The organism is Bifidobacterium sp. UTCIF-39 (assembly GCF_006408715.1).
In the GTDB taxonomy this organism is placed as follows: Bacteria; Actinomycetota; Actinomycetes; order Actinomycetales; family Bifidobacteriaceae; genus Galliscardovia; species Galliscardovia tissieri.
In genome coordinates this window covers 1-57,671 of sequence record NZ_JEOG01000003.1, presented here as the reverse complement: position 1 = coordinate 57,671, position 57,671 = coordinate 1, and the positions used below count along the sequence as shown (strand labels likewise).

Sequence of the window (57,671 nt, the reverse complement as noted above, 5' to 3'; positions counted from 1 at the left end):
CTCCGAAGGACAGATGGCCAAGATGAGGGCCAAGGCCGTGTCCGAGGAATCGCTCTCCGCCATCGCGCGCACCAAGCTCAACCTGGGCCAGTACATTCTGCTCGGCCGCGGTGAAGCCGATTCCGGCGGTGCCGACAAGGATTCCATCCTGTGCGACACCGTCGAATCGCTGATCGGCGCCGTGTTCGTGGAACACGGTATCGAAGGCGCGCGGCCGGTGGTGCACGGTCTGATCGATGAGACGCTGACCGAAGTGACGCAGGAGGGCCCCGCCCTCGATTGGAAGACGTCCCTCACCGTAAAGGCGCACAAGAAAGGGCTGGGCGAACCGCAATACCGTATGGAGGTGGGCGGCCCCGAATACCGTCCTGAATTCACCGCCCATGTGATCCTGCCCGATGGCAGCGAAATCGCCACCGCCACCGGATCGTCCAAGCGCAAGGCCCAGCTCGCCGCCGCGGAGATCGCCTGGCACGAGCTCGATCATCGTCGCTGAGGATTCGCCGACGATACGGCGATACTGACGATTGAGAATCGGGCGGCGAGTGCCGCAATCGTCGCCCGTCATCTCACGGCTCTCGCAGCTCTCACGACGTCGCGGTTTTCAGCCGTGTTGTGACGATAACGCAATGGCAGTTTTGGCGATGGCACGGGACCGCACTAGACTGGCTTCAAACGCCATCCCGCGTCACAAACGCATATTGGCGATCCCCACCCGTCCGCACTTCGGGCACCCTACCATACGGACCGGTACGGGACGTTTACTCTGTTTCAGTTACATGATCGAAGCATGCCGGTTGCGGGCATGCAAGGATTGAGAGGAAGACATGGCATTGCCCACACCTCTGCAGGCATTCAGCGCAGTACCCAAAGGCCCTGTCGAAAAGCTGACGGCGGATAAGCACATCGTCAACGGGGAGAAAATGACCGGCGCACAGGCCGTGATCCGCGCACTGGAGGATCTGGGCGTCGAGGATGTCTTCGGCCTGCCCGGCGGTGCCATCCTGCCCGTGTACGACGCGATCAACGACGACACGAAGTTCCGCTTCGTGCTCATGCGTCACGAGCAGGCCGTGGGCCACGCCGCGGAAGGGTACGCGGTCGCCACCGGCAAGGTGGGCGTGTGCATCGTCACGTCCGGACCAGGGGCCACCAACACCGTCACCGCCATCGCGGACGCGAACATGGATTCCGTGCCGCTGGTAGTCATCACCGGTCAGGTGGGCGTGGGCGCGATCGGCACCGACGCGTTCCAGGAGGCCGACATGGTCGGCATCACCTACCCGGTGGTCAAGCATTCATATCTGGTCACCAACGCGGCCGACATTCCGCGCGTGCTGGCCGAGGCCTACTACGTGGCCAACTCCGGCCGTCCCGGTCCCGTGGTCGTGGACCTCACCAAGACCGCGCAGACCGAAACCCTGTACTACACGTGGCCGCAGCGCATGATCCTGCCCGGCTACAACCCCACCACCAAGGCGCACGGCCGCGTGCTGGCCAACGCCGCCAAGCTGTTCGGACAGTCCTACCGTCCGGTGCTGTACGTGGGCGGCGGCGCGGTGCGATCCAAGGCCACCGAGCAGGTGCGCAAGCTGGCCGAAATCACCGGCGCTCCGATCGTCACCACGCTTCCGGCGCGTGGCATCGTGCCCGAGTCCGATGACAATGTGCTCGGCATGCTTGGCATGCACGGTACCGTGGCCGCCACCGGCGCGGTGCAGCAGTGCGATCTGCTCGTCGCGATCGGTGCCCGATTCGATGACCGTGTCACCGGCTCGCTGCCCGACTTCGCGCCGGCCGCCCGCGTGATCCACATCGACATCGATCCCGCGGAGATCGGCAAGAACCGCGCCGTCGACGTGCCGATCGTGGGCGACGTGGCCACCGTGATCACCGACCTCATTCCCGAGATCGTGCGCGATCAGGCCATCAACGGCAAGCCCGATCTGGAACCGTGGTGGTCCACCATCAACGAGCTGCGCGACAAGTACCCGATGTTCTACGACGAGCCGACCGACGGCACGCTCGCCCCGCAGTGGGTGATCCAGCAGCTGAGCGACCAGGCCGATCCCGACACCATCTGGGTGTCCGACGTCGGCCAGCACCAGATGTGGTCCAGCCAGTTCATCGACTTCAAGAACCCGAACTCCTGGATCTCGTCCGGCGGCCTCGGCACCATGGGCTTCGGTCTGCCCGCAGCCATGGGCGCGCGCGTGGCCTTTGAAAAGCCCGTCTGGCTCATCGCCGGCGACGGCAGCTTCCAGATGACCAGCGAGGAACTGGCCGCGGCGTTCCTCGACCACCTGCCGGTGAAGATCGCCATCCTCAACAATTCGGTGTACGGCATGGTCCGTCAATGGCAGACGCTGTTCTACAAGCAGCATTATTCGGCCACGAATCTGCTCGACGGCGAGGCTCGTGAAGAGCAGATCACCGAAGCCGACTTCGTCGATGTGCCCGATTTCGTCAGGCTCGCCGAGGCGTACGGCTGCGTGGGCATGCGCGCGTTCACCAAGGAGCAGGCGGTCGATGCGATCACCAAGGCGAACGAGATCAACGATCGTCCGGTGCTCATCGACTTCCGCGTGTGGAAGGACGCCATGGTGTGGCCGATGGTCTCCGCCGGCGACTCCAACTCCAACGTGACGTACAAGCCCGGCATCCAGCCGCTCAAGGGCTCGCAGAACTAAGCAGGGAAAGGCAAGTAATCATCATGGCAAACTATCCCGCTTCGCAGTCCACGTCGCAGCGGCACACGCTGTCGGTGCTGGTGGAGAACCGTCCCGGCGTGCTCGCCCGCATCTCCGGCCTGTTCGCCCGTCGTGCGTTCAACATCAACTCGCTGTCCGTGTCCCCCACCGAGCGTCCGGACATCTCCCGCGTCACCGTGACGGCCGACGTGGAGGAGCTGCCGCTCGAGCAGATCATCAAGCAGCTCAACAAGCTGCTTCACGTGCTCAAGATCGTGGAATTGGATTCGGCGAACACGGTGAATCGTGAGATCGTGCTCGTCAAGGTGGCGGCCGATTCCAAGACGCGTTCCGACATTCTGGAGATCGTGCAGACGTTCCGCGTGCGTGTGGTCGATATGCACCCCGAGTCTCTGGTCATCGAGGCGACCGGTTCGAGCGAGAAGCTTGATTCGCTGCTCGCGTTGCTTGACGACTACGGCATCATCGAGCTCGTGCGTTCCGGTGCCGTGGCACTGACCCGTGGCCCCAAGGCCCTGAGCGAGAAGGTGGTCGGCTCCGAGATCAAGGGCCGCTGATCCTTGTGTGTGTTCGGTTCGACGGAATGCGGGCCGAACACACAATAGAAAACGAAAGGCCTCGGCTCCCAGTTCGGGAGTCGAGGCCTTTCTGCATTCAGATGCCAGCGGTTATGCGGTTATGCCGTTCCCTTATTCCCTGTTCCGCTTGCGCATCATCGAGAACACCGTGCCCGCAATCAGCAGCACGGCCGACAGACCGGCCAGACCGGCCACTGCAGTGCCCGTGGTCGCCAGCGCCGAGTTCTGCTCCTTCACCGGGGTCTTGCCCTGCGAGGATGCCAGCCACTGCTGGGCGGTGTTGCGGGTAGCGGAGCCGTTGCCCGCGTTGGAGGTGCCAGGCTGCACAGTTGCGGTACCGTTGTCGGAGCCGGTGCCGCCATTGTTACCGGTCCCGCCGGTCGTGGTGTCGATCTTCTCCCATCGTGCCGTGTAGGTGGCGTCCTCATGCACGGGCAGGAACCGGTTGAACCGCACACCGGCATCGGTGTACCAACCGTCAAGTCGGTAGCCGCTCGGAGCCTTTGGCGACGGGATGTCGCTGCTGAGCAGCCACAGGCCCTTGATCACCCGGCTGCTGCGCTGCTGATCGGCACCATTCGCATCCGTCCACTTGAACGTCACCGTGGCGAAGAGACCGGTGCTCGGGGTGTCGTTGGTCTGCTCAAGCGTGGCGGTCAGATGCATGCCGAGTCCGGTGGCGGTGCCCTGCGAGAACGTGGCGTCGTAGGCGTTGCCGTTCTCGTCGGTCCAACCGGTGATCTTGTAGCCGTACGGCACGATCGCCTCGATCGCCCCCTGCTTGGCGGCGTAGGCGTCCGCGAGCGCCGAACCCGTGTCCACACGCTCGAACACCGACAGCTTGCCGACCGTGAATACGAGCTGCGTGCGCGTGGCGTGCAGGTCGGAGACGGCGAACAGCGTGGTGTCGTGGCTGACGGTGCCGGCGTCGGACAGGTCGGCCTTATAGGTGTGCAGCAGCGCGTACCAGCCGGTGATGGTGAGGTTCTTGGGCATGCGCGACTGGATCTCATCCTTCTTGGCTGCGTAGGCGTCCTCGAAGCTTGAGCCGCGGTCCACCGTGGCGGTAACCACGGTGCCGAGGTCGCCGGGCAGCACGAATCGCACCTGCACCTGCTTGGCGGAGGTGTTGGGCTGGTTGGGCAGTTGCAACGCCAGAATGGCGGTGAACGTGACCGTCTTCTGGCCGGTGATCTGGGCGCCGGCCAGATCGGCCGAGTATGACACGCCGAGCGAGGATGTCCAGCCGACGATCACCTGTCCCGCGGGTACGCCAAGCTGGGAGTCGTCGGGCACGGTCACGTCGAGCGAGTTCGTGTATTTCTTGGTCACGGTGGTGGTGTGGTCGCCCACCTTGAACGTCACCGTGGTCTGGTATTCGTGGCCTACTCCGGCGGAGTCGGGGCCTGAGCCATTGGAAGTGCCGGCACCGTTGGCGGCGTTATCCGAATCGCCGTTGGAGTCGGTGACGCCGTTCTGATTCTGGTCGGGCGTGGTCTGGCTGTTGGAGCCGTTGCCGTTGGCCGTGGTGCCGGTCGTTGTGCCGGGATTAGTGTTGTCCGTGCCGTTTCCGGTTGCGTTGTTCGCATTGGTGGACGACGCGGAATCGACCCCCTGCGCCCTGTTCACGCTCTGGCTGGCCCCTGTCGTATTGCCATTGGCACTGTCATTCGCCGCGAATGCCGCGCCTGGTGCCATCATTGTCAGCCCCAGCGCAACGGCGACAGCCATGCCGGCCAGTCGTCCGCCCCAGTTTCTCCTCATATCCCATCGCCTCAATCAGGTCGTTCTTCTTCCTACTGTTCATCATTATTACTCGCATATCGGTACGCCTATGGGCCCGTTTACCATAGGATGACGAAGTTTCAACACATTGCGAGGAAGTGACGATTCGCGGAACCATCGGCCGCGAATCACGGGGAACAGGATAGGGGGACGGGATGAGGATCACAGCCGACTCCGTGGATGACGGCGACAACGCCACTGACGAGACGAATACCGAGCATGATGCGCCGGAGGATGATGCTGAGGCCACCAGTTCCAAGGCGGTGTATCAGCTCAGCGTAGTGTCGATGCTACTGGGTATTGGAGCCGTGGTCATGTGCTTCATTCCCAGGGTGCCGTTGACCTACGCCCTGGTCGCCGCGATCGGAGGTGCCGCGCTGGGACTGATCGACTGTCTTTCGGCCACGGTGCTTCGCGAACCGAAGGTCCGTCTCATCGCCGCCGGCAGCACCCTGATCTGCGCGCTTGCCATCATTGTCGTTCTGGTGCTCTGACCGGCTCCGGGCCAAGGCTCTGCGTCACACTCCGGTATTGCGGATCGGCGGCCTATCCCCGTCTCGCTAGGCAGATTCACCCGATTGCCGAAATCTAACCATGCACAAGGCCAAATCCGCCTAGCGAAGGGGAGATAGCACCGACGTTTGAGACCCAAGAGGTGTCACACCGTGCCCGTGCCGGCATTGATGCCGAATGTGGGGGCCGCCACCGGGGCGAGCAGCACGCGGCCGGAGCCTCGATATACGTTCACCAATCCCTCGCCGTTGACCGCGGAGCCGATCAGGGACTTGCCGCTGCGCTCCACAGTGAACTGCAGGCTGCTGGTCCAGGCGATGGCGAAGTTGCCATCCACCTTCAGTTCATCGTTCTCCAGATCGATGGTCACCAATTCGCTGGCAGGCACCGGCGATTCCAGAGCCACGGCCCCCTGCCCGCTCAAGGCGAGGTTGAACAGTCCCTCTCCTCCGGCCACCATGGCGCTCGGACGTGACACCATCACGGCCTTCTGTTGGACCGTTGACTCGCACGCGTAGAACAGGCCATCGTTCACGGTCATGGAACCGCCCAAGTGCACGGGGTTGATCAGCAGAATGTGACGATAGGTGGGCTCAAGCACCACCAGACCGGCTCCCACATATTCAGGCTTGATCGCCGATTCCTTGGTCACCGCGCCGCGCGCCATCTTGCCGATGAGATCACCCACGCCCTTCACACCCGTGGTGGATTCGATATGCCCTGCGGTCCACTGCATGGCCCCGGCCTGCAGGATCACGCCCATACGACCATCCAATGTGCAGACCAGCTGGCGTCGGCGCACATTCATTTCAGAGGCGAAATACGCGGCGGTCGCACCGCCGTAGCTCACCGAGAGATCACGCTTCCATTCGATCACCTGGAATGAGCCCTGCTGGGCCACAACCTGAACATCGTCGTTATCCAGGAAGTTATAGATTTTCATGTCGGTCCTCCTTCTCGACACCGCAATCCCGCCCCTTTGGGATTTCTTGGAACGCCTTAGCGATGGACGTCGATAGCGGCATAACACACTGCAGTGTAATTTGCCGGCCTGAGATCTTGATACCTGAAATCCTCGATTTTGGGGATCTTCTCTGGTGAATACATGCATAAACCGTCTTCGCTAGGCGGATTTGGCCTTGTGCATTGGTCTAACCGCGCTTCGCTGGGTTGTTCACGCGCACGATACGCCCAAAACACTGGTGGCGTCCCCGGTGTTTTGGGCGTATCACTCGGGCTGACAACCCAGCGAAGCGTGGTTAGACCTCGGCAATCGGGCGAATCTGCCCAGCGAAGCGAAAATAGATCGCCCATCATCCAGAAAGCGGTCCAGCCGCATTCCCACCCTCCGGTTGGGGAAGTGGCAACATGTTCTCCAGATCTACCAGCCCGCCAACCTGCACATACAGCAATGTCCTGTAGATTCGGCACGGACCCACAGGACATTGGAATGACAGGTGAGGGCTCCCCTACTTCAGGGACCAGGTGGAGCCGGCAGGGGAATCCTCGATCACCACGCCGGCCGCGGCGAGCGCGTCGCGGATGGCGTCGGCGCGGGCGTAGTCCTTGGCCTTGCGAGCCTCGGCGCGAGCCTGCAGCTGCTCGGAGATGAGGGTGTCGAGCACCTCATGCTCCTTGCCGTCACCGCCATCACCACCGGAGGCCCATTCCGAGGCCAGCGGATCAAGTCCCAACGTATCGAGCATGGCGCGCACGGACACCAGCACGCCGCGCACCTCGGCGCGGGCGGCCTTGCTGTCGGCGGCATCCTCCAGCTTGGACAGCAACGTGTTGCCGGCACGTACCGCGCTGAAGATGGCACCAACGCCACCGGCGACGTTGATGTCGTCGTTCATGGCGGTCACGAAATCCTCGGGAAGGTCGCCCGCACCCACGGATTGGATCTCATCGCGGGAGGGCTGAGCCCCGATCGCCGCACCCGCACGCTCAATGAAGTTGGAGACGCGGTCGTAGGCCGCCTGCGCCTCGTTCAGCGTCTGGTCTCCCCATTCAAGCATGGAACGGTACTGCACGGAGGCAAGCGCGTATCGCACCACCCAGGCGCTATGCTCGGCGAGCACGCTGGGCACGGAAAGCCCGTTGCCAAGCGACTTGCTCATCTTCTCGCCCTTCTGGGTCACCCACGCGGAGTGCATCCAGTGGTGGGCGAATCCCCAGCCGGCGGCGCGGGACTGCGCGGTCTCGTTCTCATGGTGTGGGAAGCGCAGATCAAGACCGCCGCCGTGGATGTCGAAGTCGTCGCCGAGGTAACGGTGGCTCATGGCGGAGCATTCGATGTGCCACCCCGGACGTCCCACTCCGAAGGGGGTCTTCCAGCGTGCGTCCTCGGGATCGGTGTCCTTGGGTGCCTTCCATAGTGCGAAATCGCGCGGATCGTGCTTGTCGGGAGAGGCGTCAGCTGCGTCGACGGGGTTGTACTTGTCCGGGCCGGTCTCGTCCACGCTGGGGCCCATACGGTCGGCCACGGCCGCGGCTTCGTCGGCGGCGGGCTTGGTGCCGGACTCCTGATGGGTGAGCTCGCCGTAGCGCGGCCAGCTCGCCACGTCGAAGTACACGTTGCCGGTGGGCTTGCCGTCGGCGTCGAGCACCACGTAGCCGTGTCCGTTGTCGATGATGCGCTGGATCAGGTCGACCATGTCCTGGATGTGTCCTGTGGCGCGCGGCTCGTAGGTGGGCGGCAGCACGCCGAGCGTCTCATACGCCTCGGTGAATTCGCGCTCGTAGATGTAGGCGCGCTCCCACCAGCGCTGGCCGGCGGCACGCGCCTTGTCGAGGATCTTGTCGTCGATGTCGGTCACGTTGCGCACGAAGGTGACCTTGTATCCGAGGCGCAGCAGCCAGCGGCGGACCACGTCGAACGCCACGGCGGCACGGATGTGGCCCACGTGCGGCGAGCTCTGCACGGTGGCACCGCACACGTAGATGCCGACTTCCCCGGGTCGGATGGATTCGAACGGTGCGATGTCGTGCGTGGCGGTGTCGTACAGGCGTAGGCCTTTTGCCACGGAATCGTTGAAATCAAGCGGTTTTGGAGTACTTGTCATATTCCCGAGGGTATTCGTTCTCACCGACATGCACAAGACGATTCCGTAAGTTACATGCGAAGTGTAAAAATAGTGAATATGTCGAAGCCGCAGGTATTGATTTTTCAGCACGTCGACTGGGAAAAGCCCGGTCGGATTCTTGACAATCTCGATGAACTGGAAGTTCCATCCCAGATATTGAACATTTCAAAAAAGAAAAAGCCCGATCTGCCCGATTTCAGCGAGGTGGCCGGCGTGGTGATCATGGGCGGCCCGATGGGCGCCATGGATTACGACAAGTATCCGGGATTGAAGACCGAGGGCAAGATCGCCAAGGCCGCGATCGCCGTGGGCAAACCGGTGCTGGGCGTGTGCCTGGGACATCAGATCATCGCTACCGCGCTGGGCGCCAAGCTCAAGCCCGGCAAGGAGCCGGAGATCGGGTTCGCGCCGATCACGCGCGTCGACCGTCACGACTACTTCTCGATGTGGTCGAAGGAACTTACCGTGCTGCATTGGCATAACGATGTGGTGTCGCTGCCGGAGGGCGCACAGTTGCTGGCCCGCTCGCCGCTGACCAAGAACCAGGCCTACCGCGTGGGCAGCGCGCTGGGCATGCAGTTCCATCTGGAGGTCGGTTCCGCACTGTTCGAGGAGTGGCTGAATACGCCGGAGATGACGAAGGACCTGAAGAAGTCCGACATCTCGAAGATGCGCGACGACTTCGCCGAATACAATCCCCGTCTGCATCCGATGGCCGAGTCGGTGTTCTCCGGGTTCGCCGCCCGTTGCGCCACCTACGCCAAAACGTTGGAACAATCGTTGGAACAGTAGGGTTCCGAGAACAGGCGACACCCCCCACCACAGTCCCTATCACGGCAAGCCAATGCCCCTCTCCTTTAGGGGTGTCCATTGTTTGCACACATGGAATCACAGTTGCAATCGCCGTATTCGCAACGATTCACACCCTCATATCAGTCCTGCATATACCCACCTCTATTGTGGTGGTCACAACGGGGGTATATACTCACGTTCTGTACACAGATATTGACTTGCCGTCTTGGAACATGCGCTTGCGCATCACATCCAGCAAGGAAAGAAGTAGGGGTTTATCATGACTTCCATTAAGAATCGTGTGATGACCGCGCTCGCCGCCGTCGTGGCAATGTTTGCCGCGTTCGCTCTGGCACCGGCCGCATCCGCCGCGGATTACGGTACGGTCGCACCGTCCGTCTCCGGCAACACCGCAACCGTCACCGTCACCGTTACCGACGATCTGTACAACCAGGGCTACACCCAGGTGTACGTCACCGCCGACGACACGCTCGTCGAGAACATCGTTCAGGCCGCCAACAAGACCTGGGGTCCGTTCGCCCTGAGCACCACCTCCCCGCACACCGCCACGCTGAAGTACATCTTCAAGTCCGGCGTGTCCTCCGCAACGTTCAGCGCCTACGCTGAGAACCCCTCCACCGGCGCCACCCAGTCCATCGGCTCCGCCACGGTGAAGGCCCCCGCCACGGGCGAGGGTGCCTCCTCCACGGATTCCTCCGCCACCACCAGCTCCAGCTCCAACAAGCTGGCCAAGACCGGTGCCGTGATGCTGCCGTACATGGTCGCCGTGGCCGCGCTCGCCGTCGCCGGTGGTGCCGTGTTCGCCGTGCGTCGCTCCATGAACCGCTGATTCTTCAACGACCGCTTCTCTGAAAGGGGCGTGGGCTTTGCCCCGTCCCTTTTTGCATTTCACAATTGCATCGCCCGGCACATCACCCCACACTCGGCGAACAGCCCACACCTCGCGAGACACCCTTCCATAACCCCCACTCGCCTACCCCCGAAGTAGAATCCCCCTGATGACAGTGCGCTAGAAAAACCCAAGGGCATTCATGTTCATCGTCACGTTCTGCACCGGAAACGCCCCATTCCTTATCCCTCGCCGCACATCGCCGACCGGCTGGCATGCACGGCCGCCTCGCTGATATCGCAGTCCAGCAGATACACCGGAACGTTCCGGATCAACCGATCCATGAGGTCCAGAGTATGTATCGCCGCCGCTGAATCATTCGGCATATAGATCTGCGGCATGAGCCACGGCAGCGCCGTCTGCGGATCGATGCGCCGACAGATGTTGCGCGTTCCACGCGTCACGATGCATATGCCGCCCAACGGCGCATGCGCTTGCGCGGTCTGCCAGCCTTCCTTGCCCGCCCACGGCGTGGCATGAGCGATCACCGCAGCGTCCGCATCAGCATCCGCGCCGGAATCCACGAATTCCAGAATCGGCTTGTCCCCGTTGATCACCTGCACCTTCGACCCCAGATATCGCCGCCATAGCCGGATGTGCGTGGATTTGCCCGTGCCGCTGGGCGCGGTGAATACATACGCCCGACCTTTGTACGCGATCGTGGCGCCGTGGAATACCGTCCGGTTCAGCGCCGGCAATCGTTCCGCGATCGCACGCAGTACGGCCAGCGTCTCCAGATAGTCGTCCGGCCATGATCCGGAGTCGGCGTCGGCGCGCTCGCGTTCGATCATCTGCCGAGTGACTGAAATCGTGCAGTCCGGCATCGTTTGCGATGTCACCGCGCCATCTGCATACGCGCCATCTGCAGAGCCCGCAGAGTCGATTGCATAATCACGACACAATTCGCGTATGGAGTCATGGATGTGATTGATGCGGATCACGAGTCCCGTGATCCGCATCGTGAATGAGTTCACCATGACTGACCTGCCCTGCCGCAGTACCCCGGTAGCATCTCAGCAGTGCCTCAGTAGTAGCCGGTCCAACGGCTGCCATCCGGGTCCACGACGAGCCCGCCCTCGGTCGGTGTGCCGCCGGTATGGTCGCCGCCGGACTCGCCGTCGCCGGACGATTCATCGCGCCCGCTTTCCGTTTCGTCTTCAACGCCGCCGGAGCCAACGACGTCTCCGGAACCGCTGTCCCCGTCGGTATCCGTATCGATGACACCATCCGACGTTCCGGTTCCGGGGAATCGTCCACTGCTGGTCACGCTGCCGTCGGCCAGCCGCTTACTCGCAGACTCGCCGGCGGCATCGGCAGCCGACGACGGGCCTTTCACATCCGCCGTATCCGCTGCACCCGCTGCTCCTGCCGCAGTCGTGTCCGTCGTCGTCTGATCGCCGCCGAACACCGATTCCTCGATCACGTCATTGTCGGCGCTGCCGTTCTTGTGCTCCGGGATGATCGTCCGTGACGCCGCGGACGAATCCCTTCCCGATGCGCCGACGGCACCACTCATCGCATGCCATGCCACGTATCCCAAAGCCGAAGCCGTAATCACCGCGGCGATTACGGCGACAATGCGCAGCAGCAGACTGCGATGTTCCAGAGCCATGGCTTTCAGCTGTTCCATATCATGCATAATCGCGTCTCACCTCATTTCCCACCGTCGTCGGACTTCCCAACGCCACCGGCACCGGCCGATTCACCGTCCGTCGTCACGCCGATCTGTCCCAGAATGCCCTGCGCGTACTCGCGTTCCTCGTCGCCGGCACCCGAGCCGTCAGCCAGAATCGCCTGTGCGATGCCTTGGATCGAACGGGAGCGGACACCGTCGGTCACGGTGACCGGAGTGCCGTCAACCGTGGTGTAGTCGACCCACAGTCGTGAATACACCGTCCGTGCATAGTTTCTGCTGGCGAAGCCCCTGACCACAAGGTTGGAGATGAACGAGCCGTCGTTGTCGGCACCGTCGATCTTGTTCACGCCGATCGCCGATCCGGTGAGATTGGTTGCGGATGCACCGTATTTCCATCCCCATGCGGTCACCATGGCACCACTGGTCGGGGTGATGGCGTAGCCGAGTCGCATGCTGGTGCTCGCATAATCGACCTTGCCGGACGTGTCGGAGAAGTCGGCGCGCATGGACCCGCCCTTGAATCCGATCACATCGCTCACGGGCACGAACTTCGCGTAGGCACTGCCGCTGGTCACGTGGTCCGGCAACGGAATCGTGTGCTCTGCGTCGACATACCAGCCGGCGAACGTCATGCCATCGCCCGTCGAACCGGAACCGTCACCGTCACCATTGGCAGGAGCGGCGGGAGCCGTCCAGGTCGACGAATCCTTACCGGACCGGTACGCGTCCACGGCACACTGGCCGCCATCGGAGCACCCATCGGCACGCCACTGGGCGGTGAGCGTCACGCTCTTGCCCGCCGCGGCGAGATCCACCACGTTCTGACCGTCCTGATAGATGTTGCCGGCGCTGTCCTTCCAGCCGTCGAAGCGGTAGCCCGGTGCACGGTAGGCGGGCACGGGCAACGGACCGGTCACGCCACGGTGAAGCGTCAGATCGTTCATCGTTCCGCTGATCACGCCGTCACTAGCACCATCAATCGCGCCACCGTCAAATTTCACCGTGTACGAATCCAGCGTCGGCACGTTCAGCACCTCGATCCGCACGGTGTGGATCTTGTAGTTGACCACGTAGTAGCCGAACCAGTTCATCGTCGCGTCGAACACGAATTCCTTCGCTGTGCCGGCCTGATCCACGCCGTACAGGTAGATCCGGTAGCCCTTGGGCAGGGAGAAGCTCTTGATGTTCTCGAAGAGTTCGCCGAGCTGATCCGCGCCAGTGTATTCGCCGGGCAGCAGGGACAACGCCTTGCCCATGTTCCAGATATCGCTGCGCAGCGTGGCCTTCTGCGTGGCGGTCCAGCTGGATTCGACCACCTCGCTGGGCTTCAGACCGGTGCCGAATGCGTAGGCGCGCGCCTTGACGATCGCTGGACTGCCGGCGAGCGCCACCACGGCCTCCTCCGTCTTCATGTCGAGTCGTGTGCCGTTGTCGACCGTGGGTTCGCTGCCGTCGGTCGTGTAATACACTTCGGTGTCGTCGGTCGCCCCGGCTGCGGCGCTGATGACGAACGCCATCGTGCCGTCGCGTTCCTCGGTTCGGATTCGCGGATGGTCGGTGGTGCCGATGGCGTCGGTCAGGTCGTTGCGGACCAGCGCCACCGATACGGTGCGGCCGTCCCATGCGTAGGCGTCGACGGTCACGGATTCGAGCGATACGGTGTAGTCGTTGCCGCCGGTGAACGTCACCGTGGCGGTCGGCACGTTTTCCAACGTCATTTCGCCGTCGTGAAGCGTGACGTCGTAGGGCGCGATGCCGCTGTCCTTGGGTGTCACCGTGGCCTTAATGCCGGAATCGACGGCACCGTCCACACCAACACCACCGCCGATCATGCGCACGTTGAGCTTCACGTCCACGCCGCTGTTGAGTCGTCCGGCGTTGCTGGCGTTGAGTCGTACGTCGTAGGCGGTCACCGTATAGTCGGGCACGCGGTCGGTGTCCTTCACGTCGACGGTGAATGTGCCGTCGACGGAGTATCCCACGGGCTTGCCATCGGCGTTGAGCACGTATGCGGTGGTATTGGTGGCGTCGGCTGTGCTCAGCGTTGCGGTGATGTCGAGCCCGCCGTTGGCGTTGCGCGCAGCGGTCACGGTCGGGGTGGGCAGTGCGTTGGTGTCGTAGGCCTTGGCTCCGTTGATCTCCTGCGCGTCACTGGCGATCGTGTAGTATTCGATCGGCCTCGGGAACGACGGGTATTTCGCCGCGTATTCCCGTGCCGCATCGCCGACGGTCAGGCCCATGCGCTCGTAGGCTTCGGCCATGTTGAATCCGGTGATTTCGCTGACGGCCGCCACCATACGGTCGCGCTTGTTATCGCCGACGCTGTTGTATCGGGTCGGTTCGGATCGGATGAGACGGTACATGGTGCCGAGCGTGCCGTATGTGCGGATCTGTTCGACCATCTGCGGATCGTGATCGTATCCGTCGTTGTAGTCGTAGTCGTCGAAGTAATGCAGCACCTGCCATCGCAGCATGACGGCCAGGAACACGTCGCTCCAGTTTGCCGTCGCGGTGTCGTCGGTCAAGCTTGCGTTGAGGTATGTGCGGTAGTTGCGGAGCGCCGCGCCGTGGATGCCGGAATGGTAGGTGGTGATCCGGTATTCCCGGTCTTCCGCCTTCATGTTGCGGATTTCCTGTCGGCGTCGTCCCCACATGGCGAACAGGTTGTTGGTTTCCTCGAAGACGACCATGGGACTGATGTCGAGCGTGTGCCCGTATTCGTGGTCCACGCCCCAAGAATGCGGGTTGGTGTCGTTGAGGATGCCGGGAATGTCGCCTTCGTGGATGTGCTGGATGTAGACCCATGCGAAGTAGTACGACGGATTGGTCAGGTTCTTGGACGCTTCGATGACGATGCGCATGTTGGTGGGATGCTGCACCGGGTCGGGGTCGTCCGCGTCGAATCCTTGCAGGTGGTCGAAGTACGCGAGACGACTGTTCAGTCCTTCGTTGGCCTTGGTCACGTATGCGATGGCGCTGGCCTCGTCGGTCACGCTCTTCAGCGTGGTGTTGGCCGTGTATGATGCGCGTACTCCGAACATGGTCCGGCCGAATCGCATGCCGGTCATGTCGGCGTTGAGCGTGTTGTCATCGGCGAGGTTGCCGGTGAATCCGGTGACGGTATCCACGTTCTTCGCGTATTCACGCAGCTTCTGCACGTACGTCCAGAACGCTTCGGGATGATTCTCGTCGTGGATGTAGATGGGGTACTGCCCCACGTTGTCGCCGACGACGGGATGGTCGATGTCGGCTCCGGAGTCCTCCACGCGGATGGATGCTTTGCTGGTCGTGCTGTAGTTGCGGATGACCAGCGAGTATCCCACGGTGTGTCCGGTGGTGTCGACCGTGACTTCGTTCATGCCGTTGTTGAGTCCGCTTTGATCGTGGGCCAGCACGAGATAGGGGTTGTTGGCGTCGAGTTGGCCGGTCTGCCGGTAGGCCCATCGCAGGGAGCCGGGATCGTCGGCCTGCACGTAGATGCGGAATGTGGCCTTGATGCCGGGGCGGATGAAGAATCCGGTGAAGTCGGTGTTGTCGTAGATGTAGCCCTGCAGGGTGCGGTTCTGTTCGGTGGAGGGGTATCCGAGACGACTGACCTCGGTCACGGATGCCTCCACGGCCTCGCGATGCTTGTCCAGATACTGCCGTTTGACGTCAAGGGTGTCGAGTCTGGTGTTGTAGGTGGTTTTCTCGGCTTCGGTAATGGGCAGGTCATCGAGGCTTTTGCGCGCCTGCTTGATTTTTGCGGCGCTGTTGAGTGCGTCGATGACCGTGGTTTCCAGTCCGTCGGTGTACGGGTTGTTGATCTGATCAAGCAGTTCGTATTCCCGTCCGACGACGATGGCCGTGGCGTTGACGCGCAGTCGTGCGGCGACGCCCTTGCCGTCCACGGCCCGGATGCGGGTGAGGTTGGCTTCTGCGGTTTTCTGGTCGGGGAAGGTCGCCACCACGCGATCCACGGCAAGCGATGCGGCCGACAGGGTGAGCGGTGCGGTTTCGCTGTATGCGGTCAGCGTCGCGGTCACGGTGATCTTGGCGGTGCCGTTGAGGGTGATCTTCTCGTCGACTCGCGCCCCGCCGCCGATGCGCAGGTTTCCGGCGGCCGCCATGGTCACGGCGTTGACCGTGCCATCGTTGATTTCGATTGTGGCGTTGGTGCCCACGGTCACGCCGCCCGTGCATCCGCTCATGACGCCGCCGTTGAACACGACGGTGCCGCCGCCGAGTTCGAGGACGCCCTTGTTGAGGTTGGTGGCGCGGAAGTTGGCGAATCGGACGTTCCTGCCGAGTGTGATGCGCGCGGATCCCGCGGCGTAGATGCCGGAGAATCCGGATGCGAGGTTTTCGCCCTCGAGCGTGAAGGTGGCGTCGTCCGCCGCTTCAAGGTTGAGGGTGCCCGCGCCCATGGCGATCATGTGGATGCCCGCCGTGCGTGTGATCGTCGTGTTTGCGGTGGCGCGGATCGTGACGGTCTTGTTGGTTTCCAGCGTGAGACGTTCGGTGATCGCGAACGCGCCGGCCACTTCGATCACGCTGTTGTTCGGCGCTGCGGCGAGCGCGGCCTTGAGCGTGTCGTAGCTGGTGCCGTTGATGGTGATGCTGGCGGTTTCGGCCGCGTTGGCTACGGATTCGACAACGGGCGCGGCGCCGAGGCTGGCCCCGGCGTCGGCGTTCTTCTCCGCGTCTGTCGTACCGCTCGTGCCGGAATCGTTGAAATCGCCGGCATTGTTGCCTGATACGACGGAGGACTTGTCACCGTCCGTCGTGGCATCGGTCGGCGTATTGCCGTCCGTGGCGTTCCCCGTCTGCTGCTGGTTGGATGATGTGCCCGTTTCGTCGGCGAGCGCCGGAACGGGCACGATGAATGATGTTGCGCAGAGCACCGCGCTCAATGCGGATGCCACTGCTGTGGTGATGATGGCGTGACGTGCGTGGTGACGCATGCAGCTCCCTCTTCCTCGTTCAATTGTTCGTCGTCGCACGATGACTATGACCATGCGACGACTGACTGGAAATATGCGACGATTCACTGTCGCGTATGTGCAATGGCCGTACTGATATCAGGAATCATCAGCAATCGGCATTATCAGAAAAACAGTGCCGTCAATCCGTCGGCACCGTCGAAAATCGGTATCGTCAACCGATACCGTCAAAAATCAGTACTGATCAGTACTGTCCGAAAAGATCCTCGGCGCTCTGGTTTCCGACATTGTCGCCGGGGTTGGGCATGTAGTTCGGGTAGCTGTTGCTGGTACGCACCACGTCGGATGCACCGAATTCGATAACGGTCATGGCTGGGGCTTCGTAAACGTTGCTCACGGTCATAATCTTCCTTTACTTCCATGCCCCCACACACTACTTCGGGGGCATTAAGGCCGTAAGCCTAGCAAACCCCCATGGACCAGCTTCCAGAGTTTCCGTACAGGCCATACCGCCAGCCAGAATCGCCAGTACATCCGGTATCCGCGCGACTTCACGCTCACCCGCCGTGCGCCTCGATGGAACTCGCAGAGCACGCCGAGAATCCGGTCGTTCGGCACCCGTTCGGTGGGCAGGCAGTTGTCGCCGCGAATCGCGTACCATCCGTCGTGCACGCCGACCACGCGGTGCAGTACGTATCGGTCGCCGTCGCGATACAACGGCACGTCGCCGGTTCGCAACCGTTCTCCGTTGCGCAATGGTCGGATCACGATCACGTCACGCCGGTCGCGCAGCATGGGCCACATGCTCACTCCGGCCGTGGTGTTGACGAATAGGCCTTCGCTCGTGAGCACGTTCTCGATGCGGTCGGTCATCCGCGGATCATTCGCTCAGGAATCCACGTCGACGCATGTCGTCGATGAATGCGTGCACGTCGGATTCAGCCACGTCGCGGTCCACACCGAATCGGCCGACGATGCGATCGACGATCGTCGTCTCATCGGATCCGTCGAGCAGTTCCTGCCAGACGATGCGTCCGGTTTCGTTCACCTTGATCATGCCGTTGAAGTTTTTCGACGCTTCGCCTGTGGCCACGATCACCGTCTGACCGGCCACGTCGCGCATGACGAAACCGTTGTTCACCCGCATGGCTGCTCGCTTTCGTTGCTGATGTTGTTATTGATGGTGTTGGTTGTTGAAGGGGCGTCACGCTGATGCAAGATCCGTCATCGTCGCCGCGGACGGCGTCGTCGCAGAGTCCGGCGTATTTCCTCCGACAGTGCCTGCCGATGCCGTAACGCTCCGCTCAATCGTATCAGCGGCAGTATGGTCAGGCGCGCCGGCAGACTCGACCATCGTGGATGGTACTGCTCCACCCACGCCTTGTCCGGGAACGCCCGACGCCACCAGTACCACAGTACGAACCGGCTGCCGGACGGCGGTTGTGTTGGCAGCGTAGCACCCGGCATTGCCGGTGTTCTCGACGACTCGTCACTGACGGTTTCCGTCAGACGGCGGTTGATCCGCTTTTCGATTCGCATGCTTTGCGTACCGTATACGCCGCTTGCCGCGATTTCGCGCAGCATGGCGGATTCCGGCGTTCCGATATTCCATGTGCCGGTCGTGGATCCCAATACCGCCAGAGTGAGGTTTCGCACGGTGTTTTCGAATTCGGATATCCCCAGAGTTTCGAGCATGGTGTGGATATATGAGGTGTTGAATTCACGTTCATATCGGCGGATCATTACTAGGGTATCGGCAAGGAATCGCAGCCCGAATCCGGCGGAATTATAGTGTTTCCACATGTGTACGACATGATAGAGATATTCCTCGTCCGGTGTCAGTCGATAGCCTCGCCCATGCCGGACCGGTTCCGAACGTGATGCCGTAGTCTTGGCTGCCGCAGTTGCGGATTGATCGCCGATTCCGTATGGCATGGCGAGCGCCCATGGATCGGCGTAATGGTCCACCACTGCACGGGAATACAATCCTTCCAGCTGTTCGCCTTCCGATGTGATTTTGCGATGGAATTCGAAATGCAAGCCGTTCCGCGCATTCGTGAAGCTCAATTCGCGATCCCAGTCGGCATCGCAGGTGTATCCACGGTTTGTCATCACCCGGCGAATAACGGTCTCGGCGCGGCGAGCGTCATCCGTGTCGTCGCCATCTCCACTGTCGTTTCCCACGTATCCGATCACCAGATCCTGATCTCCCATGGATCGCAGTCCCGGTTGGGGATAATACGTGGCGATATCAATGCCTTTCAATGTGATCCATGACAATCCGGCAGCGGAGAATTCCTTGAGGAATGCGTTGCGTTCGGCGTCGAATGCGAGTTGACGGTACAGCGTCAGATCGGCGGCGTGACGCCATCGGTCCATGATCTCCTGTGGAATATCGGCGATCATGTCAGCGGTCATGGCTGTCGACAACCCCGTCAGGCACAATGCCTCCACGCCGTGAAACGACATGATGGCATATATCTGCTGCCATGACGCATCCGTTGGTTTTCGTAATACCGTCGATGATGATCCGGTCTGGAAACCGTCATTATTCAAAGCCGCGGCCATCAGTCTGATGACATATCGCGCGGCATGCATGCCGCGATTCATGGGGGGTTCGGTATCTGCAGATTGTGCGATATCGGTCAAGGGTTCCGCCATTCTTCTGGTGTCGCATATGGTCCGGTGATTCCGGCGTTTTCGGCGCTCCGGTTTGTCGTACCTGGATTTGTCACAGTCCACGTCACGATTCGGTTTGCCATGCCAATTGTCAAGCACACTACCGTACTGCCAAGAGAACCGCCGACACCTGTGTCGAAAGTAAATTCCCGACGAATATGATACCGGAAAACCCTGAATTGCATAATGTCCGGTGAATGGGAAATCCCTCCCATATACTTGACAATGAATACGTCATACCCATTGATCGATAAGGAGCCGAATATGGCATCGCTGCTGCAGGGTTTTGAAGAGGTCCGTCTGGTCAAGCCGGTCGGCAAGATCGTGATGACGGTGACCGATAACGCCGTACGGTTCAACAAGGCCACGGCCGTGGTGCTTGGCTACCCGGCATTCGTGAAGGTGCTGATCAATGAACGCACCAAGCAGATCGCCATCACCCCGACCACCGCCAAGGCGGATAACGGCATCAAGTTCAGCAAGGGCGAAGGCAAGCAGACCGCGTCGATCACCGTGCGTGACGCCGCCGTGGTGGAGGCCATCAAGCAGTTCTTCGAGATCGCCGAGGTTCCGGAGGATCAGGTCGCCTACCAGTCCGTGCTGGGTGAGTCTCATCCGAACGACAAGGCCGTGATCTTCGACGCCACCAAGGCCGAAGCCGGCGTGATGAAGCGCCGCGGTCGCAAGAAGACCGTCGCCACCGCCTGATCACCTGCTCCCCCCTGTGTACACACGCCTTCCGGAGAACGCCGAACCCGTTCTCCGGAAGGTTTTTCATTACCTGCCGGAAGAGCGCCGGCAGGACGACCGAGGGACGATAGGCTGTTTATAATGTTTTATATTCTTTTATAAACTTTTATATTTGGGAGCAGCCATGCCGAAGTCTAGGATCACCAATCCGTTCAAACCGAGTGCCGGCCATCTCCCGCCGGTCCTGATCGGACGCGACATCGTTCTTGACGACTTCCAGGAGGGGCTTGACAACGGGTCCGGTGCCCCCGGCCGCCTTATGCGCATCACCGGAGCCAGAGGTACCGGGAAAACCGTCATGCTTACGGAATTCCGCCGCATGGCCGAACAGCAGGGCTGGCAGACCATCAGTGAAACTGCATCCAAAGGCATGGCCCAACGCTTACTGGAAAAGCTGCGACCCAAGAAGGGAAATCTCAGTTTCTCATTTGAACCGTCCATTAGCGTAATGAGCATGGGTGGCAGTTTGGGCGGTGTTCATTACGAGCAATCCCGTATGCCGCTAACGCTACGAGAAGCCATGAGTGAACGTCTGGATGTATTGGAGAAGCATGGTAATGGGCTCTTGGTGACCATCGATGAAGCCCAGGCGGCGGACCGGGATGACATGGTCGCCATCGCCACGACCGTGCAGCATTTGACCAGTGAAGACCGCAATATCGCTTTTGTGTTCGCCGGTCTTCCTTCGATGGCTTCAAAATGGTTGAACGACGATGTCATGACATTTCTGCGTCGAGCGCAACCGGAACGGCTGGGAGATGTCCCGCTGACGGATGTTTCCCAAGCCTTCACCGATACCTTCACCAGCACTGGAATGCTTCTCGAAGGCGAAGCTCTGAGCCACGCCACACATGCGACCGCTGGATATCCGTTCATGATCCAATTGGTGGGATACCACATTTGGCGAGTTGCCAAACGCTGTCATCAAGAGGATTCCATCACGGTAACAATCGAGGATGCCGAGACCGGAGTCCGAGACGCTCTCAGCAGGTTAGGCGATACCGTGCATGGTCCGGAGTTGGATGGGCTCTCCCCCATTGACAAAACATACCTGCTGGCAATGGCTCAGGATGACGGACCGTCCTCGACTGCAGCGATCGCCAATCGTATGGGAAAAGACGCGCAATACGCCAACATGTATCGAATGCGACTTATCGAAGCACAGGTGATCGAAGAACGCGGATACGGAAAAGTTGATTTTGCCATACCGTATCTTCGAGAGTATTTGCGGGAGCACGCCGCGTATATTCGCATGGCCGGTGGCATCACGGATTAGGGTTCGCCCCCCCAAAAAAAACCGCTTTCGTGGTGTTATACGTGCGTTGCTATACTCGCACGTAGCAAGGCGTCCGCCGGGATCAGGTGGGTACCGCAATATCACGTCACGAATTACAGGGGCTCTTCCCATGCCGTTTTCCATCATCATCCGAGATAGGTCCGACTACCTGTTCTATCTCGCGCTGGCGATGCTTCCGGTGGATGGCACGGTGATCGGCGTGTACATGCCGTTCTGGACCCCGATCAGCCCGTGGCTGTTCCTGCTGTATGCAGCGGTGAATTGGCGGAGCGTGCTGCCCGATTCGTTGATGATCGACTCGTCCGGTGATGACTCTGATACGGCAGAATCCATCAAGGATACCGGTGCGAACGCCATCCCCGATATGATCCTCAACGCATGGTCCCGACTTCGGAGGATGGCTGATCGCAACCCGGCTCCCACCGCAGCGGCGATCATCATTATTGGGTGCTCCTGCATGGGCTGGGCCACCACGGGAATTCACCCCACACAGGCCCTGAACTCGCTGCTTGCGATCGCCGCGGCGGTATCGTGTGCGCTGTCCTTGCGGATCGCGATTCAGCGAAAGCGTCTCCCCTGGCGGCCCATGATCAATATTCTTCTGGCCGTGTATTGGCTCGCATTCGCAGTTGGCGTGATACAGCGCGTGGCCGTGTCCTTGGACATCAACGCGATCCGCGACTATTTCAGCCATCTCATGAGCCGTGAATACATCACCGCCGATTCAAAGTGGGGCGGCAACCGTCCGCAGTTCCTGTTCGCCGAGCCGAGTTATATCGGCATGCACCTGTTCGGTGTGCTGTTGCCGTTGTATTGGCTGCTGCGTCGGCGGGCACCGGATCTGGCCTATAACCTTGCGGCGCTGATCATCACGTTTGCGGTGGGCGCGGTGGTCATGGGAGCGGGAACGCGCATTGTGCTGGACTCCCTGGTCGCACTGATGTTGGTGATTGTGATGTCGACGGCCTGGCGTCAGCGGGATGCGATGAAACGTGGCCTCCTGCGGCTTTCCGGCACGGTCGCATTGGGATTCCTGGCCGTGGCGCTGAACAGCCGTCTGTCGTCGATCGCCTCGAACGGGGCGGCTGGCGATGGGTCGTTTTTCGCGCGTATCTGGCAGTCGCTCGGCGTGCTGTGCGGCATGGCACAGCATCCGGTGAACCTGTTGTTCGGTTTCGGCGCCGGCAACCTGTCCGACGCCACGCACCTCGGTGCCGAGACCGCCGTTCACGCATTGCGATCCTGGGAGTTTGACCCCACGAAAGCCGATCAATGGTACGCCGGCATCAATCCCGATTCCATGTTCACCATGAGCGCCTACACGAGTTTCCTCGGCGAATTCGGCGTCATCGGACTTGCCGCCTTGGTGGCGCTGATCATCGAACGCATAACCCACGCCCACGCCTGGAACAAGACCACCGTCTGCTGGCTGCTGTTCGTCGCCTACCTCTACGTCCAGTTCGAGGGATATGCCTTCTACGCCCTCCCACTGCTCCTGTGGGGATGCGGATTCACGAGACTTACCGAAGAAAAACAACACCCTAACCTCTGATGAAATAGGTGCGTGCACCAACGCAGCTGTCCGCATGCCTACAGCACCACAGGCATCCGCCGGTACTGCTCATCAGTATGTCACTGAGGAATCAGCTGACTTTCACGGGATGCTCAATTGTACCCCGATCACTGATTTTTCTCGCCGGTACGCCTCCCCATGTGGTATTCGCTTCGTCGATATCCTTGACCACCAATGCATTTGCACCGATTCTCACGTTATCGGCAATGGAGATACCACCGATAACCGTCGAATTAATCGTAAGTTCGACGTTGTTGCCGATCCGCGGAGCACCACCGTTGCCTTGTCCAATAACCACTCCACTAGAGATACTGCAATGATCTCCCACGCGTGCTTCACCATTCGTGATTATTCTCTGACCATGCCAAATGATCAGACCCTTTCCGAATACGTTGAAGCCAATTTCAGAACCAAGACTGTATTGCAACTTCCTGAACCGGTGCCGTAAAATAGCAAACATTATCAGATGATAAATTGATTTGTTGTTTTTATGATACTCGCATTTACGCAAAAGTGTCTTCAACTTGAATATGGGATCGAAGAAAGTAGCATAAACGACTCCATATCTCGGGGGCTGAGCTTTGCGGTCCTCGGCTATGAATTCTCGTAAGTCAGCTTTCGAATGAATTCTATCATACGCTTCCATACAATATCCTTCCCCCAAAAATAACACTACACTCGGCCGTGTGATCCGTTCTTCAGCTCGAATAGCAACTGAATGAACCGGTACAGATTGCGAAGGATCAATTCCCTTCTCAGAGAAGCCTGAAGAGAGACCTTCGTCATGGATGGAAGAATGTCGGTGAACCCCGCATCCGAGACGCTTCCCCTCACATCAGACGAGGAGAAACCTTGCTGCAGAGATCCACCAATCGATCGGAAAACCGATGCGATAATTGATTCCTGAGCCCTCCGTAGCACGGACTCGTCGAAGGCCCGTTCATCGATCAGCTTCTTCATTGAATCATATAGTTTCCGAAGATCGGAAAAATATGACAAAGATGCCTTTGCACATAGACCATCAGTATTAAAGAAATATCGATAAATAAACGATGGGCTCATCATTACCGTATCGACATACCGCACATAGCGGATGGCGAACTCAAGATCCTCTCCCATGGTCATAGTCGAATCAAATCTGATATTATGCTCGTCGATCACAGACCGACGATATATCTTGTTCCATGGTGGATTGAACTTCTGCCCCAGGAGATCTCGGCAATACTCTTCTACCGCTACCTTGCGATCGGCGATGTCGGCATATGCAGGCGCATAGCCGTCTTCCGGAGTTCCCTGCACCCAATTGCATTGCACAAGATCAAAACCACCGGTTTCACAAATATTCGTCACGGTTTGAACATAGTCATCAGCAACGGAATCGTCACTGTCAACGAACACCAAGTACTTCCCGCTAGCATGTTCGATGCCATAGTTACGTGCGGCGCTAGCTCCCTGATTATGCTGCGATAGTACGGTAATGAAATCATTCTCGTTTGCTATTGCATTGCAAATCGATAGCGATTGATCCTGCGATCCGTCGTCCACTACTATGACTTCACAACGGTCATTATTCTGGGCAACAAACGTGCGCAAAAGCCTTTCAATGCAGTTTCCCGCATCGTAAACCGGGATTATCACACTAAAAAGTACCGATGATGTGTTCATATCGTATGTTCACCCACCTAGTCAAGCTTTCCGGAATGACGACCACGTACACGATTCAAGCCAAATTTTCCTAAAATGCTTTCGAAAAATTCGTCGCGCACCAGCCACAGATACAATACGGAACCGATACCATATATGCATCCACCTGCAACGAGCTGTATCACCAATGCCATGAAGGTTGGCCCCAGAACTGCTCCGATCCTGAACACGACAATGGCCATTACTGCTCCTATGGGGAAAAGCCACAACGTGGGAACAAGATATCGAATCATGGGGAATTGACGTCGTACAAATAGCAGCTGAGCGAAGAAGACCGCGAATTCGGCGACGATGGTGCCGATCATCGCACCAACGGCTGCGAATCGTGGGATCAAGGCAAGGTTGACGACAAGATTCGCGGCAGCTCCAATCAGCGTTGAAATCACATACGGCCGGTCCAATTGCTGTGGGATCAGGTATTGAGTTCGTATGATGTTAGCCCAGGTGACAAAAATCAGACTGAATCCCAGACCAGCAATCAGCACTGCGCTTCCGGTAAATTCCGGTCCAAAATACACTGGAGCTAGTACGCTACTGATCCCGGCAAGCCCAAACGCGGAGCCAACAACCAGAATGGTGAAATAGCGAACCGAAATCCGGTTGAGATAGGAAATCCGCTCCCCGTCACTACTTGCCAGGAGCGTGGTGATTCGAGGCATCATCACAGTGCCGAAAGCCGTAATCAGACTGGAGGGGATATTGATGATCTTCTCCGCGTTATCGAACATGCCGACCTGAGCCATCCCAGTCATGGACCCCAGCATGACCTTATCGAGAAGCTTGTATATGCTGTACGCAATGGCAGGAACAAAGAGCAACAGTATCGGACGAATGTTCCTTTTTACCTCGGCAAACTGTGGCTTCTTAAAATCAACATACTTATGAAGTTGGAACCACAGGTACAGCTGGCTGAAGAACATGCCGAAGGACATGATGAATGCATAGATCCAAACATCGTCTCTATGCTTCACCAGCAGGAAGATGGCTACCACGGTGCTGACTTTGATGATCGCATTACGGGTAACGGTTATGGCGAATTGCTCCAAACCGAAAAAACACCAAGTGATATCCAGCACATATGAGAGCAATATTATGCTTTGGATATAAGCAACGATCTTATTACCGGAGAAAAAGACCGAAACAAATATGATATATACAACCAGTGCTATTACCGTGGTCACCAACTGGACCACATAGATATTGCAGAATGCCTGGGAAACCTTTCCCCTATCCGCTTTGGTCAGCGCTACGCTTCTATTGCCATGATTGGCGATGCCCAACATGCCAAACAGACCAAAATAGGTGACGATTGAAAAGATATATGAATATGTTCCCAATCCTTCGGCACCCAACACTCGGGAAACATATGGGGCCGTCACCAGTGGCAAAACGATTACCAGAACTTGGTACGCAATGTTATATGCCATATTCTTTTTCAACGAAGACATAAGGCACCTTCCAAATTTATTTACGCTTCTTCATGTCGCCCTGTTACTGAGCTCTCAATCAGGGCGATGATCTTCTCATCTACTGTTGAATCAAATTTACGAGCAAACAGCATTCCACTGTTCTTCAACATCGCAAAGTCTTCCTCCCGGAAGATGTAGGGATTTCCTCGTTCCCAATCGATGCAGTACCGTATGGCCGCATAGTCATTATTGAAGTTAGGCGTATACAGACGATCCTTGAAACGAGAATTCACAATCAGGGTTTGAATAAAGAACTCGTCACCGCATCGCGTTCTGCTGAATACCCGCTCGACCCATTGGCGTTGCGAGACTATGTATCGAGCACAGTCGTCAGTGATGCTGAACCAATTTGCCCCTTTTTGGTATTGGATGCCATAGCGACGTCCTCGATCAACCCAGAACTGTGCGCACATCATCACGCGATACAGTATTTTTTCCAGAATATTCTTGTTGCGTGAAGAGAAAAAGGCGTACTTTGCGACGCGTTCGTATGTCGTGCGGTCGACTTCGGGCGCGTCAAAGTGCACGTATTCCGTACCCTGATTCCGATCAAAGTACTCATGGATGGCATCCTGTGATTGCAACGGAAGATCCACGCCGGACATCAGGTGATAGTAATCGCAATGTTCCGCGGTAGCCGCCTCCAACAGGCGAAGCTCACACTCAATCTGAGAGAAGTCCCCCCATTGCACATCCACACGATTGGATAGGACACGAAGCTCGGCGAATTGCAGCTGACGGTCAAATTGGGTCCTGTCAACTACACCGAGCTTCGCATCAAGATGCAGGAATATGACATTACGACTGTCATCCAAGCATCGGAGTAACGCCCTCAATTGGTCGAAGCGATTGTGAGCGATAATCAGATACGCGTGCCGAGACATTATTTCAGGGCATCCACAACAGATTGAAGGTATCCGAAGGAAAGCTCGCGAAGAGACTCCAGCTTATTCGGCAGAGTGGAATAATCAGCCGGCGTGAACAGATCGATTTTCGACAGTTCCGCAATCGTACGGTACCTGGACATCAGACCGAGCTGGGTAAGGAACGAGCTGGCGCGATCATCGAGCGAGGTTTCACTGTGCTTGCTCCTGATGTACCAGAAGTTCTTCCGGTACAGGGTGCCGAACGCAGTGCCATGGAAGGAGCTCGTAATGAACAGAGCGGCATGCTTGACCATGTTCATGTAGACGTCGGGACCATACGATTTGATCAGCCGGATTCCGTTGCGCCAGCACATCTTCAACGTCCATTCCTTGGCCTCCATGAAGTACACCGGCATGCCGGTCTTCTTGGAAACGGACTTCAGGAACTTCTGCACCTCTTCGGTGATGCTGAAGCAGTAGTAGAAGATGTAGTCGCCTGAAATCACCGGACGCTCGCCGATATCGACAAGCTGCTCCCATTCATCGATGTCAAGCAGCATGGTGGGATCCAGACAGATCGGCACCTCGACGCCAGTGGCGGCCTTGATCCACTTCTGGGCGTTCTTTTCGCGAACCGAAACCTTATCGAACTTGGCGAAGTAGTCCTCGTAGCGGGTGGACGAGCCTTCCAGCTCGAAGGGATTGTTGGCACCGAAGCTCACGGCATAGGCGAATCGGGGACGATCCTTCACAAAGGAGAGGTAATACGCATCGTCGGCATCGATGCATTTGATATTCCATACCTGATCGCTACCGGTGATGAATGCCTTGTAGCTGTTTGCCACGGCAGCAAGCTCACGGGCGTCAGAGTAGGAATGCGGGGAGAGATGGAAATACTTCTTCTTGAAGGCTTCATATGCTGCGTACTGGCGATTCATCTCTTTCCCGTTGGTCGCCCAAATGATGCTTTTGATCGCCTGCTTCCAATTTTTGGGTTTGGGAATGGGAGCATACATGTTCTGCTGCCCACGGTTCGAGAAGTCGATCAGCTCGGTCTGCTGATGGAACCGATGCTCCAGCACATGCTGAAGTGCAAGAGCCTGCAGCATTGATCCGTTGTTGTGCGACGCGTGGAAAGTCATCATTCCGATTTTCTGATTTTCAGTCATGATAATCTCCTTTTATTATTGTTTAATTTCAACTGGCGCATTTGCGGTCTCATTAGAAAAATATCCGGTAAGCGCCACTAGAAACAGAATCATATAGACATAATTCTGCATTACGCCAGCCCAGAACAAAGTGGTTTCAAAAAGCGCGGAATACATGTACATAATGGCCAGACTGATCAAGATCTTTTTCACTGATCCCTCTTTCATCCTTGCCAATCCGACAAAGAGACCGATGATCATGGCAACATATATCGCGCTTCCAATATAGCCGGAAGTTACCAGAACATAAATATAGCTATTATCAAGCCAGTATGTCTTGTACGGGGTTTGATTCAAACCGTAGATCTCATTGGATGCAAGTCCCAAACCTATCAGCATGCGACCACTGTTCATGAATGTAGGAAGGGCAACATCAAACAATGTCTCGCGATTCGACTGGTTCAGCAAATCAACGAATGACAGTCCTGTCAGCCCATACGAGAAGAACAGTACGATCGCCACGACGATCATACACTCGACAAAGAAACGAATCCTTTGGCCGATTTTGCTGTTATGCAGCACCATAAAGGTGTAGCAAAGAAGCAGAATGACAAATCCGGAAATGGCATTTCTTGAAGCGCTGCCGAACAGCATGATGACGCTTATCAGTAAAGCAACGCCGCTGGTCCAATGCTTTCCGAACGGGAACACGTGCCTCTGTTGAAGTATCATCCAAATAATCACATAACATATGCAGAATGCACCCAGTGCGTTGTAGTGGCTGAAGCCATAGGTAACTCGGGCACGTTCCGAATCATTGAATACTGTTAGGATATTCAATGATGTGATATCAGATATATTTGTAATAAACTGAAACAGTAGGATGAATGTGAATACGTAATATGCGGTCAACAGAATTCCATCAAATATACGATACACATACGTTACCGCCACCGTGGAAAACACGACGAGCAGAAATAACGTCTGACGCATAAAGATACCATTTGTATATTGCGCCAAAGGAGGGTTGATGAAGATCTTTCCGAACAGCACTATATACACAACCAGAAGAATTGAAAGAAACGTCGACATATGGAACTTGCCAAACACTTCGTTCTGCTTGATCTTCTCAAGAAAATATAGTGCAAACATACAGCCTGAATACGCAAGCTGAACCACTGTCGTATTGAGGGGCACATAGTTCACTGTTGTCGTTATCGACGCACGGCTTAGCAATAGAAAAGCAAAAAGAAGCAGTGCCATAGACTTGCTATCAAAGCGTTTGTTCAGAATGTTGTTCATGTATCTCACCTCCTTACACTTGCCACAATCCCAAACGGATCAGACCCTGTTCTTCATCCGGTACAAGATAAAGACCATGTCATAGATCCAAGAGTTCATCTTGAACAACGTGAATTGAATTTTCTTTGGCTTTGACAAATACGTTGCCCGTTGGATATATTCCAAGTTGTCGCAAACTATTGTCTTGTACTTCGCCTTAAGCTCTTTGGGACAATCCACCTTGTTCTTCAGATATGAGTCATATACCGTCAATGCAGCTGATGCATATGACACATGCCCGACAACAGATAGTTCTGGATATTTATTGTCCAGAAAAACCATTTGCTCATATGCCGCATCAAGAAAATCACTGTTGATTTTCTTACTCTTGGTAATACTGTTGGTGCGCTGGAAGTAGTTATAGCACGCATCCGGAACATAGACGATCCTCTGCGCACGCTCGAAGATCCTGTACATGATGAAGAAGTCTTCACTCAACTTTCCTACAGGGAACCGTATATCCTCGAACAATTCCTTCTTGTACAGCTTGCTCCAAGCTCCCATGTCATACAGTCGGAATGTATTCATTTCTCTGATTGCATCAGGGAAATCAAGTACCTGTTCCGGCTCGATATTGGCTTTGGGAATGACCGCCCCATCATCAAACACGTAATTGATGCCACACACTGCAAGATCGCACGAATGCTTCAAAATCGAATACATGAGCTTCTCATACATAAACGGTTCGATGAAGTCATCGCTATCCACAAAACCAAGATAGTCGCCCTTGGCCACGTCGATTCCTGCATTTCGAGCAGAAGCCAATCCACCATTTTCCTTGTGAATAACCGAGATATGAGCATACCGTTGCGCGTAATTGTCACAAATAACGGCACACCCATCCGTTGATCCATCGTCCACGATGATGACTTCCATATTCGCGTACGTCTGCGCAATGATGCTGTCAATGCACTTCGCCAAAAATGGCTTCACATTATATACAGGCACAATCACGCTGATCAGAGGCTGAGGAACGCGATCCGTCATACTGTTACCTCTCGTTGTGTTTGCTTCGCGTCACCACCATGACGGCCGTACAATGCCAAGGTCTGGTCCACCACGGAATCCCAGCTGTACTTGCCGGTGATGTAGTCGGCGGCACTTACCTGCAGCTGCTGCACTCTGGTCGGATTCGCCAGCAATGCACCAAGCTCGTCGGCCAGATCATCGACATCGCCTTTACGGAACGTCACGCCGTGCTCACCAAGCACTTCCGTGCATTCGGGAATGTCGGAGGTCAGGCAGCAGCATCCGAAGCTCATGGCTTCCAGGAGGCTCATCGGCATACCCTCGAGATCACTGGGCAGCACATAGACGTAGGCGTTGGAGAATAGTTCCGCCAACTCGTCGCCCTCAGTAAAACCGGTCATGATAATGCGATCATCGCCGGTGACCAGCGACTTGATCTCCGCATGGTATTCTTTCGAATCCGAAGCGCCGCCGGCAATCACCAGCTTCTTGTCGGTATCCAGTCGCCTGAATGCCTCGATCAGATAGTGCAGTCCCTTTTCCGGCACGATACGTCCCAGAAACAGCACATATCCGCTCTGCTCCAAACCATATTTTTCAGCGATGATTCGGGGAGGGAGCCGGTTCCCACGCTCGATGCCATTGGGGATGAACCGGGTTTCGCGGCCATACGTATCCCTGAAATACTGCTGCACGTTATGACTGAGTACGATCACTTCATCGGCGCACTTTGCTGCAGTGCGTTCGCCGAACTTCAGATATGCGGACGCGAACCGTCCCCACTTGGCGCGTTGCCAATCCAGACCATGGATCGTGGCAACGGTACGGATGCCAAGCCAATGCGGCAGACGCAGCATTACGCAGGGCCCTTCGGCATGGTAATGAATCACATCCGGTCTGGCGGCAATGGCCTTCAGCGTAGCGAAGAACGAAGAGGTAAGTGCGGCGAGTCCTTTCATATTGAATGTACGGACAGGAATCACCTGCACGCCTTTATACATGTAGGGCTTATCGTCGTTCGATTCATTGTCGAATTCGGCACCGGCAACGTTATGGCCCTTACGGTTGTATGCCACGACGCTATTCCCTCGAGCAGCCATGCGTGTGGCGAGCTCGTCAACGACGATCTCGATACCGCCTTCGCGTGAGGGAATTCGCTTATGCCCAATGAATGCGATCTTCATAGACTAGCTCTTCTTCGTCTTCTTTGGAGACTGTTTGGTATTGCGACGGGTACGGCGGGACTTGCCGTCCTCGCCATCGCCGTAGTAGTAGTAATAGTTGTCGTCCGACTTCTCCTCTTCCGAGAAGTTCAGCACGGCACCGGCAACGGTCACATTCAGTGTTTCCAGTTCCTCGGCGGCCGCGCGCACATCGTTCTTCTCGCCGTGTCCAAGACCGGACACGAACAGCATGGTCGCGCCTTCCTTCACGAAGACAGCCGCATCATTGGCCACCTTGAGCGGAGCGGTATCGATGATCACGGTGTCATAGAGATCGGAAACCTGAGCCAGCAGGGATTTCATGGCCTTGGAATTGAACAGAATGCCCGGATTCGGCGCACGCTTACCGGCCGGCAGGATATGGAAGTTCTCCTTCCAATACTGCTGAATGGCGTCAGTGGACTTCACCTGGTACGTGAGCAGCTGACTCAGACCGACGCTGCCGTTCATCGACAGTGCCTTGGCCACCGACGGATTACGAAGATCGGCGTCGATGAGCAGCACCTTCTTGCCGGCCTCGGCATAGGCAGCGGCGAGATTCACCGACGTGGTGGTTTTGCCTTCCGATATGCCGGCGGACGTGATGACGATCAGATTGGAACGATCGCCCTTGTCCGGCATCACATAGGTCAGATTCATGCGCAGACGGCGAATATCCTCCGCCTCGCGCGATGCAGGACGAGAAATGACCACAGGCGCCTTGCCGGCGTATACCTCATTATCGGTCAGGGAGCCCAGAATCGGGGCGTCAAGGATGCTTTGCAGATCGGATGCCTTGCGAATCTTGTGATCCAGCAAATCCAACATGACGGCTATTGCCACTCCAAGAACGACAGCGACAACAAATCCGACGGCAATATTCAGTTTGGTATTCGGCGCGCTGGGAGCCTTCGGCACCTGAGCGGTCTGGACAATGGACAGATTGATCGGTGACGACTCCGAAGCGTCGGAGCTGTACAAAGTGGTGGACACCTGTTCCTTGAGGCTCTTGGCGACATTATTCGCTATTTCGGAAGCCTGCTTGGGATTCGGGTCCTTTGCTGTGATATCCACCAAAAATGTGCCGGAAGGCTGCGATGCCGAGACCTGACGCGCCAGCTCGTCAACGGTAATGTTCAGCCCCATCTCATCAATCACCGGCTGCAGAATCGACTCGGTCTTCACCAGCTGCGGGTAGGACTGCAGCTGCGTATTGATATATGTCGTGGCGCTATTACGATTCATCACATCGCTGTACTGACCGCCATCACCCGTAGCGCCCTTATAGCTTGCAAAAACCTCCGCAGTCGCTGAATACTGCGGCGTTTGCAGGAACGTGTATCCGCAGACGGCAGCCACTACGACCACAAATGTCGCTATCGCCGTGATCAGGTGCTTTCGTACTGCATTCAATACGTCAAGAATGGTCACTGCCGGCCCCCTCCTTACTCTCTTCTGTCTCGTGCCACTTCAACGGGATGGACTCCAGCGCACCCGTCCTATCATTCATATAGCCCCCTAAACTTTATACGGGGGCGTCTACCAGTCTACCCTCTTAATCAAGGGGGTTTTCACAATACGAACGCATCAACACAAGCGTTCAAAGGCGTGTAGCCATGCCGACTACGGCCGCTGCAACCTCTTATCCGAAGGGCAAACCCCATTACCCCCAAAATCATGTATGACTCTGTCATAAGGGTGCCAAAGCCTTTATTTCACAAGGGCACCCCCATACATGTCCAGCCTGAGTTCAGGGCATCATCGCCCTCACACGCACGGTACAGCACGGCCGTCGGCATCGCAGCGTCATTGCTGTCCGACGGCACGGAGAACGGCTACCAGTCGGTCCTTTTCAGGAGCGGGGTCTGCCGCAACGTCGGCACGGCCGCGCCGGCCTTCGCGGATGTCTGGACACGAGCGGTGAGCTCGATGCTCTCTCCCGGCTGAAGCGTGAACCCCTTGACACCAGCCGTCAGATCGGAGTAGACAGTGACCGTGTCGAACTCGCCGTTCCCGGCCGATGCCCCCGTGAACTTCCAGTCCACAAGTCGTCCGTCGGCGGGTGCGAACAGGTACATCACCGTCGCAATCTCACCGTGCCGTTCGGTGCCGGTCTTCTGGTCCGAGTAGCCGCGGACAAGAGGCGGCAGCGTGGCCGCCTCCTCAGCGGTCATGGTGTTCGTCACCTTCACATGCACGGTGTAGGTACGGGACCCGTCCGTATTCACGGAGGACTCCCTCACTGAGCTCTCACGCTTGAGATACCAGTCGGCCTTGCCCATCGTGCCGTCGTTGAAATACAGGCCGATCTGCGGCTTCGACGGATTGTCCTGCAAGTCGCCGGCCAGCGCGGTGCCGTCAATATACTTTTGGTCGTTCTCGTGCGCGGACCACACCATGAAATGACCGTTGTTCACGGACTCGGTCACGGTCTTCAGCAGCGCGGCATCCCTACCGCTCAGCGACCCGACGATGTGATCGAACGCCTCGCCGGCCACCGCGCCGAAGAACAGATCCTGCGTCTCCTGATCCGGAATATCCATATACACCTGATGCAGCAGCAGCTCCGCGGCATTGTCGCCGGTCACGTCCACACCGGCGGCCGAATGGAACCCACCCGTCACCTTGAGCAGATCTTGCAGGAAATACGGGTCCACGCTGATCACACCGTCCACGTCCTGTCCCTTCTGCTGCTTCCACATGGTGGCGGCGAGCTCGGCGGTACGCGGGAAATCGGGGTCGGCGCTCACGTTCTGCGCATACGTCAGATAATCGTCGCCAAAGAACGACTTCTCCGAATCCGTCATCTGCACCGAGCCTGGCACGGACTTCGACAGGCCTCCATACGGTTCGAAGTCCTGCAACGCGATCCTGCCATGATCCACGGTGAGCACGCCCCACGACGCGGCGATGCCACCCGTGGCGCGCAATTCCGCATTGTTCTGCGCCAGCACGATGTAGGTGCGCACCCCGGCCTCATCCGATCCGTCAGTCGACCCCAAGCCCAGCATCGACGGTGCCGCGTTGGCGATGCGCTGTGCCATGTCCACGGTCTGAGCCAGTGCGACCACCTTCGTCCGGGCCGAATCCAACGCATCCGTCAACTGGGGGATATGCGTGACGGGAATGTTGTTGAGATTGATCGCGGCATCGCCGATCGTCTTGTCCGCCGCCGTCAGATTCTCGGCGGCGGCACCCAGATCGCCCAGTGAAATCGTGCTGTCGTGCACGCTGATCGCATTCAGGGACAGACTGTCCGCGGAATCGGCGAGCTTCGGCACGGCGTTGTTCGACACGTCCTCCATAATCGCCACAGCGTCACGTGCGGCCTTGACATCGGATCCGTAATACGGGATCCACTCCGCCGGCGTCCATACCGCACTGGCAGTATGCCGATACGCGGCGTCAACATGCGCGGAGAAATCGGCAAGCCCCTGCTTCACCGCGGCGGTGTCGCCCGACAATAGACTGTGCTGCGCCGTAGAGGCGGCGGATACCGCCTGATCGATCTCCGACTTGGCCCTGAACGCCGAATACGCGAGCGCGCCGACCCATGCGACGATCATCATCACCACGCTCAGCACGGCAATGAGAATCCTGCGATTACGGCGTCTGCGCTTGATACGACGAATATGCTCGGGGCTCATACGTCGCCGACGACGATGCGGGGACGGCTGGCCGGCGTCGTCATGATGCCCGTTCCGATGCCTTCCCGTTTCCGAACGGGCACCCGTCACATCCGATAGATCAGGTTGCACGATATGGGAGGGCGTGACGTCGATATCCCCGATCGCGCCGCCGTCAAAGCCGGCATTATCGCTGTTGTCGTTGCCATTGAGAGGGCGCTTGTCACTACTACTACTCATCTATACTGCCTCTCGCTAGGAGATCATCGTTGATCAGTCGGACGGTTCCACGGATTCAGCGCATCAGCGCATACTGACGCCAATGGCGAAGTATGTAATGGCCGTCAGTATGACCATCCGATCGCCACTGGCACGTTGTCCGCGATCGTTACGCTCAGTACGCTCCCTTATGCGTCAGCACCACCTGCACGGTCTTGAACAGAATCGTAATATCGCCGGTGATCGACCAGTCCTGCACGTACGACACGTCCAGCTGCTCCGACTCCTCGGCGGTCAGATCACTACGGCCGGAGACCTGCCACGGACCGGTGATGCCGGGCTTGACGAACATGCGCGTGGCGTACAGACGGTTGTAGCGCGCGTACTCCTCGGGCAGCGGCGGGCGCGGTCCCACCAGACTCATGTCGCCCTTGAGCACGTTGAAGAACTGCGGCAGTTCGTCGATGCTCCACTTGCGGATCACATGACCGACCTTGGTGATGCGCGGATCCTTCTTCATCTTGAAGATGAACCGGTCGGAATGTCCGCTTTCCGCGGCCAGCTTCGCCTTGAGTTCGTCGGCGTTCGTGACCATGGAACGGAATTTGATCATACGGAACGGCTTGCCACGCAGACCGATGCGCTTCTGCGTGTAGAACACCGGACCATGGTCGTCGAGCTTGATCGCGATGGCCGTGATGATGGTGATCGGCGACGACAGGATGATGAGCAGCAGCGAGCAGACGATGTCGAACACGCGCTTGATCAGTCGGGTTGCGTATCCATACTGCGGCAGGTGCATGGTCAGCACCGGCATGCCCTGAATGTTGCGGAAGTACATGCGGTGCGCGCCCATGTCGGCGGCGCCGGCGGCGAGCGCGATCTCCACGCCGAGCGATTCCACGGCGAGGGAGAGCACGTTGAACTCCACGGAATCACGGCGGATCACGTCGCAGATGAGAATGGTCTGGATGCCCGACTTCACCGCGGTTTCGCCGATCGACGTACTGTACGGCAGCACGGTCAAGCTCTTGTCGATGTGCACGGTGTCCGGAATCGGCACGGAGACGATCTTATTGGTTTCGGGGTCCACGCCGATCGGGCAGACGCCCACGGTACGATAGTTGAGCTGCGAGCGCTTGTGCAGTCGGTGGAGCGTGCGTTCGATGCACTCGGGTGATCCGACGACGATGGTGGCGTACGAATACATGCCGGTCTTGCGTCGGCGTGTGATGACCACTCGTGCGATGATGCGTTCGATCACGGTGAATACCAAGGTGAGTACGGCGGCCTCGAACAGTACATGCCGCGGAAGGGGGTATTTGAACATGTAGTTGACGGCGCACTGGATGATCACCAGTTTGACCACGCCCTGAACGATCTTGTAGTTCACCTGGAATCCGTCGCCCATGACGTGACGATGGTAGATGCCGGAGCTGTGCAGGCAGCCCACGTATACGACGCCGAACACGACGAACAGGATTCCGGCGAACAGCTGCGTGTGGAAGTTGTCCCCGTACAGCAGATAGGCGAGCGGATCGATGTTGAACATGATCAGGTTCGCGATGACGAGCATGGTGCCGTCGAGAATCATGAGGACGAGATTGACGAAGAACCGCCAATACAGCACGTTCGACATCTGGCGAACACCGGCGTTCAGCGACTCCACATCGGACATGGAGGACATGTCGGCGTCGTCGGACGCGGACGCGTTCCTGGACGCACTCACCGTTTCCGCCTTATCGTTCTCGACGCTCGTACTGGGCTTCGCCGCATCGGATACGTTGGTGCCGTCAGCCGTGTCGCTCACGATTTTCTGCTCCACTCTTCACCCTCTCTTACACGCGCTCTCATTCCGGCGATCCCGTTTTCGACCGGCGCGGAAGCCGGATCACAACCCTCGAATCGTCGTCGGATGCGCCTAACAGCCCGGGTGCGTATCCGACCATCAAGGGGGTATCGCATGCCACGTGCCCTGACCGCGGATGGACAGCAGAACGAAACGCCCATCATATGGCCGACAGGACAGCACAGCCCCCTTATCCTATATCAACGGGTGGGATAACCAAACGGGGGTGTCCATGTTTGCCTACAACTGATCACGGAAATGTAACGAACGCGGAAAACGAACCGGAACCGTTGAAAACCGTGACGTTCCCGCGCATGCAGTCACGTGAATGCGGACGCGTTCGCGCAGTCGTCGGCCAGAGCCCTCATGCCCCGGCATCCCGCGGTCGGATTCCATCACTGACGTCGGGTAACGGTACATTGGTGAGTCATGCCGGTTTATGATTTGGGACTTGAACACGTATCGCTCGCCTTCGCCACCAAAACCATCTTCACCGATGTGACCCAAGGGGTTTTCGAGGGGGATCGCATCGGCATCGTCGGACGGAACGGCGACGGAAAATCCACACTGCTTCATCTGTTCAACGGCACGCAGGAACCGGATTCCGGTCGCGTGACCATTCGCGGCGGACTCACGTTCGGCATGCTTGACCAGCGTGATCCACTCGACGACAACGCCACCGTACGTCAGGCGGCGCTGGAGAACCGCGAGGATTACGAGTGGGCGGCCGATAACACGTCCCGAGAGATCGTGGAGGCGCTGCTCGGTGGCATCTCGTTGGACGCGAAGATCGGTTCGTTGTCCGGCGGCCAGCGTCGCCGCGCCGATCTCGCCCGTCTGCTGCTGCATGATTGGGACATCCTCGCGCTCGACGAGCCAACCAATCATCTGGACGTCGTGACGATCCACTGGCTTGCCGAGCATCTGAAGAACCGCTGGGCCAAGGGCCAGGGCGCGCTGCTGCTTGTGACGCACGACCGCTGGTTCCTCGACGAGGTGTGCGAGTCCATGTGGGAGGTGCACGACGGTGTGATCGAACCGTTCGAGGGCGGATACTCCGCGTATATGCTGCAGCGCGTGGAACGCGATCGTCAGGCCGATGTGCGTGAGACCAAGCGCCGCAATCTCGCCCGTAAGGAGCTCGCCTGGCTGACGCGTGGAGCCCGCGCCCGTTCCACCAAGCAGAAGTTCCATGTGAAGGCCGCACGCGAGCTGATCGCCGACGTGCCGCCGGTGCGCAATACGCTTGAGCTCAAGCAGATGGCCACGTCGCGTCTGGGCAAGCAGGTGGTGGATCTGATCGACGTGACGCAGATCTACACCAAGCCGCAGGGGCTGGCATCCGATGATGTCGCCGTGGGCACCGATGCGAACGCCGGCACCGCCGCGGAGACGACATCGCGCGTGGATGTGGTGCCGTCGATGTACGCCGAACCGCAGGTGCACGGTTCGGTCGAGGTGGCCGTCACCGATCTCGACGATCCGCGACTGATCGATGCCGGTGTACCCGAGGCCATCGCCGCCGCTGCCGCGCACGCCGCCGAAGCCGGCGATCAGGCCGGTGAAGGCATTGGAACGTCTACGGTCGACAACGGTAACGGCACTGGCAACGACGAGAACACCGATACCTCGACTGCCGATGTCACCTCCGCCGCGCACAGGATCACCGTATCCGGTCGTACGATCCTCAACGACGTGACCTGGCTGATCGGTCCCGGCGACCGTTTCGGCATCGTCGGCGCGAACGGTGCCGGCAAGTCCACGCTGCTGAAGATCCTCGACGGCACGATCACGCCCACCGCCGGTCATGTGAACATCGGCAAGACGGTGAAGTTCGCCGTGCTGTCGCAACGACTCGACGAGCTTGAGAAGCTTGGCAAGTACAAGATCAAGGAAGTGCTGTCGCGCTACAAGCCGAGCTACATCGTGGACGGCAAGGAGGTCACGCCCGGCCAGCTCATGGAACGGCTCGGTTTCGAGTCGGCGCAGCTCATGACGCCGATCCGTGACCTCTCCGGCGGCCAGAAGCGACGCATGCAGCTGCTGCTGATCCTGCTCGACGAGCCGAACGTACTGATCATGGACGAGCCGGGCAACGATCTCGACACCGACATGCTCGCCGTGATGGAGGATCTGCTCGACACCTGGCCCGGCACGCTGATCGTGGTCTCGCACGACCGGTATCTGCTGGAGCGCGTGACCGACCAGCAGTTCGCGCTGATCGGCGGCAAGGTCCGGCATCTGCCCGGCGGCGTGCAGGATTATCTGGACATGGTGGAGCAGGCGCAGAAGAGCGGCTGGGATGCCGTGCTGGCGGCGCAGGATGCCGACGTCCGTGGACGCGGACGCGGCGGCAAGGGCAAGAGTGGTTCGGCCGACGGCGGTGCAAATGCTACCGACTCGAACGCCAACGCCGATGCGCAATCTGGCAACGACTCCCCCAAGCTCAGCGGCAAGGAGTTCCACGAGGCGTCCCGTCGCGTCAACGCGATCGAACGCAAGCTCGCCAAGCTCGAGGAGCAGAAAGCGAAGCTCGAGGAGCAGATGGCCGCGCACGATCCCACCGATTTCGAGGGATTGAACAAGCTCAACGAGCAGCTGCAGTCCATCGCCGACGAGAACGACGAACTCGAAATGGAGTGGATGGAGCTCAGCGAAAAGCTCGAGTAGCGATCGGGTAATACCTGCCTTCGCGGGAGAACCCACGAATTCCGGTTCTCCCGCGGAGTCGGTAGACTTGGGGACATTATGGCTGCTTTTACTTCTTTGACCGATAGGCTCTCGGGCGCGTTCAAGCATCTGCGTTCCAAGGGCAAACTGACCGACGCGGACATCGACGGTACGATCCGCGAAATCCGCCGGGCACTGCTCGACGCCGATGTGGCGCTCGACGTGGTGCGTTCCTTCACCTCCCATGTACGCGAGCGCGCGCTGGGTGAGGAGGTCTCCCAGGCGCTTAACCCCGCCCAGCAGGTGGTGAAGATCGTCAATGACGAGCTCACGAAGATTCTGGGCGCCGGCGTCGATCGTCCTCTGAACTTTGCCAAGAACCCACCGACGATCATCATGCTCGCCGGTCTGCAGGGTGCCGGTAAGACCACGCTCGCCGGCAAGCTCGGCTACTGGCTCAAAGATGCCGGCCACACGCCGCTGCTGGTGGCGGCCGATCTTCAGCGTCCGAACGCGGTGACCCAGCTGCAGGTGGTGGGCGAGCGCGCCGGCGTTCCGGTGTATGCGCCGGAGAAGGGCGTGCAGTCCGACGGCGGCGACGATGTGACCGCTCCGGGCCAGACCACCGGCGATCCGGTGAAGGTGGCCCGCGATTCCATTGCGTTGGCCAAGACCAAGCTCTATGACACGGTGATCATCGATACCGCCGGTCGCCTGGGTGTGGATGAGGCGCTGATGAAGCAGGCCCGTGACATCCGCGATGCCGTGCAGCCGAACGAGATCCTGTTCGTGATCGATGCGATGATCGGTCAGGATGCGGTGCAGACCGCCAAGGCGTTCGACGAGGGCGTGGACTTCACGGGCGTGGTGCTGTCGAAGCTCGATGGCGATGCCCGTGGTGGTGCGGCGTTGTCCGTGGCGAGCGTGACAGGCAAGCCGATCCTGTTCGCGTCCAACGGTGAGGGCCTGAAGGACTTCGAGGTGTTCCACCCCGATCGCATGGCTTCACGAATCCTCGACATGGGCGATATCCTCACCCTGATCGAGCAGGCGCAGAAGCAGTTCGACGAGGAGGAGGCCCGCAAGGCCGCCGAGAAGATCTCCGACGGCAGCTTCGGTCTGGATGACTTCCTGGAGCAGTTGCAGCAGGTGCGTCAGCTCGGCCCGATGAAGAACCTGCTCGGCATGATTCCGGGCATGGCACAGCATCGCAAGGAGCTTGAGGCGTTCGACGAGAAGGAAGTGGACCGCACCGAGGCCATCATCCGCTCCATGACGCCGGAGGAGCGTCGCAATCCGAAGATCATCGACGGCTCCCGTCGTGCGCGTATCGCCTACGGTTCGGGTAACACGGTGTCCGCGGTGAATGCGCTGCTGCAGCGGTTCGAGCAGGCGTCCAAGATGATGAAGCGCATGAGCAACGGCTCCCGTGGCATGCCCGGCATGGGCGGTTTCGGGGCCCCCGGCGGCAAGAGCGCTCGCAAGGGCAAGAAAGGCAAGAAGAAGGGCGGCAAGTCCGGCAACCCAATGAAGCGCGAGGCCGAGGAGAAGGCATTGCGCGACCGTCTGAGCGGCAATGGTTCCGGTTCGGGCAAGAGCGGCGGTTCCGCATTCCAGAAGAAGCCGCAGAACCCGGCGCTTCCGGCGGGACTGCAGGACATGCTCGGCGGCAACGGCAACGGACAGCCTGAGCTTCCGCCGAACCTCGGCGGCGGCATCGGCGGTCTCTTCGGTCGCTGATCGTTCATCATTCGTATAATCCTCTTGGGAAGGTTTGCCTTATCGACGCTCCCCAAGGGGATTTTTCAATTCCGTACCGTCATCATCATTCGTGATCGTTCGCCCCATTCGTTTGCCTTATCCATTCGTCCTATCCATTCGAACGATTCGTAAAGACACGGTCGGGAATCGCATCCCATGGCTTTCGTATGCGCAAATCCTCCAAAACCGCTTCGTATAATCGCAAGTCGTACAAGAACGGCCGACCGCGAAAGGCAGCAACGGCAACGACTACAGCAAGGAGACGCTTCGTGCTTTTTTGGATCGTCATCGCGATATTCGCAATATGGATGGCGTTGAAATATCTGCCCGCCGGTTGGGACCAGTACCGTCCGCTGCCCGAGGTGATCGCGCTGATCCCGTTGCTGGTCGTGCCGCTGGTGCTGTTGTTGCCGATCACCGGATTCACCGGCAACTGGCCGCAGTTCTGGGTGACGGTATTGCTGCTGATCGTGCAGGTCGCGTGGCAGATCGGCTATGTCATGCCGATTCCCGCATCCCTGTCTCCGATTCTCGGCGTCCCCGTGCAGAACGTGGCCGCGAGCGCTGAAGTGAACACGGACGCCGACGAGACCGCATCCACGACCGCGACCGATCATCATACGGTCCGTGTGATGACGCTCAATACGCGCTACGGGCGTGCCGACACCGGCACGATCATGCATCTGGTCAAGCGGTACGACATCGATGTGCTCGCCGTGCAGGAGGTGAACACCGGGTTCATCAAGCGTCTCGACATCTCCCATATCGAGGACGAACTGCCCTACCGCGTGCTCGGCGCGGTGCGTGACGACGACAATGCGGGATCGAATGCGCTGTTTCTGCGTCTCAAGCCGGCGATCTTCGGCGATTCGTCGGTGAAGATCCATGCGGCGGCCGCGCCTGTTGCCACGGTGCGGATTGGTGATCAATGCGTCGAGTTCAGTTCCGTGCATCCCAAGTCCCCGCCGCGCAGTGGCAAGGATTGGAGCGACGGCGTGCGCGCTCTCGGACAGTTCGCCCTGCGCGCCGACAGCCGCAATGAGGAGGGGTTCAGCTGCTATGCCGATGATGACGAGTCGGGTAACGCCGTCAACGACGCGCAGGAAACCGCCAGTCTCGTTGATGGTATGACGCTCGACAGCGATCTGCTGGCCGGCATTCCCGCCGAGCTCGCCGATATCATCACCGGCGGCATGATGAACGATTCGTCGTCCGGTTCCGGCACCTCTCCCGTTTCCAAGCCCGCGTCCGACGTGACGGAAACCGCGGTCATCGAACTGCCCGACTTCTCGACTCCGCATCATTCGGCCGTGGTGATGGGTGATACGAACTCGAGCATCTACCACCCCAGTTTCCGCGATGCCCTGCGTCAAGGCACCGGCCTTGCGGATTCGTCGTTCGAACTGCACGCGGGATTCAACACCACGTTCCCGGCGAGCTGGCCCACGTTCCCCTCGCTTATCGAGATCGATCATGTGCTGCATACGGAAGGCATCCGCGCGATCTCGGCGCACGCGCATACCGTGCCGAAGACCGATCACAAGGCCCTGATCGTGGAGCTCGAGGTCCGCTGAGGACAATCAGGACAATCGGTGACGGCCGGTCATGCGTGAGAGTGCACGCCGCCGGCCGCACGTCTGGCGGCGACATCGCTCATATCACGTCGACATGGTCTTCGTCTTCGCGACACGCCGTAAGTTGTCGGGGAGAATGGTTACAATATTTAGGTTATTCGTAAGAGGTGGCGCCCTCTAACTCCGTCTCTTATGAGGAACACGTGGATCGCGGTTTCCGTGCCCCACACGAAACCGACGATGCACACCCCAAATACATAAGGAGAGCCATTTTGGCAACCAAGATTCGTCTGAAGCGCCTGGGCAAGAAGCACTACGCCTTCTACCGTATTGTGATCATGGATTCCCGCAAGGCCCGTGATGGCAAGACCATTGAGGAGATCGGCACCTACGATCCCAACAAGCAGCCCTCGCTCATCCAGATCAAGTCTGACCGCGCTCAGTACTGGCTCGGCGTCGGTGCCCAGCCCACCGAAGCCGTCTTCAAGCTGCTGAACATCACCGGTGACTGGCAGAAGTTCAAGGGTCTGCCGGGCGCCGAGGGCACGCTGAAGGTGGCCGAGGAAGGCCCGGATGCCGAAGCCCGCGTGGCCGCCGCCGCCGATGAGGCCCAGAAGCTGAAGGCCGCCAAGGCCGAAGCTGCTGCCAAGGCCAAGGCTGAGGCCGAAGCTGAAGCTGCCAAGGCCGCTGAAGAGGCCGAGGCTCCGGCTGAGGAAGCCGCCGAGGAGAAGGCTGAGTAATCATGCTTGCCGAAGCCGTCGAACACCTGATTAAGAACATCGTTGATTTCCCGGACGACGTTTCCGTGAAGTCCCACGAGAACAACCGCGGCGAGCTGCTTCGCGTGCGGGTGAACCCGGAGGATATCGGACGCGTCATCGGACGTGGCGGTCGCACCGCTAACGCCATTCGCACCGTGGTGCAGGCGCTGTCCGATCATAAGGTTCGGGTCGACATCATGGATGTCCGCTGAGCGATGGCTGAACAGCATAACGACCCTCAGCAGCGTGAGCTGCTGAGGGTTTGCCGTATCGGGCGCGCTCAGGGACTGAAGGGCGAAGTCAACGTCCGCGTCTTCACCGACGAACCGGAGGAGCGTTTCGCTCCCGGTTCCGTGCTGCTGACCGCTGATGGCCGTGAGTTCACGGTCGCACGGTCGCGTAAATTCAAGGAACGCTGGATCGTGTTGTTCAAGGACGTCACCGACCGTAATGCGTCGGAGGCGTTGAACGGCACCGATCTGTATGTGGAACCCGTATATTCCGACGATGATGAGGACGGATTCTACATGGAGGATCTCATCGGCCTCGAGGCTCGCATCTACGAATCCGCCGATGACGAGACCGAGAGGAACGCCGCCGATGCCGATGACACTGCATACGTCGTGGCCGGCAAGGTGTCCGATGTGATCGACGGACCGGCACAGGATCTGTTGCAGATCACCGAACCCAGCGGTGCCGAGTCGTTGATCCCCTTCGTGGAGGAGATCGTGCCGGAAGTGGATCTGGAGGAGGGCTATCTCGTCCTCACTCCCCCAAACGGCCTGCTGCAGGATCGCTGATCAGCGCATACAGCATCGACGACGCCGGTCGTCGGTTTCGGTTCTTTCCCGGATCGAAACCGACGACCGGCGTCCTTGCGTTCTATACGTATTCCGGTATTCCGTATCGAACCGTAAGCCATTCCCCGTTCCGTCTCCCCAATAAAACGGAACGTACTTGCAGTGGCGTATTCCAGCACGGTCCGCATTCATTGCATAACTGAGCGCAACCGCAGTAGCATAACCGCGGTGATTAGCTTATCTGCGGGTCCGTCACGACATCGATATCAATCCGCAGCGGGAACATCGCTCCACTGCGGATTCGCTACGACAACGATACGGACCCGCAGCGCAGGGTCCTGCTCACTGCGGGTTGATCCTAATCGACTACCAAACCCGCAACACAGACCTGTTACCACTGCGGGTTCGTCACAGCGACAGTGCAAACCCGCAACGCAGCCGACTCAGTACGTACGTCAACCAGCAATCAGCAAACGCGGGGATTGACGGGACGACGATATTGCACGAGCACACCACACCTCGATCGTGGTGATCCGCAGCGTCCACAGTCCGTATCAGTCCGCGTAATCCGACCAACCGCGGCACCTGATCACCGCCCGGTGTTGGCGTCCACGAATCGACGAATGCTACACGATGCGAATGCGTATGGACACGGATACGTTGAAAGGAATTCGACTGCAAACGGTAGGCTTGCCTATTATGCGTATCGACATCGTTTCCGTGTTTCCCGAGTACTTCGACGTGCTCAAACTCAGTCTGCTCGGCAAGGCCCAAGACAAGGGACTGCTCAGCGTCACCGCCCATAATCTGCGCGACTGGACGCACGACGTGCATCATTCCGTCGACGACACCCCGGTCGGCGGCGGTGCCGGCATGGTGATGAAACCCGAAATCTGGGCGCAGTGCCTCGACGACATCATGGGTCTTGCGCCCGTGTCGTTCGGCGACGACGACCAGCCCGTGCAGTCCCGCGATTTCCGTCTGATCGACGCTGGCGATTCGACGGATGCCGTGGATGCGGCTGATACGGAGGCAACCGCAGACGTCACCGAAAACATCGCCGGTGCCAACGCTACGACTTCCTCAGCGGAGGAGACGGGCATACTCACACCGAACGATTCCACCGCCTCCCCCAAGCCGATCCTGATCTTCCCCAATCCGTCGGCACCGCTGTTCACGCAGACCGATGCCACCGAACTGTCCCGCGCCGACCATCTGGTGTTCGGCTGCGGGCGCTACGAGGGCATCGACGCACGCGTACCGGAATACTATGCACGACAGGGCGTGGAGGTGCGTGAATACTCGATCGGCGACTACGTGCTCAACGGCGGCGAGGTGGCCGTATCCGCCATGATCGAGGCGATCGTGCGTCTGGTGCCCGGTTTCATGGGCAATCCGGAATCGATCGTCGAGGAATCGTACACAGGAGACCCGCTGCTCGAGCATCGCCAGTTCACCAAGCCGGCCACATGGCGTGGCATCGCCGTGGATCCTGTACTCACCAGCGGCGATCACGGCAAGGTGGACCGGTTCCGCCGCGACGAGGCCATGGAACGCACCACGCGCATCCGCCCCGATCTGGTGGAGGAACTCGACTGCAAGGCGCTGAGCAAGGCCGACCGCAAGACGCTCATGGCCTTGGGCTGGGAGGTCTCCGGGCAGCATCCGCGGCGTAAATAGCGCGGGCGGCCCGGAGCGCGGCTCGGAACTCGGCCCAATGCGGCTTCCGTCACTCCATCTCGTCGACGGATTCCTCGAGCACGCTTTCGAAGTAGAACACCGCGGTCTCGCCATACGTGCGTTCCTGCGTGATCTCCCACCCCTCGGGGGCCGTGGGGGCGTCGGAGCGCACGGATCGTTCCAGCATGATCACGCCCTGCTCGTCCACCATGTCGTTCGTGGTCAGATCACGCAGCAGCGCATTGCAATCATCGGTGCCGAACGCATACGGCGGATCGATGAACACCAGATCGAACGGCTCATTATTGGCACCGGCAGCGGCGAACTTCTCCGCCTTCGCCTTGATCACGCGGGCGGACATGTCCGGCTCCCACGCACGCGACTGCCTGAGACGGCCGAACGACTTACCCAGCATCGCGGACGCCGGACCGGCCGATTCCACCGCGACCAGTGATTTCGCGCCACGGGACAGCGCCTCGATGCCGAGCGCGCCCGTACCGGCGAACAGATCGAGCACTCGCGCATCGTCGAGTGCGCCGATCGACATGAGATGCGAAAAAATCGCCTCCTTGGCGCGGTCGGTGGTAGGTCGGGTGCCAGTCTTCGGCGCGGTGATCTCAAAACCCTTGAATCGTCCAGCAATAATACGCATATATCTCATTGTATGCACGCCCACCGCCCCCACCCCCGGCCAATACGACCCCGGCACACCACCCCTCACACCCTCATCGCACTCCCTGTTACGTGGGCCGTGACACGGGCCGTGCACGGCCCACGTAACACAATACATAAACCCCTTATTTTTCAACGTTTTCTGCACATCGTTACGCGGGCCGTGCGCGGCCCACGTAACACCAAGCGCGGCCCACGTAACGGGGAGGGGAGCGCGGACGGGGAGGAAGGGGATGGTGAGGGAAGACGGGAACGCGGACGCGATGTGGGGGCATCGTTTCGCGTCCTTACGCGCTATGTGCTTGCGCTATGTGCTGGTGATGAACTGCTCGTTGCCGCGCGTGAAATCGAGCACGGCTCCGGCCAGTTCCGTGGCCCCGGCAAGCGTCGGATCGGATTCCAACAGTTCACGCGCCTGTTCGCGGGCCGCACCGATCATATCCGCATCCTTGACCACGCGCAGCAGTTTCAGCGACGACCGCCCGCCCGACTGCGCGTCGCCCAGCACATCACCGGCACCGCGCAATTCCAGATCGGCCTGGGCTATTTCAGCGCCATCGGTGGATGTGCGGATCACCTCAAGCCGTTGCGCCGCGATCGAATCCGGCTCGGCGCGCGAGATCAGGAACGCCCAACTGTTCGTGCCGCCTCGGCCCACACGACCACGCAACTGATGCAACTGCGACAGGCCAAAACGGTCGGCATCGAAGATCACGATGCAACTGGCCTGCGGCACGTCAACACCGACCTCGATCACCGTGGTCGCCACCAGCACCGGAGTCTCACCCGACGCGAACCCCTCCATCACCTCGCGCTTGGACTCATCATCATGACGACCGGTGAGCGTGGCGATACGGATGCCGGCGAACTGCGGCAGCTCGACCAGACGACGGGAGATCTCCTCCACCGAATGCAGCGGCGGCTTCTCCACAGCCTCCTCATCATCCGCCAGTTCGTCGAACGGGTTCTCGATATACGTGGCGTATTCCTCACCGCGGGATTTACGGGAACCGCGAGCGCTGCGCGATGACGATGAACCCCGCGAGCCCGAACCAGAACCAGAACCGCGTGAACCGCCGTCGCCACCGGATCGTTTCGCCCCGGATTTCACCGCAACGCCAGCAGCCCCGCCGGAAACACCACCGATCTCACCGGAATCGGATCCGACATCATCAGCATCCGCATCCTCATCAATACGTGGGCAGACGATATACGCCCGCTCCCCCGCGTCCACACGCGCTCGGATATGCGCGAACATGCGGCCCATGGTGTGGCTGTCGGACTCGGGTACGACGATCGTGCGGATCGGCTTGCGCCCGCCGGGCAGTTCCGTCAGCCACGAGATGTCAAGATCGCCGAACCATGTCATGGCGGCGGTGCGCGGAATGGGCGTGGCCGTCATGACCAGCAGATGCGGCGCCTTCTCCGACTTGCGTCGCAATGTCTCACGCTGTTCCACGCCGAACCGGTGCTGTTCGTCGATCACGGCGAGCGCCAGATTCGGCGCCTGGAAGTTCTTGGAGAATGCGGCATGCGTCGCCACTACAATGCACGGGTCACCGCTTGCGGCCTTCGCCAGCACACGACGGCGTTGCGCCAGCTTCATGCCACCCGTAAGCAGCAGCACCGGAACGCCCTGCTTGCCGACCATGCGGCCGATGCTGCCGTAATGCTGTTCGGCCAACACCTGTGTGGGGGCGACCAACACCGCCTGGTGTCCGGCATCCACGGCCTGCAGCATCGCAGCCACGGCCACCACGGTCTTGCCGGAGCCGACCTCGCCCTGCAACAGTCGCTGCATCGGCGACGGTTTGTCCATGTCGGCGGCGATATCGTCGATCACCTGCTGCTGACCGTTGGTCAATGAGAACGGCAGCGAGGCGATGAACCGCTGTTTGAACGAATCGTCGGGATCGTGCGGCTCCTCGCACGCGTACGCCTCGATGCCGTCGCTCTGCCGCCGCGCCTTGAGCAGTGCGGTCTGCGAGACGAACGCCTCCTCGAATCGCAGTGTTCGAATGCCATCATGGAACTGTTTGACGGAATCGGGATTATGAATGGCGCAGAATGCCTCGGCCCGATGCATCAGTCGGTTGCGGTCGCGTACGTTTTCGGGGAGAACGTCGGGAATGGCGTGGACCAGCGCGGCTGGCATGATCGGCGGTGCCATGGTCTCATCGCCGCCGTTTGTCGTACCGTCGCCCGCGCCGCCGGCAACGGTTCCGACGACCGTAGGGTCCTCGGCCAGCAGCCTCATGAATCCAAGAATCGTCTCATGAATATGGTCGGACGATATGCGCGAACTCGCATGATACACCGGCTGCGGTCGGGATACCTTGGTCAGCGCGGCCTCCACGGAATCGATCTCCGCGGGCATGCCGTCGGGAGTCCGTACCACCACCACATCCGGATGGGTGAATTGCAGATTGTTGTTGAATACGCTCGGATCGCCCGACACCACGATCACCGAGCCGGGGCGCAGACGTGAGGCCATCCAGTCGCCGTATCCACGATTATGCGAGAAGAACGTCAGGCGTACGGTTCCGGGCGCGCTGCCGTATTCGTAGGAGAAGTCGGCGTCGTCAAGTATCGATTCCACGCGTCCGCCGGATCGTCCGTTCATCGGCGGCACCACGCGGGTCTGTCGTACGGTGGCCACGAAGGCGGCCTTCACGCCAACGGTGATGCGCCGGATCGGCGTCACCGGCACGGGATCGGACACGCGGAACGGATAGTAGGCAAGCGCGTCGCGGACGGTGAGCACGCCCAGTGATTTCAACGCTCCGACACGCCGTCTGTTCGTCATCAACGACGATACTGCGGAGTCCAAAGCGATAGTCATACGCCCTATTTGTACCCATTCGTATCGACGACCGATCACAACCGCTACAATACGGCGGTCCGATCGCGGCAATCCAGGGGTTATAGACCAAAAAGTGTGTCTATTTTGGCATGAAGGCCTATACCCATAACCATCCGGTGCTTGTTCGACATACGCGTGCGTCCGATGAGCACGGAACATCTTCCCCGATACTTTTTTGTCGTATGCGTGCGTCCAATGAACATCGTGTCTCGTCCTACGTACTCATTGGTCACACACATGCGTCATATGAGCACGGGAGCTTCTCCCCCGGTGCTTGTTCGACGTACGCATACGTCCGATAGGCACCACCCCGGTTACGATAGCGATGATCGAGGATCATATACGCTGGCGCTTCACAATACGGCATGTGCAAGTATCACAACCAGACCACCAGACACACATTTTGGCCTATAACCCATATAACCCGAATAACATCACACAAACACAGCCAAACAAAAAGGCTCCGGAATCGCTTCCGGAGCCTTACGCTACTATGCGTACCGCAAATCAGGCGGCGCGCTGGACCTTGCCGGCCTTCAGGCAGGAGGTGCACACGCGCAGGCGAACGTTCTCGCCTTCGACGGTGGTGCGAACCGACTGCAGGTTCGGCAGGAAGCGACGCTTGTTACGGATATGCGAGTGAGAAACGGTGTAACCGACCTGCGGGCCCTTGCCGCAGACTGCACAACGAGCTGCCATGTTTGACTCCTCTAACTTACTGCTTGTTCAAGTCTTTCCCGTGTCCCCGTCGGGAAGCAACCCGGCCTGAACACACAACTTCACGATCTTACAGCGAAATACGAGATATTGCAAGTATGACGGGTATCATACCGTGGATATTGTGTGCCGACCGAAGTGCTGTCCGCAAACCGGACGCCCTAGGCGTCAACACGCCATCAGTCGCGCAACCGCACGACGACCGCTTTCCACCGCTCTAGCCAAGCCGCATCATCAGCGGCGCGACGATCGTCGCGAAAAGCGTCAGTGCGCCGAACACGATGATTCCCGGATTGCCAAGCGCCACACTCACCCGATTGCGTGGAGCCAGTTCCCGTGGCGACTGCTGGAAGTACGCGATCCTGCGACGGATGGCATTGACGATGAACACCGTGCCCACGACGACCAGTATCAGAACACACGCTATGTACACCAGATATCCCACCAACGCGGGCCCGCTCTGAGCGAAGGCGTGCGACATGCGCTGCACATCACCGGACGTCAGATCGTCCATGGCCTTGTCGGTGACGTTGTCGGACAGCAAGGGCGCCACCACGCCACCGAAGAAGTTCACCGTGGCGTGCAATGCAATCGTGTACCGCAATCGTCCGGTACGCACATACACATAGGCCCACAGCAAACCCCAGCCGAACGTGTAGAAGAACTGGTACAGGTTGGAGTGCATCAGTCCGAACAGCAGGGCCGACGACAGCACGGCGATCTTCTCCCCGTAGATGCGGATGCTGTCGATGATGCACCGGCGGAATACGAACTCCTCGGCAAGCGGCGCAAGTACGACGAATGTAAGGAACTGCGCCGCGATATCGGCGGGACCGGTGCTGGAGGTCACCGAGTCCAGAATATTGTTGAACTTGCCGCCCGACAGCAGATCCGCCGACCATGATCCGAACAGTCCGCCGACGAACATGATCGGATAGCCCATGACCAGAACCATCAGCCAGTCCTTGACGCCGAAACTCGCGCCGGGGTCGGGAGTGCGTGGCTGTGGCGGATATTTGGGAACGGTGAACGCAACGATCAGGCACAGCGGCAATGCGAACCCATACTGGATGACGTCCGACAACAGCAATGACAGCCATTCCATGCTGTCGATCGAACCCGCGGACGGATTGATCGCATGCAACGCGGAATCCCCTACGGATTTCATCACCATGGCGAGGATTTCGTTGGCGAGCATCCAGACGAGTAGCGTCCATCCCACGCGGGAGAACGCCTTGCGGGCCGTACGCAGATTCACTTCCGGATAGTGCACGAGTCCGTTGAGGATAGGCCCGCCCGGCATGGGCGACCCGTTGGGTACACCAGACCCGTTGGGTGCGCCGAACCTGTTCGGCGGCCATCCTGCGGAGACCGGCATGGCTGACGGCGATTGATACGACGGCGCGGTCTGGGCCTGCTGCGGCACAGGCTGCTGCGGCACAGGTGCGGATTGCTGCGGTACAGGCTGTTGCGGCACAAACCGCTGCGGTGCGGATTGCTGCGACGGCTGAGTTTGCGGATAGCGTGGGTCGCTCATCGCCACCCCCTCCCTACGACTAAGAACCACCTTTCTCCCACCGTAGCACTTGCACGCCGCGTCGCCCATCAATTCATCGTGCGTTCATGTTCTTCGTGGTATTGGCCACCGAAACGGCCCTTACCATGAAGGTTGGTTATCGCACAGCCCGTGCGGCATGGCAGTGCCGCAGTCGCGACAGCGAAAGAGAGGATCACACCATGACCGGACCCACCGCCAACGCGAGTGCCTCTTCACCCATCTTCCCGGACAACGCCGATCATGCCACCGCGGTCAAGGGGCAGGACGCCCCTCAGGCGCTCGGCAACGGCGAATTCCCCGTACCGCCCAATGGCAAGCTCACCTCGCGTGAAAAGAAGTGGATCGTCTACGACGTCGGCAATTCCGCATTCGTGCTGCTGAGCACCGCCGTGATCCCGATCTACGCGAAGTCGCTGATGCCCGCCGACGGCAACATCGTGTCGGCATGGGGATACGCGCAGACGATCGCCTCGCTGGTGATCGCACTGCTCATGCCGCTGCTCGGTTCGATCGCCGACGTGCAGGGCATGAAGATCAAGTTCTTCCTTGGATTCTTCGGCACGGGCGTAGTGATGTGCTGCGCTATGGCGTTACCGCTCATCTGGCTGCCGTTCCTTATTATCTATGTGCTCGCCACGATCGGCCTGAACGGTTCGCTCACGTTCTACGATTCCATGCTGATCGACACGACGAGCAACGACCGCATGGACAAGGTCTCCTCCCATGGCTACGGCTGGGGATACGTGGGCTCCACGGTCCCGTTCATCGTCTGCATTGCACTGATCTTCGGCGGTCCGACCCTGTTCGGCTGGTCGACGACGGCGTGCACGCGCGCATCATTCGTGATCACCGCCGTCTGGTGGGTGGCGTTCACGATCCCGCTGCTGACCAGCTACCGTCAGGAGCACTACCGTGCCACGCGCGAGCATACGCGTGAGGCCGTGCGCGGCACGTTCACCGAACTCGCCGGCACGCTGGGCAAGCTCGTGCAGAACAAGTCGCTGTGGATGTTCATGGTCGCGTTCTTCTTCTACATCGACGCCGTGAACACGGTGATCTCGATGAGCACGTCGTACGGCACCCAGCTCGGCATCGATTCGACGCAGCTGGTAATCGCACTGCTGGTCACGCAGTTCGTCGCGTTCCCGTGCGCGATCATCTACGGCCGTCTGGCGGGCCGTTTCGGCTGCAAGCCGATGATCATGGTCGCCGTCGTGGCCTACATGGGCATCGTGTTCTTCGCCACGTTCTTCCTGAAGGAAGCCCTCGAATTCTGGATCCTCGCGATCCTCGTCGGCATGTTCCAAGGCGGCATTCAGGCGCTGTCACGCTCGTACTACGGCAAGATCATTCCCAAGGAACATGCCAACGAATACTACGGACTGTACGATATCTTCGGCAAGACGGCGAGTATTCTCGGCACGTTCCTGGTGGCGACGACCACGACGCTGACCGGTAACGCGTCGCTCGGCGTGCTGTCCATCGCGATCCTGCTGGTCGTCGCGCTGGTATTCCTCACGTTGCAGAAGGACCCGACACGGCAGTAAACCCGTGGAACGATGAGCCGCAAATTCGTTGCTTAAAATCGGACTTATGCAGAACGACAGCAAACGGCCCGAAACCCAGCCCGGCTCAGGACGCAGGCCATGGTTCGACCGTCGCGATCCCGGAGACCGTCCGGATCGTTCGTGGATCGCATGGCATTGGAAGGGCGTTGTCGCCGCACTGTGCGCGATCGGACTGGCCGTGATGTCATATTTTTGGATCTGGCTGCCGAACCGGCCTGTTGACATCAGCCATACGCAGTATGTGATCAAGACCGGCGACAAGTTCACTCATCGTCAGATCGACGATGCGATCGGCGTGATGCTGGATCGCAAATGGACGAATTGGCACGGTTGCGTGATCTACAAGATCACCTATGACGAGGCATGGTCCGATCAGTATCTCGCGTCCGAACATCAGATGACCGTCGACCACCCCGGTTCCAGTTCCTCCATATCGATGGCGATCGATCAGTACGGCGCGGATCGTGTAGTCATATTCCAGACCGATTTTCAGTGCAGCGGCGCCGGCAACACCATGAGTATGGGTACGAGTCGGCAATCCGGATGGATGGACACCTACGTCTATGATCCTGACTCGTACGACGCCGAACGCGGCTGGATGTATATCGACAGCGGTTACTGACGCTGCCCTCGCCTCGTGTTCGACCACCGTTCAAGTAGCCAGTGGGAAGTGAACGCGGAAACGGCGACGGCCATGCCGACTGGTACAAAGAACGTGATCGGCGCTTCGGTGAGCTCCATGACCAGGCACATAGCCATCAGTGGTGCCTGCTGCGACGCCGACAGCAACGCAGCCGCGCCGATCAGCGCGCAGGCGGTCACCGAATCGATCGGACAGACCAGCAGCCATGGCAACGCCAGCATGGCGCCCATCGTGGCGCCTAAGGCGATTCCCGGCTGCAGCACACCACCGGATGCGCCGGAGCGGATCGTCAGCAACGTGACAATCGCCTTGGCCACGAACGACACCGCCAACAGTCCAAGCATCGGCCAGAAATACTGCCGCAGATCACCGCCGATGCTCATGTCGAATCCAAGCAGATTCCACGGGGACGCGCCGGCCGAGGACGTGGACAGCACGGCGCCGGAATCGTTGCCGATGAACGTGCTGAATCCCAACTGCGCGTCGGCTCTACCATTGCCCATCACCTGCGGCACCCACAATGCCACCGCACCGGTGATCACACCGGCCAACGGCATCTGCCACATCAGCGCCTTGCCGGTTGGCTTATGCGACTCGGCCCACTGCGACCCCTTACGGAACAGTGCGCCCGCCACACCGCACACCGCGCCGCACAGCAGTGCGAACAGCATGAGCGTAGGCGTCTCTCCCGGCTGCATGGCGGTGATGTCATAGAACGTGTGATGTCCCTTGATCAGCGTGGCCACAAACGCCGCCACTGCCGACGACCCCAATCCGAACGCCACGTTCTCCACGGTGATGTCGGCCAGCAGAATCTCCACGGCGAAGAACATGCCGGCAAGCGGCGCATCGTAGACGCCACCAAGACCCGCACCTGCGGCCACCGCGACCACCAGACGTCGGTCAAGATCCTGCAGATGGAAGATATCGCAGAATCGTTGGGCGAGCATGGCGCCGAGTTCGCGCGGAGCCACCTCACGCCCGATCGACGCGCCCGATCCGACGATGAAGATCTGCAGCACCACATGCAGCAGCGTCTGCCACCACGGCATGCGTTCACCATCGACGGCCTTCTTGACCGACGGCACTGTAGTGGTTTTGGTGCGTAGCAGATACCAGATCACCGCGGCGATCGACAATCCGACCGTGACCGATACCGCGCGACGCCAGCCCGGCACAATGAACGGACCGGGCATGGACGAGCCTTCGATGTATCCGAGCATCACATGCTCCACACCGTACAGCAGCAACGTCAATAGTCCTGCGCCCACGCCGATTACCGCGCCGAGCACGATTACGGCCGCCGTCAGCCATCCGATTCGCTTCCAGTCAGTGACTGTGCCGGCAGTGGCCTTGCCGTTGGTTCCGTCATTCGTGTGTACCGTCGCCGTATTGGTTGCCGTGGTTCCGGAGTCCGTGATTTCAGACGTCGTCTTCCGATTCGTATCCTGCCGCATACGGATATATCCTCACACCGATCATGCGTAAACTGCCGTTCCATACCATACTCAGCGTCCGGACCATGAGCGGCTCAGATCACTCGGAAAGAGTCCTGCGGTAGTCGCTTGTCCTTACTGCAACGGCAGGATCACCGTGGGCGAGCCGATCGGCAGATCCTCCACGACAGTCAGATGGCCGGTTTTGTCCGAATGAAACATCGTCAGATGATCCTGGGTCTCATTCGCAGCGATCAGGTATCGTCCGATTGCGCACAAATGGCGGGGACGCCCCTCGCCGCTGGATACGCTTTCCCGGCGGGTCAGCGTCCGCCCGTCCCATGCCAATGCGACGATGCGATCGGATCCACGCAATCCAACGTAGGCCATGCCCTCATATCCATTGGCACTCGGAATGAAGGCGAGCGATGCCGCCTGATCGGCCGGTTCCGCGTCAAGATCGATCGTCTGTAGAATACGTAGATCATTGGCATCCAGCACCGTGACCGTGCGTCCCCATTCGTTGACGACGGCCACACGCCATTCGTCGAAATGATTTGACTCGGATGCAACCGGCAGCAGATGCATATCCCGCGGTCCGGTGCCCGGTGCCAGACGCACCATGCCGGTACGCACCAGTTCGCCGTTCATCCAGCGATGAACATAGATGCGATCGGCGCCAAGATCCGTGGACAGCACGCGGCCGTCCGGCAACGGCAGGATCCAGTGGGCGTGTGGTCCTTCCTGCGCTGGCAATGGACCATGCCCTTCATCGGGATCGCCCGGCAACGTCTGTGATACATCGCCGAGACTGCCATCGGTATTGATGGGAAATACGCTGATCGATCCGCTCACATAGTTTGCGGTGATCGCATGGGCGTTCCCCTGATCGTCAGTGGCGACGGCCACATGTGTGGGCCCGTCTCCTGGTACCGCCACATGTGAGACCAGAGTCAGACGGCACGAATCATGGTCATCGTCAATACGTAGTGCCGCCAGTCCTCGGCTATTTTCCAATACCGCGTAGACCACGACGGTGCCGCCCACACGATACCGTTCCAGCCATGATGGCGACGGAACATCGGATAGTAGACGCTGATGGTGCAGAGAAGCTACGCCATCGTCAGTGATGTGCGCTGTGCACAGCTCGATTCCCCTGCCATGCGATCCCTGCAAGGATCCGTACCCGCCGATCAACAGATCGATATCAGATGTCTGTAATGTTTGTGCCATAGTTGTCAGTGTATGACATAATCATATGCAATCATGCGTTTTCGACCGTGGTACATTCGATCATTGTTGGGTGAGAATCAGGGAGAATAAGAGGAGGTCCGGCGGCTGTT

General features: G+C 59.0%; 45 protein-coding genes (1 of these 45 running past the window's edge). 18 read left to right on the top strand and 27 right to left on the bottom strand.

Annotated elements, in window-relative coordinates; all coding sequences use genetic code 11:
- From rnc to ilvN, 3 genes are all read left to right on the top strand, one after another.
- A protein-coding gene (rnc, locus tag EP30_RS02220; RefSeq protein ID WP_140555804.1) for a ribonuclease III crosses the window boundary here: on the top strand, positions 1-496 show its 3' portion. The gene continues 218 nt to the left of window position 1, outside the view; the window shows 496 of its 714 coding nt (coding positions 219-714); its start codon lies off the left edge, out of view; it ends in the stop codon at positions 494-496.
- A gap of 331 nt (positions 497-827) precedes the next feature.
- On the top strand, positions 828-2,690 hold the full coding sequence (locus EP30_RS02215; RefSeq protein WP_140555801.1) for an acetolactate synthase large subunit: 1,863 nt from the start codon (positions 828-830) through the stop codon (positions 2,688-2,690).
- A gap of 23 nt (positions 2,691-2,713) precedes the next feature.
- Positions 2,714-3,268: an acetolactate synthase small subunit gene (gene ilvN, locus EP30_RS02210; RefSeq protein WP_094661722.1), complete on the top strand. Its 555-nt coding sequence runs from the start codon at positions 2,714-2,716 to the stop codon at positions 3,266-3,268.
- 132 nt (positions 3,269-3,400) lie between these two features.
- Here ilvN and EP30_RS02205 read toward each other — a convergent pair whose 3' ends face one another.
- Entirely contained in the window at positions 3,401-5,053 is a 1,653-nt protein-coding gene (locus tag EP30_RS02205) for a hypothetical protein (RefSeq protein WP_140555799.1), read from the bottom strand.
- Positions 5,054-5,229: 176 nt separating this feature from the next.
- Between EP30_RS02205 and EP30_RS02200 the strand changes: the two genes are divergently transcribed.
- A complete protein-coding gene (locus tag EP30_RS02200) occupies positions 5,230-5,568 on the top strand; it encodes a hypothetical protein (protein ID WP_140555796.1) in 339 nt (112 codons plus the stop codon).
- A gap of 164 nt (positions 5,569-5,732) precedes the next feature.
- Here EP30_RS02200 and EP30_RS02195 read toward each other — a convergent pair whose 3' ends face one another.
- Both EP30_RS02195 and cysS read right to left on the bottom strand, forming a co-directional pair.
- Positions 5,733-6,530 (bottom strand): AIM24 family protein, encoded by a 798-nt coding sequence (locus tag EP30_RS02195; RefSeq protein ID WP_140555794.1) that lies wholly within the window; start codon positions 6,528-6,530, stop codon positions 5,733-5,735.
- A gap of 526 nt (positions 6,531-7,056) precedes the next feature.
- Positions 7,057-8,652 carry a cysteine--tRNA ligase gene (cysS, locus tag EP30_RS02190; RefSeq protein ID WP_140555791.1) on the bottom strand — a complete coding sequence of 532 codons (1,596 nt, stop codon included), beginning with the start codon at positions 8,650-8,652 and terminating at the stop codon, positions 7,057-7,059.
- 78 nt (positions 8,653-8,730) lie between these two features.
- Between cysS and EP30_RS02185 the strand changes: the two genes are divergently transcribed.
- Positions 8,731-9,465: a type 1 glutamine amidotransferase gene (locus EP30_RS02185; RefSeq protein WP_094661781.1), complete on the top strand. Its 735-nt coding sequence runs from the start codon at positions 8,731-8,733 to the stop codon at positions 9,463-9,465.
- Between the two features lie 280 nt (positions 9,466-9,745).
- Complete coding sequence (locus EP30_RS10840; protein WP_094661727.1) at positions 9,746-10,315, top strand: hypothetical protein; 570 nt, start codon at positions 9,746-9,748, stop codon at positions 10,313-10,315.
- A gap of 242 nt (positions 10,316-10,557) precedes the next feature.
- Here EP30_RS10840 and EP30_RS02180 read toward each other — a convergent pair whose 3' ends face one another.
- The 7 genes from EP30_RS02180 to EP30_RS02155 all read right to left on the bottom strand — a co-directional run bounded on the left by EP30_RS02180 (position 10,558) and on the right by EP30_RS02155 (position 19,501).
- Positions 10,558-11,214, bottom strand: a complete 657-nt coding sequence (locus tag EP30_RS02180; protein WP_140555788.1) for a hypothetical protein — start codon at positions 11,212-11,214, stop codon at positions 10,558-10,560.
- 185 nt (positions 11,215-11,399) lie between these two features.
- A complete protein-coding gene (locus EP30_RS02175) occupies positions 11,400-12,014 on the bottom strand; it encodes a hypothetical protein (protein ID WP_181160750.1) in 615 nt (204 codons plus the stop codon).
- Between the two features lie 14 nt (positions 12,015-12,028).
- Positions 12,029-16,954 (bottom strand): M60 family metallopeptidase, encoded by a 4,926-nt coding sequence (locus EP30_RS02170; protein ID WP_140555782.1) that lies wholly within the window; start codon positions 16,952-16,954, stop codon positions 12,029-12,031.
- A gap of 223 nt (positions 16,955-17,177) precedes the next feature.
- On the bottom strand, positions 17,178-17,330 hold the full coding sequence (locus tag EP30_RS10835) for a hypothetical protein (protein WP_158216801.1): 153 nt from the start codon (positions 17,328-17,330) through the stop codon (positions 17,178-17,180).
- A gap of 50 nt (positions 17,331-17,380) precedes the next feature.
- Positions 17,381-17,806, bottom strand: coding sequence for a S24/S26 family peptidase (locus EP30_RS02165; protein ID WP_140555779.1), 426 nt, complete (start codon positions 17,804-17,806; stop codon positions 17,381-17,383).
- Between the two features lie 7 nt (positions 17,807-17,813).
- A complete protein-coding gene (locus EP30_RS02160; protein ID WP_094661732.1) occupies positions 17,814-18,080 on the bottom strand; it encodes a PqqD family protein in 267 nt (88 codons plus the stop codon).
- A 77-nt stretch (positions 18,081-18,157) separates the two neighbouring features.
- Positions 18,158-19,501 (bottom strand): nucleotidyltransferase family protein, encoded by a 1,344-nt coding sequence (locus tag EP30_RS02155; protein ID WP_258185323.1) that lies wholly within the window; start codon positions 19,499-19,501, stop codon positions 18,158-18,160.
- 375 nt (positions 19,502-19,876) lie between these two features.
- On the opposite strand from EP30_RS02155, the gene EP30_RS02150 reads away from it, so the two are divergent.
- From EP30_RS02150 to EP30_RS02140, 3 genes are all read left to right on the top strand, one after another.
- Positions 19,877-20,320 (top strand): hypothetical protein, encoded by a 444-nt coding sequence (locus tag EP30_RS02150; protein ID WP_094661734.1) that lies wholly within the window; start codon positions 19,877-19,879, stop codon positions 20,318-20,320.
- Between the two features lie 166 nt (positions 20,321-20,486).
- Positions 20,487-21,638, top strand: coding sequence for an ATP-binding protein (locus EP30_RS02145; protein WP_140555773.1), 1,152 nt, complete (start codon positions 20,487-20,489; stop codon positions 21,636-21,638).
- Positions 21,639-21,768: 130 nt separating this feature from the next.
- Positions 21,769-23,211: a hypothetical protein gene (locus tag EP30_RS02140; protein WP_140555770.1), complete on the top strand. Its 1,443-nt coding sequence runs from the start codon at positions 21,769-21,771 to the stop codon at positions 23,209-23,211.
- Positions 23,212-23,302: 91 nt separating this feature from the next.
- Here EP30_RS02140 and EP30_RS02135 read toward each other — a convergent pair whose 3' ends face one another.
- The 11 genes from EP30_RS02135 to EP30_RS02085 all read right to left on the bottom strand — a co-directional run bounded on the left by EP30_RS02135 (position 23,303) and on the right by EP30_RS02085 (position 37,586).
- Complete coding sequence (locus EP30_RS02135) at positions 23,303-23,878, bottom strand: serine acetyltransferase (RefSeq protein ID WP_140555768.1); 576 nt, start codon at positions 23,876-23,878, stop codon at positions 23,303-23,305.
- A gap of 26 nt (positions 23,879-23,904) precedes the next feature.
- On the bottom strand, positions 23,905-24,897 hold the full coding sequence (locus tag EP30_RS02130) for a glycosyltransferase (RefSeq protein WP_140555765.1): 993 nt from the start codon (positions 24,895-24,897) through the stop codon (positions 23,905-23,907).
- A gap of 17 nt (positions 24,898-24,914) precedes the next feature.
- Complete coding sequence (locus EP30_RS02125) at positions 24,915-26,384, bottom strand: flippase (RefSeq protein WP_140555763.1); 1,470 nt, start codon at positions 26,382-26,384, stop codon at positions 24,915-24,917.
- Between the two features lie 20 nt (positions 26,385-26,404).
- Positions 26,405-27,289, bottom strand: a complete 885-nt coding sequence (locus EP30_RS02120; protein ID WP_140555761.1) for a beta-1,6-N-acetylglucosaminyltransferase — start codon at positions 27,287-27,289, stop codon at positions 26,405-26,407.
- The gene (locus tag EP30_RS02115; RefSeq protein WP_140555759.1) at positions 27,289-28,440 is read right to left on the bottom strand and encodes a polysaccharide pyruvyl transferase family protein; all 1,152 of its coding nucleotides are present in this window, start codon (positions 28,438-28,440) and stop codon (positions 27,289-27,291) included. The genes EP30_RS02120 and EP30_RS02115 overlap by 1 nt, the downstream gene beginning before the upstream one ends.
- A gap of 15 nt (positions 28,441-28,455) precedes the next feature.
- The gene (locus EP30_RS02110; RefSeq protein WP_140555756.1) at positions 28,456-29,721 is read right to left on the bottom strand and encodes an O-antigen ligase family protein; all 1,266 of its coding nucleotides are present in this window, start codon (positions 29,719-29,721) and stop codon (positions 28,456-28,458) included.
- 39 nt (positions 29,722-29,760) lie between these two features.
- The gene (locus tag EP30_RS02105; protein WP_140555755.1) at positions 29,761-30,747 is read right to left on the bottom strand and encodes a glycosyltransferase; all 987 of its coding nucleotides are present in this window, start codon (positions 30,745-30,747) and stop codon (positions 29,761-29,763) included.
- The gene (locus EP30_RS02100; protein ID WP_140555753.1) at positions 30,744-31,913 is read right to left on the bottom strand and encodes a glycosyltransferase family 4 protein; all 1,170 of its coding nucleotides are present in this window, start codon (positions 31,911-31,913) and stop codon (positions 30,744-30,746) included. Before EP30_RS02100 ends, EP30_RS02105 begins: the two co-directional genes overlap by 4 nt.
- Positions 31,914-31,916: 3 nt before the next feature.
- Positions 31,917-33,362, bottom strand: a complete 1,446-nt coding sequence (locus EP30_RS02095) for a polysaccharide biosynthesis tyrosine autokinase (protein WP_140555751.1) — start codon at positions 33,360-33,362, stop codon at positions 31,917-31,919.
- 404 nt (positions 33,363-33,766) lie between these two features.
- Positions 33,767-35,797 (bottom strand): DUF4012 domain-containing protein, encoded by a 2,031-nt coding sequence (locus EP30_RS02090; RefSeq protein WP_140555749.1) that lies wholly within the window; start codon positions 35,795-35,797, stop codon positions 33,767-33,769.
- A 154-nt stretch (positions 35,798-35,951) separates the two neighbouring features.
- Positions 35,952-37,586, bottom strand: a complete 1,635-nt coding sequence (locus EP30_RS02085; protein ID WP_258185314.1) for a sugar transferase — start codon at positions 37,584-37,586, stop codon at positions 35,952-35,954.
- A gap of 468 nt (positions 37,587-38,054) precedes the next feature.
- On the opposite strand from EP30_RS02085, the gene EP30_RS02080 reads away from it, so the two are divergent.
- The 7 genes from EP30_RS02080 (at position 38,055) to trmD (ending at position 46,871) form a co-directional block, all read left to right on the top strand.
- Positions 38,055-40,295, top strand: coding sequence for an ABC-F family ATP-binding cassette domain-containing protein (locus EP30_RS02080; protein WP_140555747.1), 2,241 nt, complete (start codon positions 38,055-38,057; stop codon positions 40,293-40,295).
- A 78-nt stretch (positions 40,296-40,373) separates the two neighbouring features.
- Positions 40,374-42,035: a signal recognition particle protein gene (ffh, locus tag EP30_RS02075; protein ID WP_140555745.1), complete on the top strand. Its 1,662-nt coding sequence runs from the start codon at positions 40,374-40,376 to the stop codon at positions 42,033-42,035.
- Between the two features lie 290 nt (positions 42,036-42,325).
- Positions 42,326-43,630, top strand: a complete 1,305-nt coding sequence (locus EP30_RS02070; RefSeq protein WP_181160748.1) for an endonuclease/exonuclease/phosphatase family protein — start codon at positions 42,326-42,328, stop codon at positions 43,628-43,630.
- A gap of 272 nt (positions 43,631-43,902) precedes the next feature.
- Complete coding sequence (gene rpsP, locus EP30_RS02065; protein ID WP_094661756.1) at positions 43,903-44,370, top strand: 30S ribosomal protein S16; 468 nt, start codon at positions 43,903-43,905, stop codon at positions 44,368-44,370.
- Positions 44,371-44,372: 2 nt separating this feature from the next.
- Positions 44,373-44,603, top strand: coding sequence for an RNA-binding protein (locus EP30_RS02060; RefSeq protein WP_093960891.1), 231 nt, complete (start codon positions 44,373-44,375; stop codon positions 44,601-44,603).
- A gap of 3 nt (positions 44,604-44,606) precedes the next feature.
- Positions 44,607-45,191 (top strand): ribosome maturation factor RimM, encoded by a 585-nt coding sequence (rimM, locus tag EP30_RS02055; RefSeq protein ID WP_094661757.1) that lies wholly within the window; start codon positions 44,607-44,609, stop codon positions 45,189-45,191.
- Between the two features lie 699 nt (positions 45,192-45,890).
- The gene (gene trmD / locus EP30_RS02050; protein ID WP_140555740.1) at positions 45,891-46,871 is read left to right on the top strand and encodes a tRNA (guanosine(37)-N1)-methyltransferase TrmD; all 981 of its coding nucleotides are present in this window, start codon (positions 45,891-45,893) and stop codon (positions 46,869-46,871) included.
- 49 nt (positions 46,872-46,920) lie between these two features.
- Here the strand turns inward: trmD and rsmD are convergent, their stop codons facing one another.
- The 4 genes from rsmD to EP30_RS02030 form a co-directional block, all read right to left on the bottom strand.
- Entirely contained in the window at positions 46,921-47,523 is a 603-nt protein-coding gene (gene rsmD, locus EP30_RS02045) for a 16S rRNA (guanine(966)-N(2))-methyltransferase RsmD (protein WP_094661759.1), read from the bottom strand.
- Between the two features lie 327 nt (positions 47,524-47,850).
- Positions 47,851-50,385 carry an ATP-dependent DNA helicase RecG gene (locus EP30_RS02040; RefSeq protein WP_140555738.1) on the bottom strand — a complete coding sequence of 845 codons (2,535 nt, stop codon included), beginning with the start codon at positions 50,383-50,385 and terminating at the stop codon, positions 47,851-47,853.
- A 528-nt stretch (positions 50,386-50,913) separates the two neighbouring features.
- Complete coding sequence (gene rpmB / locus EP30_RS02035; protein WP_093960881.1) at positions 50,914-51,105, bottom strand: 50S ribosomal protein L28; 192 nt, start codon at positions 51,103-51,105, stop codon at positions 50,914-50,916.
- Positions 51,106-51,340: 235 nt separating this feature from the next.
- Positions 51,341-52,660 carry a CPBP family intramembrane glutamic endopeptidase gene (locus EP30_RS02030; RefSeq protein WP_181160747.1) on the bottom strand — a complete coding sequence of 440 codons (1,320 nt, stop codon included), beginning with the start codon at positions 52,658-52,660 and terminating at the stop codon, positions 51,341-51,343.
- A 200-nt stretch (positions 52,661-52,860) separates the two neighbouring features.
- Here EP30_RS02030 and EP30_RS02025 point away from each other — a divergent pair, with 200 nt between their 5' ends.
- Together EP30_RS02025 and EP30_RS02020 are read left to right on the top strand one after the other, a co-directional pair.
- Positions 52,861-54,228, top strand: coding sequence for an MFS transporter (locus EP30_RS02025; protein WP_140555733.1), 1,368 nt, complete (start codon positions 52,861-52,863; stop codon positions 54,226-54,228).
- Between the two features lie 46 nt (positions 54,229-54,274).
- Positions 54,275-54,871: a hypothetical protein gene (locus EP30_RS02020; protein WP_094661762.1), complete on the top strand. Its 597-nt coding sequence runs from the start codon at positions 54,275-54,277 to the stop codon at positions 54,869-54,871.
- Here the strand turns inward: EP30_RS02020 and EP30_RS02015 are convergent.
- Both EP30_RS02015 and EP30_RS02010 read right to left on the bottom strand, forming a co-directional pair.
- Positions 54,865-56,349, bottom strand: coding sequence for a chloride channel protein (locus EP30_RS02015; RefSeq protein ID WP_140555731.1), 1,485 nt, complete (start codon positions 56,347-56,349; stop codon positions 54,865-54,867). The two genes, EP30_RS02020 and EP30_RS02015, sit on opposite strands and share 7 nt — an antisense overlap.
- A 114-nt stretch (positions 56,350-56,463) precedes the next feature.
- On the bottom strand, positions 56,464-57,561 hold the full coding sequence (locus EP30_RS02010; protein WP_140555728.1) for a beta-propeller fold lactonase family protein: 1,098 nt from the start codon (positions 57,559-57,561) through the stop codon (positions 56,464-56,466).
- Positions 57,562-57,671 lie beyond the last annotated feature (110 nt).

Excerpts from the sequence above, each read along its gene's own strand:
- EP30_RS02080 (WP_140555747.1), top strand. The coding sequence starts at position 38,055 with ATGCCGGTTTATGATTTGGGACTTGAACACGTATCGCTCGCCTTCGCC.
- EP30_RS02120 (WP_140555761.1), bottom strand. The coding sequence starts at position 27,289 with ATGTCTCGGCACGCGTATCTGATTATCGCTCACAATCGCTTCGACCAA.
- EP30_RS02150 (WP_094661734.1), top strand. The coding sequence starts at position 19,877 with ATGGCATCGCTGCTGCAGGGTTTTGAAGAGGTCCGTCTGGTCAAGCCG.
- EP30_RS02105 (WP_140555755.1), bottom strand. The coding sequence starts at position 30,747 with ATGACGGATCGCGTTCCTCAGCCTCTGATCAGCGTGATTGTGCCTGTA.
- EP30_RS02100 (WP_140555753.1), bottom strand. The coding sequence starts at position 31,913 with ATGAAGATCGCATTCATTGGGCATAAGCGAATTCCCTCACGCGAAGGC.
- EP30_RS02205 (WP_140555799.1), bottom strand. The coding sequence starts at position 5,053 with ATGAGGAGAAACTGGGGCGGACGACTGGCCGGCATGGCTGTCGCCGTT.
- EP30_RS02170 (WP_140555782.1), bottom strand. The coding sequence starts at position 16,954 with ATGCGTCACCACGCACGTCACGCCATCATCACCACAGCAGTGGCATCC.
- EP30_RS02025 (WP_140555733.1), top strand. The coding sequence starts at position 52,861 with ATGACCGGACCCACCGCCAACGCGAGTGCCTCTTCACCCATCTTCCCG.
- EP30_RS02030 (WP_181160747.1), bottom strand. The coding sequence starts at position 52,660 with ATGAGCGACCCACGCTATCCGCAAACTCAGCCGTCGCAGCAATCCGCA.
- trmD (WP_140555740.1), top strand. The coding sequence starts at position 45,891 with ATGCGTATCGACATCGTTTCCGTGTTTCCCGAGTACTTCGACGTGCTC.
- EP30_RS02160 (WP_094661732.1), bottom strand. The coding sequence starts at position 18,080 with ATGCGGGTGAACAACGGTTTCGTCATGCGCGACGTGGCCGGTCAGACG.
- EP30_RS02165 (WP_140555779.1), bottom strand. The coding sequence starts at position 17,806 with ATGACCGACCGCATCGAGAACGTGCTCACGAGCGAAGGCCTATTCGTC.
- rpmB (WP_093960881.1), bottom strand. The coding sequence starts at position 51,105 with ATGGCAGCTCGTTGTGCAGTCTGCGGCAAGGGCCCGCAGGTCGGTTAC.
- EP30_RS10840 (WP_094661727.1), top strand. The coding sequence starts at position 9,746 with ATGACTTCCATTAAGAATCGTGTGATGACCGCGCTCGCCGCCGTCGTG.
- EP30_RS02090 (WP_140555749.1), bottom strand. The coding sequence starts at position 35,797 with ATGAGTAGTAGTAGTGACAAGCGCCCTCTCAATGGCAACGACAACAGC.
- EP30_RS02125 (WP_140555763.1), bottom strand. The coding sequence starts at position 26,384 with ATGTCTTCGTTGAAAAAGAATATGGCATATAACATTGCGTACCAAGTT.
- EP30_RS02200 (WP_140555796.1), top strand. The coding sequence starts at position 5,230 with ATGAGGATCACAGCCGACTCCGTGGATGACGGCGACAACGCCACTGAC.
- EP30_RS02015 (WP_140555731.1), bottom strand. The coding sequence starts at position 56,349 with ATGCGGCAGGATACGAATCGGAAGACGACGTCTGAAATCACGGACTCC.
- EP30_RS02195 (WP_140555794.1), bottom strand. The coding sequence starts at position 6,530 with ATGAAAATCTATAACTTCCTGGATAACGACGATGTTCAGGTTGTGGCC.
- EP30_RS02010 (WP_140555728.1), bottom strand. The coding sequence starts at position 57,561 with ATGGCACAAACATTACAGACATCTGATATCGATCTGTTGATCGGCGGG.
- EP30_RS02135 (WP_140555768.1), bottom strand. The coding sequence starts at position 23,878 with ATGGAAGCGTATGATAGAATTCATTCGAAAGCTGACTTACGAGAATTC.
- cysS (WP_140555791.1), bottom strand. The coding sequence starts at position 8,652 with ATGACAAGTACTCCAAAACCGCTTGATTTCAACGATTCCGTGGCAAAA.
- EP30_RS02020 (WP_094661762.1), top strand. The coding sequence starts at position 54,275 with ATGCAGAACGACAGCAAACGGCCCGAAACCCAGCCCGGCTCAGGACGC.
- EP30_RS02130 (WP_140555765.1), bottom strand. The coding sequence starts at position 24,897 with ATGAACACATCATCGGTACTTTTTAGTGTGATAATCCCGGTTTACGAT.
- rsmD (WP_094661759.1), bottom strand. The coding sequence starts at position 47,523 with ATGCGTATTATTGCTGGACGATTCAAGGGTTTTGAGATCACCGCGCCG.
- EP30_RS02140 (WP_140555770.1), top strand. The coding sequence starts at position 21,769 with ATGCCGTTTTCCATCATCATCCGAGATAGGTCCGACTACCTGTTCTAT.
- EP30_RS02185 (WP_094661781.1), top strand. The coding sequence starts at position 8,731 with ATGTCGAAGCCGCAGGTATTGATTTTTCAGCACGTCGACTGGGAAAAG.
- EP30_RS02155 (WP_258185323.1), bottom strand. The coding sequence starts at position 19,501 with ATGGCCGCGGCTTTGAATAATGACGGTTTCCAGACCGGATCATCATCG.
- rimM (WP_094661757.1), top strand. The coding sequence starts at position 44,607 with ATGGCTGAACAGCATAACGACCCTCAGCAGCGTGAGCTGCTGAGGGTT.
- EP30_RS02145 (WP_140555773.1), top strand. The coding sequence starts at position 20,487 with ATGCCGAAGTCTAGGATCACCAATCCGTTCAAACCGAGTGCCGGCCAT.
- EP30_RS02040 (WP_140555738.1), bottom strand. The coding sequence starts at position 50,385 with ATGACTATCGCTTTGGACTCCGCAGTATCGTCGTTGATGACGAACAGA.
- ilvN (WP_094661722.1), top strand. The coding sequence starts at position 2,714 with ATGGCAAACTATCCCGCTTCGCAGTCCACGTCGCAGCGGCACACGCTG.
- EP30_RS02215 (WP_140555801.1), top strand. The coding sequence starts at position 828 with ATGGCATTGCCCACACCTCTGCAGGCATTCAGCGCAGTACCCAAAGGC.
- ffh (WP_140555745.1), top strand. The coding sequence starts at position 40,374 with ATGGCTGCTTTTACTTCTTTGACCGATAGGCTCTCGGGCGCGTTCAAG.
- EP30_RS02110 (WP_140555756.1), bottom strand. The coding sequence starts at position 29,721 with ATGAACAACATTCTGAACAAACGCTTTGATAGCAAGTCTATGGCACTG.
- EP30_RS02060 (WP_093960891.1), top strand. The coding sequence starts at position 44,373 with ATGCTTGCCGAAGCCGTCGAACACCTGATTAAGAACATCGTTGATTTC.
- EP30_RS02175 (WP_181160750.1), bottom strand. The coding sequence starts at position 12,014 with ATGCATGATATGGAACAGCTGAAAGCCATGGCTCTGGAACATCGCAGT.
- EP30_RS02115 (WP_140555759.1), bottom strand. The coding sequence starts at position 28,440 with ATGACTGAAAATCAGAAAATCGGAATGATGACTTTCCACGCGTCGCAC.